The 46478-nt window shown below is 54.5% G+C and carries 42 protein-coding genes and 2 pseudogenes; 22 read left to right on the top strand and 22 right to left on the bottom strand.

What is annotated here, in order from left to right; genetic code table 11:
- The 4 genes from HDF14_RS13360 to HDF14_RS13345 form a co-directional block, all read right to left on the bottom strand.
- On the bottom strand, positions 1 to 281 hold a 281-nt coding region (locus HDF14_RS13360), incomplete at its 3' end, for a hypothetical protein (RefSeq protein ID WP_183977416.1).
- A 23-nt stretch (positions 282 to 304) separates the two neighbouring features.
- A complete protein-coding gene (locus tag HDF14_RS13355) occupies positions 305 to 1282 on the bottom strand; it encodes a hypothetical protein (protein WP_183977414.1) in 978 nt (325 codons plus the stop codon).
- A 44-nt stretch (positions 1283 to 1326) separates the two neighbouring features.
- Positions 1327 to 1575, bottom strand: coding sequence for a helix-turn-helix transcriptional regulator (locus HDF14_RS13350; RefSeq protein ID WP_221304673.1), 249 nt, complete (start codon positions 1573 to 1575; stop codon positions 1327 to 1329).
- A 402-nt stretch (positions 1576 to 1977) separates the two neighbouring features.
- Positions 1978 to 2199 carry a hypothetical protein gene (locus HDF14_RS13345; protein ID WP_183977411.1) on the bottom strand — a complete coding sequence of 74 codons (222 nt, stop codon included), beginning with the start codon at positions 2197 to 2199 and terminating at the stop codon, positions 1978 to 1980.
- Positions 2200 to 2350: 151 nt separating this feature from the next.
- Between HDF14_RS13345 and HDF14_RS13340 the strand changes: the two genes are divergently transcribed.
- From HDF14_RS13340 to HDF14_RS13325, 4 genes are read left to right on the top strand one after another with little or no spacing between them, the layout of a single operon-like run.
- A complete protein-coding gene (locus HDF14_RS13340; RefSeq protein ID WP_183977409.1) occupies positions 2351 to 4648 on the top strand; it encodes an efflux RND transporter periplasmic adaptor subunit in 2298 nt (765 codons plus the stop codon).
- Positions 4630 to 5517, top strand: a complete 888-nt coding sequence (locus tag HDF14_RS13335) for an efflux RND transporter periplasmic adaptor subunit (protein WP_183977407.1) — start codon at positions 4630 to 4632, stop codon at positions 5515 to 5517. Before HDF14_RS13340 ends, HDF14_RS13335 begins: the two co-directional genes overlap by 19 nt.
- A complete protein-coding gene (locus HDF14_RS13330; protein WP_183977405.1) occupies positions 5514 to 7436 on the top strand; it encodes a PqqD family peptide modification chaperone in 1923 nt (640 codons plus the stop codon). Before HDF14_RS13335 ends, HDF14_RS13330 begins: the two co-directional genes overlap by 4 nt.
- Positions 7436 to 7663, top strand: coding sequence for a hypothetical protein (locus HDF14_RS13325; protein ID WP_183977397.1), 228 nt, complete (start codon positions 7436 to 7438; stop codon positions 7661 to 7663). The genes HDF14_RS13330 and HDF14_RS13325 overlap by 1 nt, the downstream gene beginning before the upstream one ends.
- A 170-nt stretch (positions 7664 to 7833) precedes the next feature.
- On the opposite strand, the gene HDF14_RS13320 is transcribed toward HDF14_RS13325, so the two are convergent.
- On the bottom strand, positions 7834 to 8040 hold the full coding sequence (locus HDF14_RS13320; RefSeq protein ID WP_183977395.1) for a hypothetical protein: 207 nt from the start codon (positions 8038 to 8040) through the stop codon (positions 7834 to 7836).
- 212 nt (positions 8041 to 8252) lie between these two features.
- Positions 8253 to 9335 (bottom strand): sigma-54 interaction domain-containing protein, encoded by a 1083-nt coding sequence (locus HDF14_RS13315; RefSeq protein ID WP_183977393.1) that lies wholly within the window; start codon positions 9333 to 9335, stop codon positions 8253 to 8255.
- 2103 nt (positions 9336 to 11438) lie between these two features.
- Here HDF14_RS13315 and HDF14_RS13310 point away from each other — a divergent pair.
- Positions 11439 to 11657, top strand: a complete 219-nt coding sequence (locus tag HDF14_RS13310) for a helix-turn-helix domain-containing protein (RefSeq protein WP_183977392.1) — start codon at positions 11439 to 11441, stop codon at positions 11655 to 11657.
- A gap of 230 nt (positions 11658 to 11887) precedes the next feature.
- Here the strand turns inward: HDF14_RS13310 and HDF14_RS13305 are convergent, their stop codons facing one another.
- The 4 genes from HDF14_RS13305 to HDF14_RS13290 all read right to left on the bottom strand — a co-directional run bounded on the left by HDF14_RS13305 (position 11888) and on the right by HDF14_RS13290 (position 13598).
- Positions 11888 to 12148: a hypothetical protein gene (locus HDF14_RS13305; RefSeq protein ID WP_183977390.1), complete on the bottom strand. Its 261-nt coding sequence runs from the start codon at positions 12146 to 12148 to the stop codon at positions 11888 to 11890.
- A complete protein-coding gene (locus HDF14_RS13300) occupies positions 12141 to 12290 on the bottom strand; it encodes a hypothetical protein (RefSeq protein WP_183977388.1) in 150 nt (49 codons plus the stop codon). Before HDF14_RS13300 ends, HDF14_RS13305 begins: the two co-directional genes overlap by 8 nt.
- A 201-nt stretch (positions 12291 to 12491) precedes the next feature.
- Complete coding sequence (locus HDF14_RS13295; RefSeq protein WP_183977386.1) at positions 12492 to 12677, bottom strand: hypothetical protein; 186 nt, start codon at positions 12675 to 12677, stop codon at positions 12492 to 12494.
- A 48-nt stretch (positions 12678 to 12725) separates the two neighbouring features.
- On the bottom strand, positions 12726 to 13598 hold the full coding sequence (locus tag HDF14_RS13290) for an inositol oxygenase family protein (protein ID WP_183977384.1): 873 nt from the start codon (positions 13596 to 13598) through the stop codon (positions 12726 to 12728).
- Between the two features lie 225 nt (positions 13599 to 13823).
- On the opposite strand from HDF14_RS13290, the pseudogene HDF14_RS13285 reads away from it, so the two are divergent.
- The 3 genes and pseudogenes from HDF14_RS13285 to HDF14_RS13280 form a co-directional block, all read left to right on the top strand.
- Positions 13824 to 14261, top strand: a pseudogene (locus HDF14_RS13285) (5-deoxy-glucuronate isomerase); the annotation flags it as partial.
- Positions 14262 to 14311: 50 nt separating this feature from the next.
- Positions 14312 to 14482, top strand: a complete 171-nt coding sequence (locus HDF14_RS27560; RefSeq protein ID WP_406707215.1) for a 5-deoxy-glucuronate isomerase — start codon at positions 14312 to 14314, stop codon at positions 14480 to 14482.
- A gap of 101 nt (positions 14483 to 14583) precedes the next feature.
- Entirely contained in the window at positions 14584 to 15081 is a 498-nt protein-coding gene (locus tag HDF14_RS13280) for an MgtC/SapB family protein (RefSeq protein WP_183977382.1), read from the top strand.
- 36 nt (positions 15082 to 15117) lie between these two features.
- On the opposite strand, the gene HDF14_RS26625 is transcribed toward HDF14_RS13280, so the two are convergent.
- Entirely contained in the window at positions 15118 to 15423 is a 306-nt protein-coding gene (locus HDF14_RS26625; protein WP_260698230.1) for a sensor histidine kinase, read from the bottom strand.
- A gap of 149 nt (positions 15424 to 15572) precedes the next feature.
- Positions 15573 to 16088, bottom strand: coding sequence for a histidine kinase dimerization/phospho-acceptor domain-containing protein (locus HDF14_RS26620; RefSeq protein WP_260698229.1), 516 nt, complete (start codon positions 16086 to 16088; stop codon positions 15573 to 15575).
- A 250-nt stretch (positions 16089 to 16338) separates the two neighbouring features.
- Here HDF14_RS26620 and HDF14_RS13270 point away from each other — a divergent pair, with 250 nt between their 5' ends.
- Entirely contained in the window at positions 16339 to 16539 is a 201-nt protein-coding gene (locus tag HDF14_RS13270) for a response regulator (RefSeq protein WP_183977505.1), read from the top strand.
- 156 nt (positions 16540 to 16695) lie between these two features.
- Positions 16696 to 16932 carry a hypothetical protein gene (locus tag HDF14_RS13265; RefSeq protein ID WP_183977380.1) on the top strand — a complete coding sequence of 79 codons (237 nt, stop codon included), beginning with the start codon at positions 16696 to 16698 and terminating at the stop codon, positions 16930 to 16932.
- A 98-nt stretch (positions 16933 to 17030) separates the two neighbouring features.
- Here HDF14_RS13265 and HDF14_RS13260 read toward each other — a convergent pair whose 3' ends face one another.
- The 3 genes from HDF14_RS13260 to HDF14_RS26610 all read right to left on the bottom strand — a co-directional run bounded on the left by HDF14_RS13260 (position 17031) and on the right by HDF14_RS26610 (position 19969).
- Entirely contained in the window at positions 17031 to 17693 is a 663-nt protein-coding gene (locus tag HDF14_RS13260; RefSeq protein WP_183977378.1) for a response regulator transcription factor, read from the bottom strand.
- A 63-nt stretch (positions 17694 to 17756) separates the two neighbouring features.
- A complete protein-coding gene (locus HDF14_RS26615) occupies positions 17757 to 19154 on the bottom strand; it encodes a TolC family protein (protein WP_260698228.1) in 1398 nt (465 codons plus the stop codon).
- Positions 19151 to 19969, bottom strand: coding sequence for a hypothetical protein (locus tag HDF14_RS26610; RefSeq protein WP_260698227.1), 819 nt, complete (start codon positions 19967 to 19969; stop codon positions 19151 to 19153). The genes HDF14_RS26615 and HDF14_RS26610 overlap by 4 nt, the downstream gene beginning before the upstream one ends.
- Positions 19970 to 20304: 335 nt before the next feature.
- On the opposite strand from HDF14_RS26610, the gene HDF14_RS13245 reads away from it, so the two are divergent.
- The 3 genes from HDF14_RS13245 (at position 20305) to HDF14_RS13235 (ending at position 26346) form a co-directional block, all read left to right on the top strand.
- A complete protein-coding gene (locus HDF14_RS13245) occupies positions 20305 to 23904 on the top strand; it encodes a TonB-dependent receptor (protein WP_221304672.1) in 3600 nt (1199 codons plus the stop codon).
- A gap of 78 nt (positions 23905 to 23982) precedes the next feature.
- Entirely contained in the window at positions 23983 to 25158 is a 1176-nt protein-coding gene (locus HDF14_RS13240; protein WP_183977374.1) for a phosphatidylinositol-specific phospholipase C1-like protein, read from the top strand.
- Between the two features lie 168 nt (positions 25159 to 25326).
- Positions 25327 to 26346: a LacI family DNA-binding transcriptional regulator gene (locus HDF14_RS13235; RefSeq protein ID WP_183977372.1), complete on the top strand. Its 1020-nt coding sequence runs from the start codon at positions 25327 to 25329 to the stop codon at positions 26344 to 26346.
- A gap of 25 nt (positions 26347 to 26371) precedes the next feature.
- On the opposite strand, the gene HDF14_RS13230 is transcribed toward HDF14_RS13235, so the two are convergent.
- Positions 26372 to 27673 (bottom strand): GRP family sugar transporter, encoded by a 1302-nt coding sequence (locus tag HDF14_RS13230; protein WP_183977370.1) that lies wholly within the window; start codon positions 27671 to 27673, stop codon positions 26372 to 26374.
- Positions 27674 to 28010: 337 nt separating this feature from the next.
- Here HDF14_RS13230 and HDF14_RS13225 point away from each other — a divergent pair, with 337 nt between their 5' ends.
- The 4 genes from HDF14_RS13225 (at position 28011) to HDF14_RS13210 (ending at position 35987) form a co-directional block, all read left to right on the top strand.
- Complete coding sequence (locus tag HDF14_RS13225) at positions 28011 to 29684, top strand: alkaline phosphatase family protein (RefSeq protein WP_183977368.1); 1674 nt, start codon at positions 28011 to 28013, stop codon at positions 29682 to 29684.
- 288 nt (positions 29685 to 29972) lie between these two features.
- Positions 29973 to 32909 (top strand): sensor histidine kinase, encoded by a 2937-nt coding sequence (locus HDF14_RS13220; RefSeq protein WP_183977366.1) that lies wholly within the window; start codon positions 29973 to 29975, stop codon positions 32907 to 32909.
- A gap of 19 nt (positions 32910 to 32928) precedes the next feature.
- Complete coding sequence (locus tag HDF14_RS13215; RefSeq protein ID WP_313899564.1) at positions 32929 to 33531, top strand: response regulator transcription factor; 603 nt, start codon at positions 32929 to 32931, stop codon at positions 33529 to 33531.
- A 224-nt stretch (positions 33532 to 33755) separates the two neighbouring features.
- Positions 33756 to 35987, top strand: a complete 2232-nt coding sequence (locus HDF14_RS13210; RefSeq protein ID WP_183977364.1) for a S53 family peptidase — start codon at positions 33756 to 33758, stop codon at positions 35985 to 35987.
- A gap of 617 nt (positions 35988 to 36604) precedes the next feature.
- Here HDF14_RS13210 and HDF14_RS27555 read toward each other — a convergent pair.
- The 3 genes from HDF14_RS27555 to HDF14_RS26600 form a co-directional block, all read right to left on the bottom strand.
- Positions 36605 to 36820, bottom strand: coding sequence for a DUF5681 domain-containing protein (locus HDF14_RS27555; RefSeq protein ID WP_221304671.1), 216 nt, complete (start codon positions 36818 to 36820; stop codon positions 36605 to 36607).
- Between the two features lie 63 nt (positions 36821 to 36883).
- Positions 36884 to 37246: a DNA-methyltransferase gene (locus HDF14_RS26605; RefSeq protein ID WP_313899563.1), complete on the bottom strand. Its 363-nt coding sequence runs from the start codon at positions 37244 to 37246 to the stop codon at positions 36884 to 36886.
- A 27-nt stretch (positions 37247 to 37273) separates the two neighbouring features.
- Positions 37274 to 37834, bottom strand: coding sequence for a hypothetical protein (locus HDF14_RS26600; protein WP_260698226.1), 561 nt, complete (start codon positions 37832 to 37834; stop codon positions 37274 to 37276).
- A gap of 561 nt (positions 37835 to 38395) precedes the next feature.
- Between HDF14_RS26600 and HDF14_RS27210 the strand changes: the two are divergent.
- The 5 genes and pseudogenes from HDF14_RS27210 to HDF14_RS13185 all read left to right on the top strand — a co-directional run.
- Positions 38396 to 38632 (top strand): annotated as a pseudogene (locus tag HDF14_RS27210) (NAD-dependent formate dehydrogenase); the annotation flags it as partial.
- Positions 38633 to 38744: 112 nt separating this feature from the next.
- Complete coding sequence (locus tag HDF14_RS26590; RefSeq protein WP_260698258.1) at positions 38745 to 38933, top strand: hypothetical protein; 189 nt, start codon at positions 38745 to 38747, stop codon at positions 38931 to 38933.
- Between the two features lie 45 nt (positions 38934 to 38978).
- Positions 38979 to 39335 (top strand): hypothetical protein, encoded by a 357-nt coding sequence (locus HDF14_RS27550; protein ID WP_221304670.1) that lies wholly within the window; start codon positions 38979 to 38981, stop codon positions 39333 to 39335.
- 1490 nt (positions 39336 to 40825) lie between these two features.
- Positions 40826 to 41299: a MarR family winged helix-turn-helix transcriptional regulator gene (locus HDF14_RS13190; RefSeq protein WP_183977362.1), complete on the top strand. Its 474-nt coding sequence runs from the start codon at positions 40826 to 40828 to the stop codon at positions 41297 to 41299.
- Complete coding sequence (locus HDF14_RS13185) at positions 41296 to 42111, top strand: NAD-dependent epimerase/dehydratase family protein (RefSeq protein WP_183977360.1); 816 nt, start codon at positions 41296 to 41298, stop codon at positions 42109 to 42111. The genes HDF14_RS13190 and HDF14_RS13185 overlap by 4 nt, the downstream gene beginning before the upstream one ends.
- A gap of 508 nt (positions 42112 to 42619) precedes the next feature.
- Here the strand turns inward: HDF14_RS13185 and HDF14_RS13180 are convergent.
- The 3 genes from HDF14_RS13180 to HDF14_RS13170 form a co-directional block, all read right to left on the bottom strand.
- A complete protein-coding gene (locus HDF14_RS13180; protein WP_260698225.1) occupies positions 42620 to 43129 on the bottom strand; it encodes a hypothetical protein in 510 nt (169 codons plus the stop codon).
- A gap of 243 nt (positions 43130 to 43372) precedes the next feature.
- A complete protein-coding gene (locus tag HDF14_RS13175) occupies positions 43373 to 44110 on the bottom strand; it encodes an NF038129 family PEP-CTERM protein (RefSeq protein ID WP_183977358.1) in 738 nt (245 codons plus the stop codon).
- Position 44111: 1 nt separating this feature from the next.
- Positions 44112 to 46214, bottom strand: a complete 2103-nt coding sequence (locus HDF14_RS13170) for an FG-GAP repeat domain-containing protein (protein ID WP_183977356.1) — start codon at positions 46212 to 46214, stop codon at positions 44112 to 44114.
- Positions 46215 to 46478 lie beyond the last annotated feature (264 nt).

Here is a 46478-nt window from a genome sequence, read left to right as displayed (position 1 = left end):
GAGATCGATTCGCCGCCGCGATGCATCATCATCTCGACGGCCTGCTCCACTGCACCGTGATACGGCTTGCGGTTGAGCCGCTCAATGGCTGGGTTCTCTGCGCTGCTCTCGGCAAGCAACTTGTTCGCATAGGTGATCGCCTGTGCGCGGTCCAACGTCCATGAGAAGAGACCGACGCCGTTCAACATCTGCTCGATGGTGAAAGGTACTCCACGATTCTGCGCAGTGCGGAGCGCCTTTTCAACCAATGCGTGCCATGGCTTGCGGTCGTCACTTGGCATTCTTCGCTCCTGTTTGGGCATCGTTAGCAATTGTTGAGGTAAGCGCAAACGAATCGCCCGTCGCGCCAATTGTGATCGCTGATAAACCACTCGAAAGTTAGCCGGTGTCGCTTGCATAACTCCGACGACACCGCCTTGCGGACCGCTTCCATGAATCCCTGAGTCGTCATGCCGTCGCCGATGAGCGTTTGCAACTTGGCAACGCGTCGATCCGTCACCTGCGCCCGTTTGAATCGCGGGCAGGCTGCATTCCAGAACTCCAGATAGGCGCTCAGCTCCCAGTGGTTTTCGTCTTGGAAGCTGGATGCGCTCTGACTTAAAGCCTCATGAAAAGTCAGTGAGTCGTCGGCGCTAGCCGACTGAGCCGTAGGCGATACGTTGTTAAGTACTATCGCCTTCGGCTCACTCGCCGCAGGCGGCGAGAGCACCCTCTCTTTATTAGGTGAGCTTGAGGGTGAGGGTGAGGGTGACAGTGAGCCTGAATTTGAGCCTGATGTCTTTGTATTTAAATCACCCTCAAGCTCAGCCTCATCCTCAAGCTCACCCTCACCCTCACCCTCAAGCTCACTCTCAACCTCATGCGGATTGACCGCGACTATGGCGGTTACCTTTGAGTAAGCCTCTGCGGCCGTAACTTCGACGCGGAAGATTTGACCCCGCATAAAAACATCAGGACGCAGTTCTTCATCGTCACGCGGAGGTGCGCCATTGGCTGCTGTCCACCATTTTTGATAGTTGGAGTTTGGCGCTATGGAAGGATCAGCAGGGTCGCTCCCCATATTCACGAAAAGAGTGACCTCTTGCCCGTCAGGGAGTTTGAAAACTACTTTGACGATCCAACGCTTGTATCGCCCACTCCACTCTGGAGCGATCACCGCTTTGACGGTGGCATCGTAAACACCCGGCTCCACGCGCGCGTACTTCGGAGTCTTCCACCGAAATTCGGCGCTGGGTGTTTTTGTTGTGCTTGGCGGTTTCGGTGATACTTTGTTGGTATCCATGTGAGGTTCCGGGGCCGTAGCGGATTCGACCGCCCGGCCCTTTTTTATTTACTTCGCGTGGTACGCAGCGGTGGACGTGGCGCCTTTGGAATATCTGGCTCCGTCGTGGCACGATCTTCGATCCAGCTATCGACCTCATGCTCCAACCAGCCAACGGCGCGAGCACCTAGACGATGTGGGGCCGGAAACTGACCCGCTGCGACCATCGTGTAGATCGATGACTTTGAATATGGGACTTTCTTTTGTACCGCGGGAAGGCGTAAGAAGCTCAAATTCGATTGTTCTGCGATCATCGGTTACACCCCGTCTTCGTGCGTCATTGGGCTACTCTAGACCAGCCCATTTTTCGCTCGAGTAAGGGTGTACGTTTTTCAGCAAAAACGCTGTTCCATATCTTCTAATAATTCTCGTTCTGTCTAAAATTGCCCGTTTCTTCTAAGTGAATTGACCCGAAACTGGTGCAAAAATAATGGGCTTGACAGGCACACCGCCAACACAGCCTCTGCGCTTGAGTCCACTGGAGCGGAGGAATCTATAGACCTCATTTTTAATATGTGTCTGTCTACGTTACAGATTATTCGAGGCGTCACGTCTTGATGCGCAGAGAAGGCACCTGCGTTTGAAAAGGGGTACCTTTTGGGGGTACTCTGTCGAATGAAAAACCTTATCTTGCTAATAGCAGTAGAGTTAGGTGGTTAGTAGTAATCCCTCCTCTTCCGCCATCTCCTTCGTAAGGTTTCGGAGTAGCGATTTGCTACGGCAGAAACTAGCGAGAATCCCCATAATTCGCCGCGGCTGGCAAGGTTGTCCATCTTCTGGCGAAGATCGTCGATAGGCTGACCGAGGACGAGGTGGCCGCGAAGGCGGATGGATTCGACGTCTCCGTGCTTAAGTGTGTCGATCTCGAATCGGGTCAAGGATTCTATCTCCTGAAACTGCGTGCTGCCCGCCGATGCGCCGGATATAAATTCTGCGGATATTTGTAACGAAGGAAAGCTCCACAGGAAGGCCGAGGCAGGATACCATTCTAGCCATCAATCGAATCGAAGGCGGATGGAGTTTCCTGGAGTGAGTGATACGGTAGTGTCATTGCGTCTTATTCGTCTCTCTGGCTTGCTGCTGAAGCATCTGGAGAGTGTTTCGCGGGCACGCGTGCTCGCAGCCGAGGTCGAAGCGCTGTTTCCGGGGTCTGCAGTGGTGGTTTACACCGTGGACGAGGCGGCGAGGACGTGGCAGGCCAAGGCCGCTGTAGGTGGGATTACGGCGAGCCGGGGCGCAATTGCGTACGAGGAGGCCGGCAGCTTGAGTGCGGTCGCCGAAGAGCGTGCAGTATTGCAGTTTGCAGCGACAGATCTGGCGCGAGAGGAGTTCGCACATTTCGATGTGCGCCAAAGCTTCAGTGCGTTGAGCTATGTTCCGATTCTGTTGAACGATCGCCTGCTGGGCTGCGTCGAGATTGTCAGCTTTGGTGAGGCCGCGACCGAGGAGGCCCTTGACGAGGCGTCCGAGATGGCGGACTTCGCGGCCATTGCTCTGGACGCGGCACAGCGGTATGAGGCAGAACGCGGTGCGGGGCTCGGTTCGGTACTGCGGTTGACGCAGCTGTACGACATTGAGCGGATCTTCAACGCGACGCTGGAGATGCGTGAGCTCCTTCCGATTATCTGCTCGAAGGTACAGGACCTGCTCGGGGCGAATGCCGTGAATCTGTGGATGGTGGATCAAAACGATCTGGTCTTAATGGAGCAGGTAGGCGAGGACGGGGCAGCACTGGGAGAACGTCGCGCTGACGGCGAAGGAATTGTGGGTGGAGTCGGAGAGACGGGCGAAGAGGTGCTCGTGCAGCAGGAAGATGAACGGTCGGTGATGGCTGCGCCCCTGCTGCATGCGGAAGCGCTCACGGGTGTGTTGGAAGTTGTGCGGGCGGGCGGGCGAGAGTTTGGGGAAGATGATCTGTTTACCCTCACGCAGGTGGCTGGATCGGCGGCACAGGCGCTCCATAACTCTTCCCTGCTCCAGGCGGAACGGAAGATCGAAGTGCTGCGGACGCTAGTAGGAGTGGGGCAGGAGATCACCTCGACGCTGAATCTACCGCGTGTGCTAGAGGCGATTGTGAATCAGCCACAGCTCGTGATTCCGTACGAACGGGCGGCAATCGCACTGGAGCAGAAAGGCCGGATTTCGGTGCAGGCAATCTCGGGAGTGACGAAGCTGGATGGATCGACGTCGGAGGTGCAGGCGCTGAATGGATTGCTGAGCTGGGTGGCCGGGGTGGGAACGGAGGTGTATGTCACGCAGCGGGGCGACGAAATCAGCGACACAAGGCCAGAGACACGCGAGAAGTTTCGGCGATACTTCGAGACCTCGGGGATGAGAAGTTTTTATGCGCTGCCGCTGGGGGACGATGAGGGACGGCTGGGCATTCTTTCGTTTGAGAGCTCGGACGCGGAATTTCTCGGAGCGCTCCACCTGGAGATCATCAAAATTCTCTCGAGCCAGGCGACGTTGGCGCTGAGAAACGCTTCTCTGTACAAAGAGGTCCCTTTCATCGGGATCCTGGAACCCCTGATTGAGAAGCGGCGCCGATTCATGGCGATTGAGCGGCGACGGCGCGGGCTGCTGTTGGGCTCGGTGGCGCTGGTGGCGTTGGCGCTGGTGCTGGTTCCGCTGCCGATGCGGGTGTCTGGGCAGGAGCAGGTGAGTCCCTCGCTGACGGAGTATGTGCATGCGGAAGAAGATAGCGTGGTGCAGCGTGCGTTTGTGCGCGAAGGCGATCACGTGGAGCCAGGAACGCCGCTATTCCAGATGGCGGACTGGGGCCAGAGGGCGACGCTCGCCGGCGCGCAGGCGAAGTATGAAACCGCGATGTCGCGGATGAATCGCGCGTTGACCGATAACGACGCGACAGCAGCCGGGCAACATCAATTGGAGGCCGAGTACGCGCGCGGTGAGGTAGCGCGGCTGAATGACAGGCTTGAGCGGACGATGTTGCGGTCGGAGATCGCGGGGGTGGTCGCGACGCCGCATGTGGAGGACCTCGTTGGGAGGAAGCTTTCGAACGGCGATCCTGTGGTGGAGCTGATGAGCACGCAAAGTGTGGTGGTGAATGTCGCGGTGCCGGAGCAGGATGTTGCTCTGGTAAGGCCGGGAGCGCAGACGGTGGTAAAGCTCGAGTCGTTTCCATCAGCGACCTTTCGCGGGCGGGTGGATACCGTAAGCCCTTCGGGGATAACAGTGGGGGATAAGCACCTGTTCTTTGCACGGGTCGCGTTGCCGAACGAAGATGGAAGGCTGCGGCCGGGAATGCAGGGCACCGGAAAGGTCCAAGTGGGTCTGCGGCCGCACGAATGGTTCGTCTGGTTGTAGCTGCTTTGGTGATCTTTGGGATGTCGGGATGCACAGCGGACCCTCCTCCGGTAGCGGCGGCGCCGGCGGAGAGGGTGCGGCCGGTGATGGCTTCGGCGCCGAGAGCGAGCGCCCCGCGTGCGATTGTGGTGACGGGTCCGGTAACCGTGGAAGAGCAGCTGGATGTGGTGGCGCTGCGGGCCGGAGTGATCGTTGCGATGCCGGTGGATGTGGACTCAGAGGTAGAAAAGAACCAGGTCATGGCGCGTCTCGATGCGCGGCAGCTCGAAGCGGATCGCGCGACGGCCGAGCATAAGGCGGAGAGCGTGGATGCCGATCTGAAGAACTGGGAGTCGGAGCTCCAGGTGAAAGAAGCCGACCTGCGCCGGGCAGAGGCCATGCACAAGGCGGGGATCAGCACACAGGAGGCATACGACCACAGTGTCTACGAAGTGACGGCGAGCAAGTACGAAGTGGAACGGCAACGCGGCGATGAGCTGAGCGCGAAGGATAATGTGCGGTCGATCGACCTCGAACTGGAGAAGACCCAAATCGTCGCGCCGTTTCGCGGCGTGGTATCTCAGCGCTATGTGCGGCAGGGACAGTACGTGACGGTGGGAGAGAAGCTGTTTCGCGTTGTGGGACGGTCCTCACTTGAGGTGCGATTTACGCTGCCCGCGAAGGATGCGCGGCTGTTGCGGCGCGGAGACGTGGTAACGGTATCGGCGACCGCAGACTTCGGCGAGAGCACTCCTGCTTCGGTGACGCACTTGAGTCCGGTGGTAGATCCCGGAAGCGGAACGATCGAGGTCGTGGCAACGGTGAAGGATCGTCTCCCCGGGTTGATTCCTGGAACGATAGCCTCGATAAGGATAGCGGGCGCGCGATGAACCTCGCCGAAGCGCTGAACGCGGCATTGCCGGAGATGCCGGTGCGACGGGTGAGCACGGGTTTTCCAAAGATGGATCCCGCAGCGGTGGTGAAGGCGAACGTCGAGGACGGCGAGCCGGTGATGGTCGTGCTGAACCGCAGCACAGACAAGATGTTTCGCTTCAACCCCACGCAGTGGAGAATCATCGAACTTTTCGATGGGGTACGAAACTACGAGGAGATCGCGGCTCTGCATGCTGAGCGGTACGGTGTGGCCTATGGCGCGGATGATCTACGCGAGTTTGCGGCCGGACTGGAGGATGCCGAACTCTGGTACCGGACGCCGCTCGAGCGCAGTGTGGCGCTGCGGCAGAAGCTGGAGAGCGGACGGCACCAGCATACGCATCGCAAGTCGAAGTGGGGTGACATCGCCCACATGCAATTTTCGGCGTGGGATCCGGACCAATACTTCAACCGAATCTATCCGTACACAAAGTGGTTGTACAGCGGGTGGTTCACAGCGCTGACCGTGACGTTGTTTGCCTGCCTGCTGCTGCTTTCGCTTGCGAACTGGCAGCAGATTCGTCTCGATACGGTGCAGTTCTACACGTTCACGCAGAAGAGCGCGTCGGACCTGGCGCAGTTCTGGCTAATCTTTCTGTTCCTCGGTTTCTTTCACGAGTCGGCGCATGGGCTCACATGCAAACATTACGGTGCCGAGGTGCACGGAATGGGCTTTCACCTCGTTTACCTGACGCCGGCGTTCTTTGTCGATGTGAGCGAGGCCTGGGTGTACGCCTCGCGATGGCAGCGGCTTGTGACGATCATCGCAGGCATATGGGTGGAGATGATCTTCTGCGCGATCGCGACGATTGTGTGGTGGGGAACGCCGCCCGGAAGTGGAGCGCATGACTTTGCGTACAAGATCATGCTTCTCACGGGAGCGGCGGTAGTGGTGGTGAACATGAATCCATTGATCAAGCTCGATGGATACTATGCGTTCTCCGAGATCATCGGGTTTTCGGATATCAAGGAGAAATCGACGGCATACCTTTCAGGACTGGCGCGCGGCCAGATATTTCGTCTGCCGGTGGAGATGGAGTATGTAACGCGGCGCCGGCGGCCCGGGTATGTAGCATACGCGCTGCTCTCGGGGATCTACAGTTATGGGCTGCTGTTCACGGTGGTGCGATTCAGCTACAACGTGTGCTCCAGGTACAGTCCGCAGTGGGGATTTGTGCCGGCGGGAATCATCGCCCTGGTGATGTTTCGCGGCCGGCTTCGAACGCTGATGCAGTTTGCGCAGACCGTATACCTGGACAAGAAGGATCGAGTGCGGGCCTGGTGGACGGGCACACGAGTAGCGATAGCTGCGTTAGCTACGCTGGTCATTCTGTTCGCCCCAGTGTTGCATGAGACAGTGACGGCGCGATTTGTGATGGAGCCGGGAGAGCGCGCCGTGGTACGCACGACCATCCCCGGGCGCGTAGTGTCGGTAATGGCTCGTGAAGGAGAGACGGTGACGGCAGGATCGCCTCTGATCGAGATGGAGAACCGCGAGGTGCGCTCGATGCGCGCGGGGGCCGGCAGCGAGTTTGCGTTGACAGGGATGAAGCGCGTGGAGGCGCAGCTCGATCATAGCGATCAGGGCGAGGTGATTGCTGAACACGCGCGTGCAGGTGTAGAACGGACGATCGCCGAGGAGGAGTCGGAGCGGCTGAGTCCGCGTGCACCGATCTCGGGCGTGGTGATGAACGCGGGTCTCAAGAACCTGGCGGGAAGCTTCCTGGATGCAGGGACGATAGTTGCGGAGATCGGCGCTACAGGGCAGATGCGGGCCCGAATCTTTGTGCTTGAATATGCGCTGCCGCGCGTGCGCGAGGAGAGCCTGTGGATCTGCTGGCGGATGGGCGGTTCGGTGTCCTGCGATCGCGAGTGATGAGCGTAGAGAGAACGCCTGAGCCTCTGGATGCCGCCCTGGATACGAATGAAAAGATTCGAGGAGTGGGAACGCTGACGTACTTTGTGGCCGATGCGATGATCGCAAACGATGGCACGCTACGTGACGGAATGACGGGAACGGCGAAGATCGTGGTGCGGCGGCAGAGCCTTGGGGGGGCCGCGGCTCGCGAGATGCGGGAGTTTGTGGAACGGAAGCTCTGGTAGGGAGCAGAGAAAAGGGCGGAGGCGAAAGCCCCCGCCCTCGTGCGCGTCGGAATGATGAAGAAAGTGCGCGTGCGGAGCAGATGCAGAGAGAACCAAAGCGGAGTTACAGACGAACAGCGTAGAACAGGATGATCTCCATCGATCCTTAGATTCTCTGGAGTTGTTTCCGTTTAGAAAATTGCGGGGCGGCTGGCGACCTTCTTCGAGAGGACCGCGCGGCTGGCGATCGTCTTCGAGAGAATCGAGCGGCTGGCAACGGTCTTCGACAGGGCGACCGGGGCAGCGGCGGCAGCCGACTTGGGTGAGGACTTCGTGGTGGTGGCGGAATTCTTCTCGGGGCTCAGGTTGCCAGTCAGCGATTTCTTCTGGATAGCCATTGTCATTCTCCTTGGAAAGTCTTCAGCTCAGCTAGAGTTTTCTAAGGCTGAGCTGTGCTTTTACTCATTGCAAGCGGCGTGCCAAAGTCGTGAAATACGAAAACACGGAGTTTTTGGAGCTTACAAGCGTCAGCCCAGGTCGAAAGATGTGTCTGGGGTGTAAATTTTCACCACACGGGGTTAATTTTTAACCCCTGACCCACTTGAACCCATCATTTGACCTGGTCTCCGTTGATGGAGTGCTTGCGACAGAGATACTTCATCTTTTCAACTGGGATATGCAGAAGCGCTGCGGCAGCAGTCTTGCCGCCCGCCCGACGCAGTGCGGCCAGAAGGTAGGCGACCTCGATGCGTGTCAGCTCGTCTTCAAGATCGAGGCCCTCCGGGGGAACGAGGATCTCGTCATAATTCGCGGTGCTCTCGTAGAGAACTTTTTCCGGAAGGTGCTTCATCGAGATGGTCTCGCCGTCAACCATGAGAGCGAGGCGCTGAGCAAGATTCTCCAGCTCGCGTACATTGCCCGGCCACGCGCTGGATTCGAGCACCTGGAGGGCTTCCGGCGAGAAATGTTTGAGCGGCAGGTTTCCCGCGATGCAGTACCTGTTGAGGTAGTGGTCCAGCAGCAGCGGGATGTCGCCTTCACGCTCGCGCAGTGGAGGAAGCGCGACCGGAATGACACAGATGCGATAGAAGAGGTCTTCGCGGAACTGACCCTGGCGGACCATCTGCTCAAGGTTGTCGTTGGTGGCGGCGAGCAGTCGAAAATTTATCTTGCGCGGAGTCTTGGCTCCGATGCGCTGAACCATCTTCTCCTGGAGCACGCGCAGCAGCTTGCTTTGGAGGACGAGCGGGAGCGACCCGATCTCGTCGAGGAAGAGAGTCCCGTTGTCGGCGAGTTCAATCTGCCCGGGATGGGTGGAGTGAGCTCCCGTGAAGGCGCCTTTTTCATGGCCGAAGAGCTCGGACTCTATCAGGGTTTCGGGGAGAGCTGCACAGTTGACGCTGATGAAGGGCTGGTCGCGGCGTGGGCTGAGATCGACGATCGCGCGTGCGGCGAGTTCCTTGCCGGTGCCACTCTCTCCGCGGAGAAGAACCGTGCTGTTGCTGGCGGCGACACGGCGAATGGTCTGGTACAGGCGCTGCATGGACTCGCTGCCGCCGATCATGTCGCAAAGTGAGTTGCGTTGCGCGAGTTCACCACGGAGTTGCATGGCTTCGAGGCGTTTGTGGTGTTGTTGCGCGGCTTCGAGGAGATGGTCGCGAAGTTCGGGAAAACCGATTGGAGCTTGTAGCATCTCGTCGGCCCCAGCCTTCTTTGTACGCGCGCGGGCATTCTTGAGGTGCGTGCGCGAGATGGCGGTGAGATAGATGTGGGGCGCAGCTGCACGGATAGATTCGATGTAGGCAAAGACATCTGCACCGGGCGAGACGATCGTGTCGAGGTCGATGACCAGGATCTCGGGTTTGTGTTCGGCGAGGCTCTGGAAGAGGGCCTCGGAGTCTGCCGCGAAACGGACGAAGAAGGCCGGGGCCAGCTCCTATCCTATTTCGGGTAGCGCGCCGTCATCGTTAGTGGCAAACAGCAATTTCAGCCCGTCTGTGGGCTCTAGTGCACGTGCACTCGATAGCAAGGGCGCCTCGATAGAAAGGATTAGGCGAATTATACGAGAGCATTCAAAATTGGGGAGTTTGGATGCTCGTTTCGTAGGTTCGCTATTTCGAACCCGATACGACGGTGACTCTTCAACGATAACGGGCTAATTAGCGCAACGATCTTGCCAATCAGTGTTAAATCGCCAATGCGTACCGACAAGTTGTCTTCTCGTCAGTTATTAATTTGCTTCGCACAAGGCTAGGAGTAAGACCGTTAAGCGAAACAAATAGATCAGCGGCGGGTTATCGATACAAGCGATCATCGATGTCCATAAATGAAGAGGTGGGAAGAACGAAGTCAGTGCTGGAGATCACCTCAACCCTCCCAAATTACCGATTTAAATTCCCTGATACCGAGGAATTAATTCCCTGTTTTGTGCACCGACCATAAAGTTTCGATAAGGGGTAAATCGCTCTTATTCAAGGGAACGCGAGCCGCCGTGGGCTAATAACTTCAGGACAAATCCTCGAAACTCCCTGTATTTTTCCCTGTTAACGGGAATTCGGTCGGAGCGCGGTTCGCCTAAGACTGCATCCACCGCAATTTTGCCTGCGTGGTCTCGGAGGAGCGATTGGCTGCCGCAGAAACTAGCGAAAATCCGCACAAAATTGAGTTTCCTTTCGCTGATTTCAATCTCAAGAGAGATTGTTGGTCGAAGCCTCTGGCCTGTGCGGGTGGATTTCTCCAAGTCAGCCGGCTGGAGAGAATCCCGGGCACTTGGGAATGTGTTTGCCAAGCGCGTCTACAAAACGTGATGAATCTGTGCAAAGTCTTGGTGTTATCGCCGTGAAAGCGGGTATCGGTGTATTTGCAAGATTTGCCTCGATTGGTGCAAACGTATAAATCATCATGTGAGACGCGGTTATGGGCCAATTTTCACCCTGCACTGGTTTGCACGAACTTTCGGCCATTTGGCAGTCACTTCGTCACCAGAGAGTCACCGCACTTCCCGCATTTGTGACACCAAAAACGGCCGACAACGAGGATTGGCCGTTCAATCCAAGAAGCAGCCACCAAATTTCCCTTCACTTGCGATAATTCGTATTGATTCGGAAATTCGACTATCTCACCCCGCCGTAGCCGCGCTACGATGATTGCTGCAAGTTCCGGGGGCACGATCTTCGTAAAGTCATTCTCAAAGGTCCGACATTCACAGCCCACCATTTATGGGTCTCGTTCTCAGTCGCGGCAATGAATGTCACTGTTTCAAGGTGCCCTTGGAAATCACCCGCCGGTAGCAGGTGGGGGCGGCGACGAGTTTATAAACGGGTGGCATAGTTACCTCACAATAACGTTCAAGATCATTCGTGCCAGGGAACACAGTCTAAGATGACGGATTTGAGACGTGGGGAGGACTCCCCTATGTTCTCGTCCCGAGCCAAACGGACAGCGGCGATTATGGAGGCGGCTATTATGAGCGTAGAAGCGAACCGGTCCCTCAACTGACCTTGCTTCTCCTCATACGCGATTGCTCGTTTCATCTCTCCCATGTCCACAGCATAGGCGAAACAAAGGCGAAAATCAGCCCGCAAGTTGTAATGGTCTATGGAAGAGAATTGGCTAGGGGTAGATCTATGTGCGGAAGATACGAGCGCCGGGAATACACAGAAACTGCCGAGGCGTTCCATGCTCGCCGGCGATCTTCAGTATCTCAATAGACTCGCAAAATTAGATCATCCAGAGGCATAGCCGTTCTGTTGGCCAAGGTATTGCTCTCGTAACTTGCTGCTCTAGAATGGTTGCAATGCCAATCGACATCCGTCCAATCACCGATTTACAGGTGCTGAAAATCCTTAACACGACTGAGGGGCATTTCGCGGACCTAAAGTCTAAGGATATTCAACCAGCGAAGCTAACGCAAACGATGGCTGCTTTTGCCAATGCTGACGGAGGCGAACTATATGTCGGCGTCGATGAGATAAAAACAGAAGGTCGTCGTTATGGATGCATCCATAAATGGTGATCGGAACTCGATTCCTCTTAGGGACAATTTGGGAAGCTGCTTTCTCCGCGTAATGTTTTAGGGGGTTTGGTGCGTTGGCTTCGGCCCTCTCAGTTGTTCCCAACTCCAAGGTGAAAATCGTCGTATCCGGAAATTGTAAAGACCACTATCTCGCGTGCCGAGACTTTTCCCGGCTAACTGTCCTATCGTAGAGCGTGTACAGGTCCATGCTGGTTTCATCGTTGAACGCCTCACTTCATAGAGCCTTTTATGGGATACTCCTGCGCTACATACCTCTTCATCTCTTCGATGTGTTCTGCCGCTCTTAGATATCGCAGGAAGTAACCAAACATTCCCGCTAAGAGAAATCCAAGCAGCACGATGGTTCTGAATACAACTCGTGGTCGTACTGTGGAGCGTCGAAGTTCAAAAAAGCTCACTATCAGCGTATAGAGAAACAGAAATTTCAGTGCGCTGAACACCATGCGGCGTTCCTGTTTCTTCCTACGCATAATGCAGAGACTTCACGGGCTGAGCGTCCTTGTGCTGCACTTCCGCGTCGGCGACCGCTTCGTCAATCAGTTGCGATATATCTTCGAAGTTGACCATGCCATACCGCATATCCAGATACTTGTCTCTGTCCTCCTGTGACAAGTGCTGGGCTTCCTGTTAAGACCCGGCAGCCTTTATGGTTGCTTCCTTCTGTTGATCAATAAACTCGGCTCGGGTCTGCCATAGGCACTGAATCCAAGTCCTGAACCGCCAGCGTCACATGATTGATTGCGTTGACCACGGATATCATTAGACGCCTTATCTCACCTTCAGAAACATGGACAATGAATCTTAGACACAAGATCAGGGCTCCAGTAGCGCGGAAGTGGGGGAGCGAGTGAGTGCGGGAATGTTCAGGGAGGCATTCACGATAGCTTCGAGTAAAGGCGCGGAAATGCCGAGACTCAGTTTCTTGGAGTCATCGACATCGGCGAGGTAAGTGAGAGTCAGAATTCCATTGTCGGCGGTGTTTTCGCCAAAGGAAAGCATGCCGTTGACTTGGACATCATCACGGGGCTTCTCGCCTTAGACCGCCATTTACCAAGCAATTTTATCCGGAAAGAATTCCGCAAATAAGTCATCGTAATAAGGCTTGAGTTGCTTGAAGTCCGGCTTGATATGCCCCTTGGAATAGAGATCATATGGGTTGAACTTCAGAACCCAGGGCAACATCGCGCGGTCTTGCTCGTTGCACAGATAGTCGTAGGCGCTGTGCCGATGCCAAGCATAGAACGAGTGATACCGCAGCATGTACACGCTCTCCAAGGGCAGGTAATTTTTCATGACCTGATAGATGTAGCCATCGTGTCCGAAGGACATCGTCACTTTGTCCAAGCCACAGTTTTCTTCGTAGATGCCCAATTTTTTCTGGTAATGCGGGTTTTGAGAGTCGGGGTTGGCTTGGAAATATTCTGGAAAAACGACTGCGTCAGAATAAGCGCAGCCTGTTGGGAAGGTATCCCCGACCACTCCCCACTGGGGTTCGCCGTAGAGGCAAAGACATTTGCCGAGATCATGCACGAATCCTGTTGCCACCATCCAGCGCGGATGGCCATCTCTCCGAATCGCCTCTGAGGTTTGGAGCAGATGTTCGAGTTGCGTCAAATCGGTGTCGGGGTCGCTGTCATCGACCAATGTGTTTAGGAATTCGGCTGCTTCCCAAATGCTCTTTTCGCCACGCGTAAGCGAGAAGTATTGATGTTCTTTATCCAACGCGTAAGCGTGAGTTTGATAGGTGTGGTTTAGGCGGTAGAATTCGGCGACACCGGGATCGGCTTCTGCGTCATATTGGCGAAACTCTGTTTCAGATTTACCTTCCTTATATCGTCCTTCAAGGAACTCCTCCCATTCATCCATATCGGGGGATAATGGGTTTTTGTGAAGCTCGGAGATTTGCGGTGTTGAGCTCATATGGCGCTCCTCTTGGCGATCTGCCTACAAAGTTACCGCTAACTATAGCCAAAATAGAGATTGTCTGGCAAGATATTTTTGCAACGAGCTGCCTCTGCAGCCGGGAGAGGTATCGATTCCTGGCGGTTGTCGGTCGGAAAGGTGAAATGCAATGACAAAGCGGTTGAACACCGGGACTGCAAATGAACGGGGGCGCAGAATTTTTGTTCAACCCTCCGATGGACAATGAAGCTGGTGAGCTATGGCCGCGTACTGCTCGATAAATCCGATTCGAAGATTTGTTTCTCGAATGATGGCCAAGAAACCGGACTGATCTGCCTACGGGGTACATGTGTCGTATCTGTGGATGGTGATTCTTTCACAATGAAGCGAAACGATGCTTTGTATGTCCCTAAGGGATTGCTGATGTCCATCCACACGGAACAGACGGTCGATTTGCTGGAATGTTCTGCGCCGGTGGACGGCCTCTACCCCCTGCAGTTTGTTGCAGCTGAAAATGTGGAGGGCGATGAAAAGCTTCATTTCGTTGTCGGGATCGACGGCGCACGCCGCGAAATCAGTATCTTGTTGGGCAGCAATATTCAGGCTGGCAGGCTCATCGTCGGTATTACGCGGTCTCTGCCCGGTAACTGGACTAGCTGGCCACCACACGAACACGCCGCAATGCTTGAAGAAATTTATGTATATGTTGATATGCCATCACCAGCATTCGGATGCAACTTGTTTATACAGATGAGATCAGCCCAGCACAGATTGAGGTTGTTCGCGAAGGTGACGCGATACTGTTGCCTGCTGGCTACCATCCCAATGTCTCGATGCCAGGGTCGTGCTTGAATTTTGTATGGATCATGGCGGCACACCGCGAAGTCGTGGATCGTCAGTGAGGTGTTGTGAAATGTGACCCCTGTTTCGTGTGAGTTGTCAGTGGTAAATGTAAGTTCTGGCCCCCTTCGCTTACTTTCCGGTCCGGGGCTAGGATGTGATCATGGTGATCTTCGGCACAGCGGGGCAAGGACTTAAGCAATTCATTGAACTCGGTACTGCCTTCTTACTTTCTGCATTGATCGGACTCGAGCGCGAAGTTCGCCGCAAGAGTGCTGGACTCCGAACTTACACTGTTGTCGGCACCACCGCAGCTCTCTTTCTGCTTGTCTCCAAGTATGGCCTCACGGACGTACTTACTCCTGGTGTGGTCGTCCTCGACCCCTCTCGTGTCGCAGCCCAGATCGTCACAGGCATCGGCTTCATCGGAGCTGGGCTGATCTTCGTAAGAGAAGATCGAGTCAACGGCCTCACCACCGCCGCTACCATCTGGCTCGTCACCGGGGTGGGCATGGCCTGTGGCGCGGGTCTTCTCCTCCTCGCAGCTGCGGTCACTGCGGCCTATTTTGTGATAGCTTTTCTCTTCCAAGCTCATACGACTCCTCCCAGGATCACCCGTCTCCACGGAGCAAGACAACGACATTACCCACGACTAGCGTAAGAGGAACCCACCTGCATCTAGAAATTCACGAAGTCTTCAGAGCAACGGAAGATCGACACAGCATTTGGCCCCGTGCTCAACTGACATATCAAAGAAAATCTGACCGCCGTTACGGTCGACGATCAACTTTGCGATCGAAAGCCCGCGCCCAGATCCACTGTACTTTGAAGTGTTAGGCGAGTTGCTCGTAAAGAATCGCTCAAAGACCTGAGTAACTTCTCCAGTTGCAACTCCGGGTCCGCTATCGTGAACACAGACCCTTTGAAAGACGCGGCCATCGGTGTCATGGCGCGAAAAACCAATATGAATCGTTGACTGATCGGGAGAAAAACTTGACTGCATTATGCAGCACGTTCAAAAGCGCCACACGGACCAGACTGCGATCTGCAAACAGAAGCGTGGCCCCACTGTCATCACGGTCGTGCCGTACAGTAATGTGCCGCTCTCGAGTAGTACCTTTAAGAGGGCAAGAATTTCATCAATAAGTTCAATCAGAGAGAACGACGTGTTCGTACCGTCGGACCGTGTCGTCTCGGCGCGTGCCAGCAAAAGGCGCGTGCCAGCAAAAGAAGTCCGTCGATCGTTTGATTGAGACGGGTTGTTTCCTCAAGCATGCTGCCAATTGACTCTCGATAACCAGACTCATTGCGGCTTTCTTGTAAAGCGACCTCTCCTGTGGCACGGAGAGACGATAGGGGAGTGCGGAGCTCGTGCGCCGCATCGGCAGTAAATCGCTGTAGCTGAACGAAAGCCTGCTCCAGACGTTCCAGAAGATGGTTGAGCACCTTTGCCATATGGCCCAACTCGTCATGTGGGTGTTCAACTACGATTCGATCATTCAGATTACTTGCCGTAATCGACTCGGCTCGGGCGGCCATCAGATCAAGGGGCAACAGCGCTCTTTTCGCGATTCGGTAGCCCGCGAAACCGGCCAAGATCAACCCGATAGGTGCCGCTACTAAAAGGAGGAAGAAGAACCGCAGCATGCGGTCTTGTAGTGGCGCCATACTGTAGCCAAGTCTGATTAGAAAAAGCATTCTTCGGGAGCCGGAACAGTGACATTCACTCGCCCCGCGAATATTCGTACCCGGCTGGCCATCTGGTTTGTCGCGATTTGGCCAGCATACCTTTTCCGGTCAAGCTCCTGCACACAATCCGCGGGGTAGGATTCAGATGTCTGGAAGGAAGTATCACGATTCACCCCCATCGATAACGTAATCGATGTTCAGATGAAGCGCCTCCGCAGAAAAATCGACGATCCTTGCGCAGATTTGCGCTAACTCTCTTACGCTTCGTGTTCTGATTCTGACCTCACATAACTCTATTGATGATCGCGTTACAGGTTTGAACGCCGGAGCTGATGACTATCTGGGTAAACCCTCCGCGCTCCAAACCCACTACGAGAGAGTCCGCCGTCTTCCGGTCGTCTTCGACGATCAGGATTTCGGCCGAGTTTAGGCTTCTCTTGCACAGCAGTCTCCATACTGATGATTTCTTACGATTGCCGTGAGGGCAAGGGGATGGGTTGTGATGTGAGGAAAATGTAAGTCGGGCGTAAGGGGCTTCCATGGTCCACTCTGTCTGTCGCCGGTACCACCGGCATGCGGAGTGAAGATGAAGCCAATCTTGTTTACAGTAGTCGTCGCGTTTTCGGCACAGCTCGCTGTGGCGCAGGCCCCAACAACTCTATTGTCGCCCAGAACAACCCTCCCAATCAGCTTTGATCGAGGCATTGATTCAAAGCATGTTCACGTCGGCGATGCGATCTCAGCAAAGACGACTCAGCCAGTTCATCTGTCCAATGGGCAGGCTATCCCTTGTTCGCTCTCGCACGTCATAGCCCGGATATAGTTCTCTAACGAAAGGCGGCAGAACTTTGAGGATCGAAACATACGACTTGGATCGAGGCTAAACATCCGGCTCTACGTTTTACAGAAGGGATCTACCAGTCAATATCCTTCTCCACGTCTAGTGATAAGTCTGCTTGGATGCAACGCACTCTCTTCGATCTTTTGGCGGAGACGTAGCACGTATACGTCCACAACCCGACGATCCTCGATCTCCCAAGGAATCCAGACGTTTTCGAGTAGTCGATCACGACTCAGAACCTGCCCCGGGTAGTCCATGAAGTACGAGAGCAAGTTGAACTCGGTGAGGCTAAGTTTCTTTCGATCATTACCGACGGAGACTTCCATGAGCCCTCCATAAAGAGAAAGTGACCCGAAAGATCTAATGTCCTCTTCGACTGCGAAGCTTGTGTCTGCACGAAGAACCGCCTGAAGACGGGCCAGAAGTTCTCGGGGCGAGATAGGCTTGGCTAGGAAGTCGTCAGCACCAAGCTCAAGGGCACTGACCCTATCGTCTACGGTCGCAGCCTCCGACAGAATGACCCTTCGAAATGGTTGAGTGTTCTTCAAGTCCGCGAGTTTACATAGCAAAGCTCTCGTCTGCTGTCTCCAAGAATCAATCTCCAGTAGAAGCAGTGCTGGCTTGAATTCCAGTAGCGATTTCGCTAATTGTGGCGGGTCCGAGACGAATCCAAGGTCAAAGGTTCCGTTGCCTAGGGCTTCAGTGATGACTGGGGAATCACCACCTCGACCGGGCAGAACCATGATCCGCTTGCGCGCCTTGAAACAATCATTATTTTGCATGGATAGATTTGCGTACATTTTCAATTATGGAATGTAATAGCGGAAACTGGTGTAGACGAAGTTGTTGGTAGCTTTAGGTGCGCCGCCGACTCCCGTCCATCCATTACGAGCCAGATAGCTGTATGCCGCGCCGTATTGGAGTTTGCCTGCCGGACCACTGTAGATGCGATACACCCAACCTGCCGAATATTGTGAGATGTCTCTAGTTGCTCCAAGGCACGGACTCGCTCCGGGAGCGTAGCCAGTCCCAGCTGTCGGTAGTGCTTCGGTCCCGCAGCCAACATTGTTTCCGTTCGTAGGAGCGTAACCTACGAGCGTTCCGGTACCACTGACATAGAAGGTCCGCTGAACGTACTCTGAACCTGCGTATCCGAAGATATCGAGCCTTTTGTTCGGATGAAACTCAAGGGACAGAAGCCCTTGGGCGTTGCGCAACGGAACAAAAGTACCGTTCGGATGAACCGTTACATCCGGCAGCAGAGCGACTCCATAGCGGCCTGTTCCATCACCCGCTAGCACGTGCAGCCCCACGTCAACCTTGGTAGTGACTGGGAATCGAGCGTTTGCGACGAAACCGCCGCCGACCACTGTATCGTTCTGAGCTCCCGCTGCCGCCATTGCGATGGGATAATAACGATCGCGGAAGAAGCGTACGACACCTCCAATTTCGTAATGACCGTAAGGTAGGTGTAGGTCACCCCGGCAGCGTTGATCTCTGCGGATGTCTCGCTCAGTTGCGCTTCGTTGAGTTCCACGATGCTGCCTAGGCCTGCCTGGTATCTGGCCTGAGCCAATTCGCAGTGACTCTTTGCTCCGTGCTACCAGACGAGTCGAGACGTCGAGACTTCTATATGCCTCCATCGCCTGCGACCAATCGTTCTGGACCTGTTCGTTCACTTCCAGCTTCACTTCTTCCACGTCGCGTGTGCGGGCATCGGACTCAAGTTCTGCTTCGGTACGACGTGCTGCGAAAAGACCACCATTAAAAACTGGAATACTTAGATTGAATCCGGCTGCCGCGTGGTTTCCCTGCAACGTGCGGTCGTGGAATGGAATCTGCCCCGCAGCACCAAGCGCGTTCAGTGTGGGGTAACTGAGCCGCCGCTCTGATTCGGCGAAGCGGGATGCCGCATCTTGTTGAGAGATGGCTGCATTCAAATCTGCACGCTGCAAGTCGGCTTGAGCCAAGAACGATGATGGTTCCAGCGGAAGCTGAGATGGAAGTTGTTCTGCGACGAGTGTTGTCGTGACAGGTTTCAGCTGGCCCATGGCAGTGGGGAGGCGAGTGCGTTGTTGCTGCACGGAGCTTTCGGCCCGAACCACAGCCAGCTCCGCTTCACTCTCAAGAATGCTTGCGAAGCTAACGTCGAGCGTTGAGCGCAGTTGACTTCCAGCGAGTGCGCTAATTTGGCGGACAATCAACTGACGGTTTCCTTGAGCTTCCCTTGCAGCGTGGAGCACCTCCTCCGCGCCCATAACCTGAAGTAGGCGCTGCGGACACTCAGAGCGCTCGTTCTGCCGAAGTCGGTCACTAGCTGAACGAGATTTCCACCATAAGCGGACCTGTCTGAGATCGAAGAGGGGGTCAGCGCTCCTGCGGCGGTTGATGTTCCTGTGTCTGCGACGGCGACACCGGTTGCATTGAAGCCAATCGTGGGGAAAAGCCCTGAACGCGGCTCGCGAACTCTTTGCCCTGCAGTGCTATGAGCCCATAGCTTCGGTGAGCGGCGTCGGGAGATCAGTGTCAAGGTTGAATGTTCTCCGGTCTTTCCAGTACCTATGAGGGCACAATCGGCAAACCCGTACAGTCCACATGCCGACGCAGAGAACAAACCCATCGACTCCTCGGTGTCGCTTGCGTCACAACTGTCAGGACTGTTACCAGATGCTGAGATCAGGTGCGCGTAGATGCCGCCACGCTTCTGATACCCCACGATGTCTCCATCCTGCGACATCACGCCCTTCTGGGATGGCGTCACCAAGTCTCCGCCAATTTGAGTCACCGTGCCGAGTTGGTCTTCGTCACTGGGCTTCGGCGTTCTCGCTGCCCACGCAGTTAGTGGATCGGCGAGAGCGCGAACGTATACGTTCAATGGCAGGTTTTTACCCTGATCGTCGATGGAGTCAAAGTGGATTGCTAGTACGCCCTGCCGTTGCTTGGCATACGGAGTTGCATCAAAGACGAAAGCGCTCGCGGTCGTTACATGCCCCGTGACTCTGGTCCCCGGAGGTATCACGTTCGCCGCGTGAAGAAAAGAACCTGTCTTGCACAGAAGCCCGCCCGCACATCTTGTTCTTTACGAAGCTCGACTGAGGAATTTTCTTCCCTCTTTTTTCTCAATCACTTCACCGCTTTCGTTGTAGTAAGTGCCCTATTAATACGTTTATCTTCAATAACTTGAAGGACAAAATCTTTGGCTAACGTTAGCGGTAAACTTTTCTGTTGACACCAACATTGTGGCTCAAGTAATGTTCGCGCGTCCCTGAAGTCGTTTATCTAGTTTCAATCAACATCAGCGGGGACCTTCCCGATCGATGAGGCAACCGACGCTAAGGTTTGGAGATGTTTGCTATGGATAAGAGAAACAAAAACTCGGTTATCCGGATGCTCGGTCTGCTGATATGGGTTGCGAATTCCCTACTCTACGTGGACGACGCACACGCTCAGTTCGGCTCCGCCTCGGTGCTAGGCTATGTTCGTGACAACGGCGGCGCGGTAGTTCCCAACGCCGTCGTCAAACTTAACAACATTGCTACCGATGTCTCTCAAACTGCGAGAACCGATAACGAGGGAAAGTACGAATTCAACTCGGTGCCCATCGGAGATTATCAGATTTCGACCGAAGCTTCTGGCTTTCGAGGAGCGAAGACCGACACTTTCAACCTTTCGACTGATTCGCGTCAACGTGTTGATATTCAGGTCAAGCCAGGCGAGGTAAATCAGGTAGTTGAGGTTGGGGCCGCTGCCCAACTTTTGGAAACCGAGACTAGTTCACGCAGCCAGGTCATCGGTCAGAAGGAAGTGGAGAACTTACCGCTTAACGGACGTTCCTACGCGGACTTGGTATTGCTCACGCCCGGCGTTCGTAAATCAATGCTCGAGAACCAGACTGCTTCCAGCCGTGAAGCGGCTTTTAACATTAATGGACAACGCTCGGCGTTTAACGAGTTCCTCATTGATGGCTTGGAGAACAGTAACTATGGGACTTCGAACCAAGGTTTTGAAGATGAGAATATCGCTCCGTCTCCCGACGCCGTCAGCGAATTCCGAGTAGAGTCGAATAATTATTCGGCAGAGTATGGTCGTATGCCAGGAGCGGTGATCAATGTTTCTACTCGGAGTGGGTCGAACGATTATCACGGTGCTGTGTGGGATTACATCCGCAACACCGACCTGAACGCCTTCGGTCCTCTTCAAACGGCAACTGGCAACAAGCCCGGCCTGATTCGCAACCAGTTCGGAGCTACAACTGGTGGACGAATCTTCCGCAACAAAACGTTCTTCTTTGCTGATTACGAAGGCGTGAGACAGATTTTCACTTATCAACAGGCTGCGGTGACTTTGCCGGATTCCGAACAGCGAGCTGGGGTGTTTCTTCTGCACAGGGTGGATGGAACAACTGCACCTATCCCCCTCTACAACCCCCTCACGGGTGCTACATACACCTCCGGAAATGTTGCTTCCGGATCAACGCCGTTCGCTCTTGCCGTCCTCGCGGCGCTTCCGGCCAACAATGTCACCGGTGCCAATGGCAGTACCGCACCGGCATATAACAACATTACGAATAACTACAGCAACGCACCGCGCGGAACGATCAACGATGACAAGGGCGATATCCGAATCGACCAGAGTTTCACTAAATGGAAACTCTTCGGCCGCTATAGTGAACATCAGACCGAAATCTTTGATCCTCCCACCGTGGGCGGTCCTGCCGGCGGCAATGCTAACTCGAACGTAAACATTCAGAATCGCCAAATCGCCGGCGGAGCCACTTGGATCATCAGTCAGAACAAACTACTTGACATTCGTTTTGCCTGGACACGCAACATTGGCGCCAAGACTCCTTATACCCAAGGCCAGGCTTCGCTACTCGCCGAAAACGGTATCACGGACGGGCTACCGACCGATCCCAGCTTGGTCCGCAGTCTGAATGCGCAGTCAATCATAGGATTTACCCAGCTCGGAAACCAGCCGTCCAGTCCACAGTTTCAAAATCCCACCATCTATAACCCCAAGGTCAACTTCACGTGGGTCCTCGGACGCCATTCGATGAAGTTCGGCTACGAACAACAGCTGATCCACACCGTCGTGAATGATTTTAATCCCAGCTACGGCCAGGACAACTACTCAAGCCGGTATGCGGCCGGGCCAACTGTTGGCGGGGTACCATTTTTCCCGAACTGCTCTGCCAGTGTGACGACTGCCTGTAATCCCACGGATACCGCTGCTGGCAACTCGACTTCTACCCAGATTCAACAGGCCCAAGCCGTCGCCGATTTCCTCTTTGGTAACCGTTCCTCCTACGCACTCACCAACTACACAGTTGTGAACTTGCGACAGCGTTATTACGCGGGATATTTCCAGGACGATATGAAGGTTACGCCATCCTTGACGCTAAATATGGGGTTGCGTTATGAGATTATGACGCCGCAGTTCGAGCGTGATAATCGCCTAGCGAATTTCAGCCCGTCGACCAATACACTCATACCGGCCAGCAATGGCAGCCTTTATGACCGCACCTTGGTGCACACACCGACCAATAATTTCGCGCCACGTTTTGGATTCGCAGACAGCCTTAATCCAAAAACCGTTCTCAGAGGGGGGTACGGCATTGTCTACGTGCAATTCAATCGTGCTGGTGGAGAGAATAATCTCACGTACAACGGTCCGGACGTCGTGAACGCTACGGTGAACAATAACAACTCTATCTATCCAACCGCGGCTAGTCTTTGCACCAACGATACGCAGGTCCAGACACTTTGCTTCCGTCAGACACAACAGGGTTACTCGAACATCCTCACTAGTCCTGCGTACTTCAATCCTCTGAACGTCACGTCACGCTACATTGATCCCAAGTTTAAAACAGGCTACGTGCAGAGTTTCTTCCTTGATGTTCAGAGGGAGCTTCCAGGTGGCATCCTGTTTGATATCGCTTACGTCGGCAATAAGAGTACCCATTTGCAGATCTTGGCCGATTACAATCAAGCGGCCCCCTGCCTCACCGCAACGCCAGCTGGATGCGCTACGTATCAGAATCGGCGGCCCGTACCCACCTTCGGTGACATTGAAATTGCTTATGGCGGCGGTCCGGCGAATTACAACTCGCTGCAGATCAAAGGCGAGAAGCGGATGGGCGGGCTCTATTTGCTCAACTCTTTCACCTACAGCCGAGCATTCGATCTCGCCTCCGGGCACTTGGAACAGAATAATGGAGATACCTCGCGAGTCAACTTCGCCAACCCTCGCGGCGATTACGGTCCTTCCAGCTACGATCAGCCGATCGACAATACTACTTCAATCGTCTACGACCTTCCATACGGCCATGGCCGCCAATTTGGCGCCAAATCTAATGGATTTATGAATGCTGTTCTGGGAGGATGGCAGGTTACTGTCATCAATACGATCACAAGCGGTCTACCTTTCAACATCATCTATTCAGGTTCCTCGAGTAGCACCACCACGGCGCTTCTTAACGGAAGTAGTGGTTCTACGATTGGCCAGTTGTTCAGCACTGATCTGGTCAATTTGCGTCCTCAGCACATAGCTGGCTCGCCTCTCAAAGGTACTAAAATCACGGCGCTTCCAACAAGCAACGTAAATGGTGTCACCAAAAGCCGTGGGCTGAATGGCTATCTCCCTGGAGGTGGCAACTACACCAGCTACGATTACCCATCTTTTACTCGTTATGGAAACGCCTCTGCTTTTGGTAATGTTTCGCGCAACAGCCTTCGCTCCTATGCGTACTACAACACGGATCTGGGACTCCACAAGCAATTTCCCTTGGTAACGGAACGAGTCAAGTTGGACCTGAGAGCCGAAGCGTTCAACGTGTTGAACCACACCAACTGGCAGGCCCCGGACACAAACATTTCTGACGGCGCGTCGTTTGGAACCATTACGACGGCCTTCCCGTCGCGGCAACTTCAGTTTGCTGCGAAGGTCTTATTTTAAAACTAGCGAGGAAGGGCAAGATTCTAGTTATTCTCGCCTGCTATTGGCCGATGATAATTGAGCGGAGAGGACCTTCAATTGCGAAAAAGTGTAGGTGTGGTTGTATTCTTAGTCTTCAGCACTGCGGGGATACTAGCGGGCCAGACGAATTCTAATCAGGATACTCAGATTCACCTGAACCAGATCCAGGTAATAGGATCCCATAACAGCTATAACCTTGGATTTGCTCCAAGCGAGGAAAAATTCGCATATAGCCAAAATCCCCGCGAATACGAAGCTTTGGAGTATAGGCACGCAACGCTCACTGCGCAGCTAAACGGTGGCGTTCGGCAGCTGGAAATCGACATTGTCCAAGATCCCCATGGTGGGCGGTTCTCACATCCAAAGATCGTTGCACTGACAAAGCAAGCAGGACTTCCGCCGGACGCTGATTTTGATCCAAACGAGATGGATAAACCCGGATTTAAAGTCATCCATATACCTGATCTCAATCAGCGGAGCTCTTGTCTTTTGTTTACCGATTGCCTCAAAGAAATTCGAACTTGGTCGAAGGACCATCCGGAGCATGTCCCGCTGTTCCTGTTGATCGAAACCAAACATGGTCGCACCCAGTCAATACCGGGTAGCGTTGAGGCCGAGCCATTTACCAGCGAAACGTTCGATGCCCTCGATAAGGAAATCCGTTCTATTTTTGCCGACGAAGAAATGATTTTACCGGACAAGGTGCGTGGCAACTACCAGACCCTGGAAGCCGCAGTGCGTGCCGGCCGCTGGCCGACCCTGGCAGAGTCACGCGGCAAGGTGATTTTTTTGATGGATCAAAAAAATGCCGGACCTATTTACACTGCCCGCCACCCACTATTACAAGGTCGCGTGCTATTCACAAACTCCGACCCGGGTAAGCCCGACGCCGCTTTTGTGGAAGAAAACGAGGGCAGTCAGCAACTGATCGATCAACTCGTGCGCCAGGGCTACATCGTTCGGGCTCGTGCCGACGAAAGCACAATTGCAGCCCGCACCAACGACACCACTCGTCGTGACGCTCTCTTGCATTCCGGTGTGCAAATGATCAGTACAGATTATCCGTTGTCAGAACCTTCGAAGTGGACTGGCTACAGCGTGGGTTTTGCGGACGGTTTGCCCGCGCGTTGCAACATCATTAATGCACCGGCTGTCTGCAAGAGCAGCTTGCTTGAGCCGAACGCAAAAATTGGGGGAGTGCCCTCACCGGAAAATCATCCTGTCCCCCAGTAATTGAAATAACCCAGCGGGCTTCCGAAGCGGAAGAACGCATAACAGGAGGAGCGTGAGATGAAGTTTTTTGTAGCTCACAATATGCCCCTGTAGGCTATAGGAGCATTATTAGTTCCGACACAAGGCTTTCGCGACGCCATTGCATGCTGTTGCCGGAAGGGGCCATACTTGGCAATCCGTCTCAAAGATATTGCACGCGACCTCGGGATTTCGACTGTTACAGTCTCCAAAGTGCTACGTGGCAATCAGGACATAGGCGAGAAAACGCGTGCACGCGTCCTTAAGCGAATGCAGGAGCTTGACTATAAGCCAAACATGCTGGCTCGTGGCCTCGCAAGTGGTCGAACCTACACAATGGGTCTCGTAGTGCCCGACCTGGTTCATCCTTTTTTTGCAGAGTTCGCAAAGTCGCTCGCCGGTGTTCTCCGCGCATCCCATATGGCGCTGGTGCTTGCATCCTCAGAAGAAAACCCCGAGCTTGAGCAACAAGAGATTCGAACGCTTCTTAGCCGGGGCGTGGATGCGCTACTGATTGCTTCAAGTCAGGCGCGTCTCAAAAACTTCTATGAACTTGGAGATGAGAAGACGCCTTTTCTTCTTGTTGACAGAAACTTTCCTTATCTGTCGGCCCACTTTGTCGGTTCTGACGACTACAAGATTGGCCGTATTGCAACCGAGCACCTGATCTCAATTGGGAAGAAGCGCATCGCTCACATAGGCGGTCGTGAGATAAGCCCTTCGCTCGAGCGCCTCAGAGGATATCGCGACACGCTGCAAAGCCAGCGGATGGAGACTCGCGAAGAACTCATAGTTACGTGCAATCGTTTCGAAGAGTTGGGTGATGAGGCTGGATATCAAGCGATGCAGGATCTCCTCAAGTTGCGTAAGCGTCCAGATGCTGTGTTCTGCTACAACGATCTTACTGCGATCGGTGCGATGCAAGCCGCACGTGAAGCTGGGCTCAAGACGCCGGAAGATATTGCGTTCGTTGGATCCGGCAACCTGCGCTATGCCAAACATCTGCGCATTCCCTTAACTAGCGTTGATCAGCAACCCGACCTACTTGGTATTCGTGCAGGGGAGCTCGCTCTCGAATTGACAACAAATCCTGACCTGCCTCCGAAGACAATCCTATTGGAACCAAGGTTAGTCGTGCGTCAGTCTACTGTGCGGGACCAGACGTCCTGATTGCTTTGAGCAGAACGACGTAGCTCTACGAGAATCCCGTCTGCTTGTAAAGACGGTAACCGCACCCGACCAAACTCACCAGAAGGAACGCCCCAAGAACAACGATCCACTTGAAATTCATTGCGAGCGGAGGTACAACCGCCTTGGTCCCTAGACAGACAAATATAGCGACCGCGGTCAAAATGATGGCGTAATCCCACCAACGACGGCCTTCAGTGGGCTGGCCCCCCTCGTCTCCGCTCTGCGCCAGTAATACCCGGTTGTAGTCCAGACCGTACCGGTCACATTCACGTTCCAATGCCTCATTTCTGGAAGAATGCTCCGCTGCGGACGCCTTCGCTGTGCTGATGAAGAGTGCGCCGAGAATCATAACTGCCGAACCAGCCAGCACCAAAAGTCTATGCCCGTTGTCTGCAGTTGCAAGCTCACCAAATACAAGGGCCCCCCATGCTAGTCCCCAAAGCTGATTAGTATTCGATAGTGGAATGCCGCGGCCGATACCTAGGTATTTCGCGGCGAATTGTTGAAACATGTCGCCAATGACCCAGACAAAACCGCCGAGAAATAGCCAGAATAGAAAGTGTCCTCCCCGCACCAGTTGAAAAACTGACGAGTGACGCCCACCGTCCAGCGTCCACGTGAGTAGGCACATGGTGACTAATTCACCGACGGTGAACACGGTCACAAATGAAAGCGGATTCATGCCGCTAAGGTAGGCTTTTCTGTACGGAACGTACATCGTTCCCCACATCAGGCTTGCACCGATGGCCGCCAGCACCCCTCCGAGCGCATGACGGCCGCTGGGACTTGTAGTGCCATGCAGTGTGCTAAATCCGAGCATAATCGCGGCTACTACAATGCACAGTGATCCAAGCACCACTTTAGCGATTGTCTTGCCGTCGGCACCATCCAGCTCGCGAAATAGTACACGGCCCCAAAACAGCCCCACTAGTGCATTTGTATTCCACATCGGAAAAGCGATAGCTAGACCAACATCACGTATCGCAAAAACCGTTAATGTATTCGCAACCGCCCAAAGCGCCCCCGCCAGAATCGCCCATACCAGCAGATGCTTGCATGTCATAAGATCCCGAAAAACGTAAACCGTCCCCTTCAACAAGGTCGGAAAAGTCCATCGAGCCGTGAATACTCCGGCTACCATGCATAACGAGATGGCGAAAGGAGAAAAGCCTGCATTGACCAACTTGGTCGGTGCTTCCGCCGCGCCCAACCAGACTCCTGCGGTCACGCCGCATAGCACTCCCAGCGTATGCAAAGAACCAGCTTCCGCATGTCGAGTAAAACCCTTTTCTACGTCTGCTGCCATCGCTTTATCTTCCCATCAGTTCAATGCAGCCAGATAAGTAACCCTAATCCGAACCCCAAAACTGCGAACGGAATCCAAAAGTGTAAATCCGTCAAAACGGCTTTCGTTGTTTGCAATGGTCGCAAGCTCAATCTCCCACGAAGTCATTTATAGTTACCGATAACGTTGTGCTGAGACCTTATCCGCTGCAGACTTCACATGTCAATCGATTATCAGTGCCTATGCACCCACTGCCGTAGTGCCGACGTTTTTGCGATGAAGCGGTGCTCGATCAACTTCGCTAAACCGTTTTTCAAGCCAGCAACGAATATAACGTTGCTGTGGGGAGCCCTTCCGCATGAAAAAGCTATATGGTCTCTTTATTTCGTTAGCACTCTTGTCTGTTTGCGCTCCCATAGCATCGGCTGACGCGTACGATGCGCGGCCCAAGCTGGTCATTATCCTCGTGTTTGACCAGTTTCGAGGCGATTACCTTGATCGCTATCGCGCGGAATTTAAGGAGAAAAACGGTTGGAACCTTTTTCTTAAACAGGGAGCTCACTTCACAGACTGTTATTACGATTACGCCAATCTTGTCACGGCAGCAGGCCACGCAACGATCGGCACAGGAGCTTACACCGACGCTCATCAGATTCCACTAAATGAATGGTACGAACGTTCTGCCGATGGCACGCTACATCAGGTGAGCTCCGTCGCCGATGACCGCTATAAACTTGTCGGTGCACCGGCGAACACCAAAGATCTCACGGGCGCGTCCGCGCATCGGGAGATGGCTACCACACTTGGAGATGAGCTTGTGCTAGCGACACAAGGACGTTCTCGGGTTTACGGTGTGTCTATGAAAGATCGGGCCGCGATTCTTACGAGTGGCCACGCCACAAACGGCGCGTTTTGGGTGGACCACGACACCGGTCAATGGGTCACTTCGACGTACTGGATGAAAGATCTTCCGCAATGGGCTAAAGATTTCAACTCCGGCAATCATTCGTTGGAGGCTCGAGTAAAGAGCCGCGTGCCTCAAGGAAGTTTTTACGAAATGGTGGGCAGGAGCTCCGCTAGCGTTCAGTATCAGCTCGACTTTGCGCAGACCCTCATCGACGCTGAAAAACTTGGGAAAAACCCGGCTGGCGTAACCGACATGATCACGATTTCCATTTCGTCTACCGACATCAATGGGCACGCCTTTGGCCCGGACGATCCTTCGCAGGAGGCCCTCATCGTTCAGTCGGATGCTTTGCTGAATGCCTTTTTCACCCATCTCGATCAAACCATAGGTCTCAGAAATGTTCTTGTTGCAGTTTCTGGAGATCACGGCGTGGCGACAAGCCAAAAAGCCGGAGATGCATATCGGATGCCGGTATTGGACTTTCCGCCTGAATCATTCACCAAGCCGCTCGAAGCAATGCTGGAGCAAAGGTACCCACTCAAAGGCAAGGGGCCTTATATCCTCTTGATGGATAACCCTTACTTACTGCTGAATCGGGAAGCATTTGAAGCTGTTGGTGTCTCCGAGGAGGCGGCCGAAGACACAACAGCGAATATGTTGCAGCAGGTTTTCGCAAAATTCACTGATGTAAAAGACGCGGAGAGTCACAGAGACCCTCCAGTTCTCACGCACGTCTATACGAGCAAACAGATGCGTGAAGGGAGGCTGCCCGACACGCAATATAGCCGTTTGATCGCCCACAGTTATTCGCCCAACGTCGGCTGGGCGCTCCACATAAATTTTGGTCCCTACCAGTTTCCCTGGAAGGGCAGTGGCACAACACACTTCACGGCTAATAACTACGATCGCCATGTCCCCTTAGAGTTCTTTGGAGAGCCGTTCGTCCCAGGCACCTATCACACCATGGTGGCGCCGGTCGATATTGCGGCCACATTCGCCTCGCTCCTACGGATCAACCGCCCCAGCGCGGCCGTTGGTCGACCGTTGACGGAAGCCCTTAAACCGGAGGAGTTGGGTTCGACCTGGGTCATCCATCCCAAAGAGAGGGAGCAAGTGAGACCCTAGGTGCGCAGCAATTTCCCCACCGTCAGGTGGCGTGATCCGTTGACTCGGCGCAATGCAACCAAAATATCAACTTGAAATAATTGACTGGTCCTAATTCGACACGCCATTCCTATCATGCTTTCCAGTAAGCGGGAGCAAGACGGGCCCGCCTATACTGTACGTCTGTAATGCGTATTGAGGGTAATCACGAAAGAAACTATCCCTAAGGGCTAAGCTTTGCGGTGGAGACGAAAGATTAACGTTGCATGTGTCGGCTTAGCGTTCTCATTAGCCCTAAACGCGCAAGACATGAAGACAAGAGATTCAGAACCTCTCCTGCGCGACGAGGTCCTCTCTACCTGGACAACCGAACAGGGTTTGCCGCAGAACTTCGTGACAGCATTGGCGCAGACACCCGATGGCTTTCTATGGGTAGGAACACTCAACGGCTTAGCGCGGTTTGACGGTGTACATTTCAGAGGCTTCGAGAAGGACGGGCCACCGGAGCTGCAGGAAAGAATACTTAAGCTAGTGCGGGACAACGATGACGGGATGTGGATTGCCAGTACCACGGGACTCTTTCACTACACCCACAATCGATTTGTCACGATCACTATTCCTGGCAATTCGCATGTCCTGATCCAGGCGCTTGCGCGTGCCGGTGATGGAGGCGTCTGGATCGTCTCCGACGATAGACTGATGCGAACGCGAGGCGATGCGCTGGAGGCTGTGCCTCTGCCATCCAATACTCATGTAGTGCGTGACCTCTTCGAAAACAAAGACGGAATACTCTGGATTACTGATGGCGAACACGTTGTGGCCGTACAGGCTGATCACTCGGTAATTCGATATAACAATCCCGGTATCCAACTTCTGTTCGGAGACGCCTCGGGCAAAATGTATGCGGGCGACGGCCATAAGCTGTTTCGCTTTGATGGTGGGGACTTCAAACTGGTGCCGCACCCTGGACTCGGCAATTTCGTCGACTTGATGGTCGATCATCGCGGAGCACTGTGGATGGCGAGTGGCGGATTACATGGACTCAGCCGCAGATATGGCAATCAGACCGAGGCGATGACCACTGCTGACGGTCTGGCCAGCGATGACGTACGAGTCCTTCTGGAAGATAGCAATCATGATGTGTGGATCGGGACGATCGCCGGGCTACAGAGATTTCATCATGGGATCTTTACAAGTTACGCCATCAGCGATGACCCAGGTGGTGGGCGGAGTCAGACAGACGCAATTTTTGAGCAGAGAGACGGCGGGATCTGGGCTGGAACACTGGAGGGTGGCGTCGCCGAGTTCAAGGACGGGCGGAGAACGCTCTATGGACGTGGGCAAGGACTTCCTGCCGGTCAGATTCGCGGGTTTGCCGAACGTGGAGCCACTCCTGCGATTGCAATCTCCGACTATGGCATCTTCGAGCGAAGGGGATCCAAGTTCACCAAAATACCATCCATCCCGCATGGATACGTCAATACTCCTCTAGCAACGTCCGATGGAAGTCTCTGGTTCAGCGTTTTGCATCACGGACTGTTCCGTCTGAAGGATCAAAGGCTATCAAGCATTGACGTAGGGCAGCCAAAAACGGACAGTTCCATACGATATCTCGCGGTCGATCAGCAAGGAAAGCTTTGGGCCGGAACAGACACGCAGCTCGAACGATGGACCGGCGAACGATTTGAGCCAGCGGTCAACACACCGCATCCCATTCTCAGCGCAGCATGGCCCGGACATGGTTTGGCAGTAGCGACAATGCGCGGTTTGATATTGTGGTCCGATGAGGGTTCTGTCCGGAAGAACCTAGGTGCAGGAAAAGTCCTCACGCAGGCCGAAGGATTGCCGGGTAGTTTCGTGCTGGACGTTGTGTCAGATGCGGAGGAAAATCTCTGGATCGTCACGCCGCGTAGCATTGCATGCCTGAGCCGCAAACAGTGGATGGCTTTCGCTGAAGGAAAGACTGACCATGTCATCCCTGAGGTATTTGACCGGGCCGACGGTCTCAAAAGTAATGATGTACTTCCTCTCAATCAGGTGACAGCCATCCGATCACGCGACGGACGCATCTGGTTTGCTACGACGCACGGAATCGCCGTTGTGAACCCACACCTGCCAGACCCAATCGTGCAGGCGGTGCTCGACTACATCCAAGTAGATGATCAACATCTTGGCGCGGATGTGACTACGATCTCTCCGGGACTCCATCGCATCACTTTTGCCTACACCGCCCCTTCCGATATTGCTCCCGAACAAATTCGATTTCGCTATCGACTTGAGGGATGGGATCGGCAGTGGATCGACGCTGGAACAGAACGCGTTGTCTCCTACACTGGTCTGCCGCCCGGCCGTTATACATTTCAGGTCGTTGCCACGAATCGTGAAGGTGTCTCGAACGGAGTGGCCGCCACTGCTGCACTCAGGCTGGAACCGTTCTTCTGGCAGACAGGATGGTTTCGGGCGTTGCTAGCTTTTGCGCTGGTGGGCATCGCGGTTGAGGTGACGCGGAGAAGAACGCTGCTCCGGGCAGAGCGCCTCAGTCTTCGCTTTCAAGAACGAACTGCGGAGCGCGAACGCATTGCTTACCAGATCCATGACACCGTTATTCAGGACATGATCGGGGTGGCGTTTCAGCTCGAGTTGCTGGGTTTTCAACTGAACGATCAGCCAGAGACGGCTTCCACGTCGCTCAGCACGCTGGCTGACCGGGTGCGTGGAAGCATAGCGCGTAATCGCAATATGGTTTCGAATCTTCATTCGACTGCGGTGGCAGAATACAGCCTCGTCGATGTTTTACGACATGCAGAAGCTGAGTTCAGACTCAGCGAGCTTCCTGACTTTCAGTTGACGACCACGGGGGAGCCTCGCCCGATCGATCCTCTTGTTCGTGACGAGGTGTACCGCATCTGTCGAGAGGCTCTATCCAACGCCTTCCGACACGGTTACGCAAGACATGTCGAGGTGAAGATCATTTTTTCTCCAGACTCTTTCGAGGTTATTGTTGTAGACGATGGCGAGGGCATCGACGAAGTCACGCAACGTCAAGGAAGAGATGGGCACTTTGGACTGCGAGGCATGCAGGCTCATGCAAAACGCATTGGCGCAACTCTCACCATTGACAGTAAGCTGGGCCAGGGAACAAAGGTCACGTTGCAGGTAAGAACAACGAAGTCACCATGGAGACCTTGGCGTCGAGGTCGAAGATCACAAGAGGAGAACAGTTCTGAAGACCAATCCACTCGCTGAAGCTGTAAGATCGATCGAGGTGCTGATCGTTGACGACCATCCCATGGTGCGCGAGGGGCTGGCAGGTGTACTGGCACGCCATCAGATGAAGATCGTCGGTCTTGCCGCCAATGGCCGTCAGGCGGTTGAGATGTACTTGGCCCTGCTACCCGACGTGATGCTGCTTGATCTTCGCCTTCCTGACCAGAGCGGCTTCGACGTTGTGCGTACTATCCTGAAGAGCCATCCGGACGGTCGCATTATCATTCTCAGCTCTGCGCAAGGCGATGCTTCGATTTATACGGCGATCAGCCTGGGAGTGAAGGGGTATCTGCTCAAAGGCATTGATGGAGCAACACTGGCCGAACAGGTTCGCCATGTGGTCGCCGGCGGCCGGTCTCTTTCGCCCGAGACGGCAGAGAAGCTGACCCATTACATCACATCAGGAAAGCTGAGCGATCGAGAGGTCGAAGTGTTGGGGCTGATCTCGCAGGGAAAAAGCAATAAAGAGATCGCGGACTTGCTCTTTGTGACCGACAACACGGTGAAGATGCACGTCAAGAAGATTCTACTCAAGTTGCATGCAAACGATCGAACACAAGCGGTGGTGATCGCGATCCAGCGGGGGCTGCTCGACACTTAGGCCATAATGGCGAACTACCCTTTTGGGTACTTCCAAAATTATCCTTTGCATTTTCCCGCTCGTTTGAAACTGGCGCTAACCTTTCATCAGATTTTCTCCAACAACCAAACTGTTTTGTGCTGAACCGGCACAGACCGATTCGTATGCGGCGTTCTTTCCGAACGGGTTCGCCGCTGCAACCTCGTCGCAGGCAAACCTAGATTTGTTCCATCGAGGCCGATCACATGAAGTGTTGTTTTTTGAAGGGAAAGTTAGCCCGCACTTTTTACTTTCTAGCGGTAGCGGCATTGCCGATACCTTCCGCTCTTGCACAGAGCGCAACCGCGGCGAAGCTGTTGGTAACTTCGCCCGTAGTAGCGACGCAGACGGTAACCCTGGCCGGCAATCTCCGGGCTGAGGCAAACGCACAGAATGATCGTGGTGCGGTGGCGGATGGGTTGAAGCTGAACCACATGCTGCTGCAGTTGAAGCGCCCGGAGGATCGGCAGACGGCGTTGAACGAGCGAATTCAGGCGATGCATGAGCCGAACAATCCTGCATTTCATCATTGGCTGACGGCTAAGGAGTATGGCGAGGAGTATGGACCGAATCCGGCAGATATCGCGGCTGTGACGAAGTGGCTGAAGGAGAACGGCCTCCAGGTAAACCGCGTGTCGGACAGCGGGATGGTGATCGACTTCTCTGGAACGGCGGCACAGGTAAACTCTGCGTTCAAGGCACAGATGCACACGCTCGATGTTGCGGGTGTGAAGCACCTGTCCAACATGCAAGATCCACAGATACCTGCGGCGCTGGCGAATGTGGTGATTGGTGTTTCTTCACTGAACGACTTCCGTCCGAAACCGGCGAATAAGGGTATCAGTTCGGCACGGATTGATGGTGCATCCAAGGCGGTTGTAGCAAGAACGGTTGCGGCCAATGGTGTGAAGTCTGACTACACTGCGGATAGCGCGACGCAGCTGGTGGTGCCAGACGATCTTCACACTATCTACAACTTCGAACCGGTCTACAAGAACGGGATTACGGGCAAGGGACAGACGGTGGTGGTGATTGAGGACACCGATGTCTATTCGACGGGCGACTGGTACACCTTTCGCGGTGTGTTCGGCCTGACCAAGTACACCAAGGGTACGTTCACACAGGTTCATCCGGGCGGCTGCACGGATCCGGGCGATGTAATTGGCAACGATGGCGAGGCAATTCTAGATGCGGAATATGCGAGCGCAGCCGCTCCGAATGCAGCGATTGTGCTGGCTTCGTGTGCGGACAGCGAGACTACATTTGGGGGATTGATTGCGCTTCAGACATTAATCGATCAGGATCTGCCGCCGTCTATCGTCAGCATCAGCTATGGCGAGTGTGAGGCGGGGCTAGGTCAGGCAGGCAATGCGAGCTTCAACGAGGCGTATGAGCAGGCAGCGGCAGAGGGTGTGTCGGTGTTTGTCTCCTCTGGAGACGAGGGCGCGGCCAGTTGCGATGCGGGTGGGGACTTTGCCATGACCGGGATTACGACGAGCGGATTTGCAACGACACCCTACAACGTTGCAGTCGGTGGCACGGACTTTAGCGACACATACTCCGGAACGGTGTCTCAATATTGGAAGAAGAACAACAATGCGACCTTTGGATCTGCGAAGTCTTACATTCCTGAGATTCCGTGGAACGACTCCTGTGCAAGCACGCTAATTACCAACGTCGAGGGATACAACGTGCCGTATGGGGCGAATGGATTCTGCAATTCGCCGCTAGCGGAGGAGTATTTTGAGACGGTGGTGAGTGGCAGTGGCGGGCCAAGCAACTGTGCCTATGGACATCCTGTGATCTTCCGTCCTCATCCTGAGAACGGCGGGACGTGCGAGGGATATGCGAAACCAAACTATCAGGCGGGTGCATTCGGTAATCCGAAGGACGGTGTGAGAGATATTCCAGATGTATCACTGTTTGCCGCGAACGGTGTGTGGGGTCATTACTATGCGTTCTGCTACAGCCAGCCTGCGACCGGAACGGGCGGTACACCATGTACCGGTGACCCGGTGAACTGGTCGGGTGCAGGTGGCACATCGTTTGCGGCGCCTATCGTGGCGGGGATTCAAGCGTTGGTGAACCAGTCGACGGGAACATCGCAGGGGAATCCGAACTATGTGTATTATGCATTGGCGAAGCAGGAGTATGGCGGGACGGGCAACAACTCGTGCAATTCATCGCTGGGTACAGGAGCGGACAGCTCATGCACCTTCTACGACGTGACGCAGGGCGACAATGATGTGAACTGCATCTGGTACAACTACGAGTCGTATAACTGCTATAGGCCGTCGAGTAACTTCGGCGCATTGTCGGTCTCGGGCACGGAGTACGAGAAGGCTTACAACTCGAAGCAGGGATGGGATTTTGCAACAGGCATCGGTACTCTGAACGTGAATAACCTAGTGACGAACTGGAACAAAGCATTCCAGTAAGTTTCGAGCTGTACGGGGCAGGCATTCTTACGAGTGCCTGCCCTCTAACCGCAGAGCAGAGGTCAGCAGACAATTTTTGGATCTTCTCAAGCAGGGATCACCCTCCAGACGGCAGACGATCATGAAGATCTGCCTCTTCAGGACTACGATATTGGGTGGTCGGGCGGCAGCGATCATCGCCTTCTTAGCTTGCCTTATGCATCGGCTTCGACATCGTTTTCGGGTCACAAGTGCGGTTGCGTTGCAAGCAACAAAGTTTCGAACCGCCAGCTGGCTTCTTCTTCGCGCCATTCGGAAGCCGACTAATCGCACTGAGAAATGGTAGTTCCTAGTCAACGCGCAATCACGAGCAGTCACCACGTCAGCTTCGCCGAAGGCAGCAGCTTCGTCGACTTTCGATGAATTCCGCATTGGATAGTTGTCCCATTCCACACGCTTGTTTCTGTTGTTTCACACTGGCAAGAATGAGCATCTTCAATTGTTCGTCAGTCAAGTCTTGAGGTGCTTGGTTCCTCAAGAACTCGATGGATTGCGGTGGCGCCGACGAAGCGGCCCACTCGCTTGCTCATTGCAGAGCTTCTAAATAAATTTGAAGGCTCGAGTATCTCTGGTCATCGCTAGCTTGACCAGCTGCTTGATGACAAGTTCTTGCTCGAAATCCTTATCTTTTGTCCGTTTTCATGGATGGTCATGAATGATCTGGATTCTCTGATCAGTTGATCGCTGAGGTCTAAGGATTTCCTCGGACGGCCTCTAGTGTTTCCAAAAATGCCCTTCCGGAACTGAGAATTCTTAGGCGGTTTCTTATAACCAACTTCGTAGTCGTCCTGCATGTTTTCGTTCTCATAGTGATTGGTCCCTCTTGTTTTCTCTGCTGTTGAAAGTCCCGCCAGTCTCTATGTGAATTGCTCTGCTTTGTCTGCCTTTTGCCATCGACGAATGATCGTGTCGACGTAACGTGGATCGAGCTCCAGCCCGTAACACCGGCGCCCTGAACGTTCGGCAGCGATGACAGCAGTTCCTGAGCCCAGAAACGGATCGAGAATAAGATCCCCTCTGGCTGTGCAGTCCTTAATAGCATCGGCGATCAACGCAACGGGTTTTGGGGTAGGGTGAAGAGCCAGGAGGTTCTCTTCAGAATCTGAGCGTGAGAAGGTGTTCGCATCCGGATAGTTCCAGACGTTTGTTCGATTCCGTCCGAACTTGCCCAGCTGAATGTTATTTCGATGAGATCCCGTTCCGTTTTTGAAAAGGAACACTAGCTCGTGGGCACTCCGATAGAAGCTTCAAATCCCGCCGTTGTTTTTCGCCCAAACGCACAGGTTCAGATACTCCGTATAAACTTCCTGTCCGGCAGACAAAATCTCGCTCGTGTGCCGCCAGTCCATGAAGTAATAGGCAAGAGAGCCGGTGGTGCTGTTGTCCCGTGCTGCGACCATGGCCTTACGGAGGAAGTTCGTAAATTCGGTGGAGTTCATCTCGCCCGATGTCATACCGAACTCTCTATGACGAGTTTTGCCGAGTCCGCTAACATGCCCGTCGATGATGACGTTGTACGGCGGATCGCTGATCACAAGATCTGCCTTCGCGCCATCCATGAGGCGGATGTAATCGTCAGTGATGAGCGAGTTGCCACAAAGAACGGGGTGCTTGCCCAACTGCCATAAGTCACCGGGCACTGCGATTGCCGTATCCGAGATCTGTGGCAACTGATCATCGGGATCGGCCTCAGGCACTGTGTTGAGACCATCGATAAGAAGATCGATTTCGGGGACCTCGAAGCCGATCGCCTCCAGGTCAAAGTCGAGTTCCAGTTCGGAGAGGATCTTGAGCTGCTCACCGAGCATCCGCTCATCCCAGGTGGAGTTTCGGTCAAGCGGTTGCCGGCGATCAGGAAAGCCGCGCGTTGTGACTCGGTGAGATGACCCAGCCGAATAGCCGTCGTCTTAGATGCCCCGATTGCCCGCGATCTCGAAGTATTGAGTCGTGTGCGTGCTCTCAGCCTGAGAGTTATCGAAGGTGTACATCATGCTTACGCCTTCAATAGGCTCTTGGACCGTTCCGATTGAACAACCAAGAGGACTAGATAGAGCGAGGCACCTCTTGAGTTCGATAGGGACGGGCTCTTCATTCCAGTCGATTTTCCCACACATTTGGTCGATGGCTTATTGGATGTTGAAGGATGCCGATTTTTGCCGTTGTGGGAATTCCTTGAAGGTCACGAGGAAACTGTTTCACAACTGCCTGTGCGGGAATCATGACCCAAAGCTTATCCCGATACCAACGCGTGTACATCTTCGCATCCGGCGTAACTCAATGCACCTTCTCCATCGCCTTCGGCATGACCCTGAAGACGCGACTGTATATATCGTGTGCAAGTTCGATAGACTCCCCGACCGCGACGCTGATTGGGACTTCCAGATGCGGACATCGTCATCTCACAACCTTTCTGGCCTGCCTACCTGACGCCGGAAACAATCGCAAAAGCAAAGAAGCTCAAGTTGGCAGTAACTGCGGGCATCGGATCCGACCACGTCGATCTCGAAGCGGCGATCAAGAATGGCGTCACGGTCGCGGAGGTTACGTACTCGAACAGTATTAGCGTATCGGAACATGTTGTCATGTTGATCCTGTCGTTGGTGCGCAACTACATTCCCTCTTACCAGTGGGTGTGCGCTCGAAAGTGGGCAACTTGCCGGGTACGCTGGCGACGTCTGGTTCCCACAGCCCGCGCCGAAAGACCATCCATGGCGAACTATGTCTCATCATGGGATGACGCCGCACATCTCTGGCACTTCGCTCTCTGCGCAGGCCCGCTATGCGGCAGGCACGCGCGAGATCCTGGAGTGCTGGTTCGAAGGCCGTCCCATCCGCGACGAGTATCTGATCGTCGACGGGGGAAAGTTAGCTGGAACTGGTGCACACTCTTACACAGTGGCCAAGTGAGGTTTCGAAAAACAGGAAGGGCGGGGCAAAAGCCCCGTCCTTCACTTGCTCGCGCGATCCGCGCAATGGAGAACCATCAATGGCGAGAGCAGAGACTACCATACTGACCGAACCACCAAAGCGCGGTTCGTTGACCACATTACCTCCCACAGACCCCTCATCTACCGTTTCTACGAACTGGTCCAGACCTACGGAACGACTTGGAAAGCACTCATCGAGGAGGAGTTTGGCGATGGCATCATGAGCGCCATCGATTTCGAGATGCAAATCAAACGTGAATCGAGTCCCAAGGGTGACCGGGTCAAAATCGGTATGTCTGATAAATTTCTCCCTACAAACGTACTACGAGCAGGCGCTTATTCGACTTTCCAAGTGGATCTCAGAGCACAGGCGAGTTCGTGAAACTGACTATAAGCTTGGCACACTGTGCCGCTTCCCAACTCTCCCAACTCAAGCACAAAAAATCTGAACAGGGAGGATCTACCGGATTGAGAATTGCGCCTGTAAACCGCGCTCCGCCATCTTTGAGGGGTTGGACAGGATGCTAGTAGGACAGACAGATTGCGAGAGAGCTAATAATTGCCAACAGATTTCAGATGCAGTGATAAATCTCGTCAGCCAAGCGAACTGCTTTAGCGATGCTAAGAGGATGATTTAACGCGAGCGGGTTCTGAACTTTGCACTGGGAGTCGCTTCGTGGTAGGGTCGTGCAGATGGAACATTGAGTCCAGTCTCGTTTCAGGCCAACAGTCGCCACGCTCAGCCAAGCCATTCTGGAAGGAATTCTTTAGCCGGATCTGGTTCCGGATGGAATGGGGTGCTCACTTGCATTCGGAACCTCGCTAAGGACCGCGTCTGTGCGGGGACGCTTACCTCTTGCCAAATCGTCGATACCGAAAATCAGTTCCTCGTCAGCGATGCTCAGCTTACGAGAAGCGCGTTTCTCGTTACCAACACAGATACGACCAGCGCACTCGCTGGTTCGCAATCTGCATCAGCAATTCCGATAGCGGCGGCGAATGATATTTAAGATCTGCGGTATACATGACTCAGCCATGCGTTGTTGTTCAGAAAGAAGGGCATCGTGCTCGATATGAGCGATGTGGTGCCTCACACGCAAGACGCATTCCGTTCGAGACCTGGTATCGCTTCCGGCTGGCCGATGTGACGGTTGCTGTTATGTCTACTCGATGAACACACATGGGGGCTTTACGGTCGGCGAAAGCGGCGTCATTGCCCCAAACGCTGCTCGTCCCATCCTAGTGGAAGATCTTTCGCAAAAGAGGCTACAGTGAGCAAGGGGGAGTGGTTTCCAGTAAGGACCGCTTCATAGAGCGTGGGGGACAGTGCCGCTAATCGAAGAATCCGAGAGGCATAACGTTTGTTGAGACCGGCCTTCAATGCAAGTTCTTCTAAGTTCCTCACCTTTCCGGAGACTATCCAGTCTCACCATGTTCTTGCCTGAACGACCGCGCGCACGAGTGAAGCGATCGGGGTGTCGCTCTTGCACTCTCCGTTTGAAAGGATCAATTTGACGGCGCTACCACGTCGTCGCAACATTTCTGACTTCGCCAGAACCGCCTCTGCATCTTTTGCTTGGATCGGATGCCTTCGACTATGTGCAAAAGGAGTTGGAGGCGCTTCGGGGTGAGTTCTCGAACTTGGAGTCTCTTACCCGATCCACCAACTTTGAACAGACAGCGTAAATGGTTTGGCTTGTTAGGGTTCGGACAGGTTGGTTCTCAACCTATCCGAACCAATTCATCCCTTAAGTAGGCAGATGAGAAGCGCTCTTCCAGTGACCAAAAGCACGTTCTCCAAATTCCATTGTTGAGAGGTTAACTTGACATATCGTAAGGTACCTTGCGATATTACGTAAGGTAGCTTACGATATGACCGAGAAAGAATCACAGCAGGAAGTGTTGAAGCACAACTCTGTCGGAGCCTGGGCGAAGCGGTTGTACTTCGCATCGCGCGGAGTGATGGACACGGTGCTGCGCCCGTATGGACTTGGCTCCACGCAGTGGTACGTGCTGTATCAACTGGCAAACGTGGGACCGACGATGCAGCGTGACCTCGTGAACATGCTCAACATCGAAAGGGCCACGCTCAGTGGAGTCGTAGCGACGCTGGTGCGAAAGGGGCTGGTTGCGCAAGCGCCCGATTCGGAAGATCAGCGTCAGCGCATGCTCCACATTACGCGTGCTGGCAGCAGGCTCTGGAAAGCGTTGCCCAATCCAATCGAACAGATCTTGAAGGTGGCATTCGACGACGCAGATCCCGCAGAACTTGAGATTACCCGCAGAGTGCTGCAGGGCGCAACAAAACGACTGAACGAACACGATTGGGAAGGAGAACAAGTATGACAACTCTAGTCACAGGTGGGACGGGGCTCGTTGGATCGCGGCTGTTGCGGTACATGGTGGATGCCGGTCTTGAATGCCGTGCCCTTGTACGGCCGGGAAAAGATGCTCCTGCGGACGTAACGCCCGTCGAAGGCGACCTCTTCGATGCCGCCGCATTAAAGAAGGCCGTCGAGGGAGTATCGGCTGTTATTCACCTTGCCGCCGTCTTCCGCACATTGGACGAAAGCGCGATCTGGCGCGCGAATCTTGAGGGCACACGTGCTCTGATTGCCGCCGTTCAGCAGTATGCTCCGCAATCACGCTTCATCATGGCGAGCACTTGCCTTGTGTACGACGAAAGCGCGTCTCGTCCGGGCCTCGAAGAAGACGAAGTAAGTCCGAAACATGCCTATCCGGCCAGCAAGGTCGCGGCAGAAAAAGAGCTTCGGGAAAGTGGTCTGAACTGGAGCATCCTGCGACTCCCCTTTGTTTATGGCGACGGTGACGAGCACCTGTCCGCTGTCCCCGGGATCGTCAGTAGGATGAATTGGCATCCGGCCCAGACGTTCAGCCTCGCCCACCAGCGTGATGTCGCAAGAGCGTTCGAGTTTGCCCTCGCCGGGACCATGGACGGATGTATTGTCAACATTGCGGACGATGCGCCGAGCACTCTTTATGACATGGCGAGAGCCGTTGGCGTCACCATCGAGTCATCCGCTCGGCCGCTGAACAACCCGTGGTGGGGCCGTGCAGATGGAGCGTTGAGTCGCCGTCTCGGCTTCAGGCCAACTGTCGCAACACTTGGCCAGGCCGTTCTGGAAGGGATTCTTTAGCCAGATCTGGTCCCGGATGATGGGGTGCTCACTAGCATCCGGAACCTCGCTAGAGACCGGCTATATGCGGGAGAGTTTCCCCTGCACAATCGTCGATACCGACAAGTCGGCTTCTCGTCAGTCATTAGTCGGTCGCACGAGACAAGGGCAAGACCGGTGAGCGATACAAATAGATCGGCGGCGGGTATCGACACCAAGTAAGACGACCACTGATTGTCAAATGGGGAGGGAAACACTAAGTCAGTGGAAGATGTCACTCATCCTTCCCGCATTACGAATTTGAATTCCCTAATACCGAGTAACTAATTCCCTGTTTTGTGCACCAGCTATAAAAGTTCGACAGAGGGTAAATCGATGTTATTTAAGGGAATATTAGCCGCCGCGGCTTAGCAGGGTTACGATAAACCCTCGAAACTCCCTGTTAACGGGAATTCTGCCGGAGGGCGGTTTCGCCCAGGACTGCATCCACCGCCATTTTGTTTACTAGGTGCCTGAGTGGTGGTTGATCTTATAGACCTCCTGTCCAGCAGACAAAATCTCGGTCATGTGGCGCCAATCCATGAAGTAATAGGCAAGAGAACCGGTGGCGCTGTGGTCCCGCTGCGATGATGGCCTTACGGAGGAAGTTCGTGAATTCGGTGGAGTTCATCTCGCCCGATGCCATATCGAACTCTCGATGACGAACTTTGCCGGGCCCAGTAGCATGCCCGTCGATGACCACGTTATAGGGCGGATCACTGATCACAAGAACTGCTCTCGCGCCATCCATGAGGCGGTCGTAAACGGTTGTCATCAACGAGTTGCCAAAAAGGACGCGGTGCTTGCCCAGCTGCCAAAGGTCACCTGGAACCGTGATTGCCGCCTCAGAGATCTCGGGCACACGATCATCAGTATCGGCCTCGGGTAACGTCTTGAGGCCCTTCGATAAGGAGATCGATCTCAGGAACTTCGAAGCCAATCGCTCCAGATCAAAATCGAGTTCCAACTCGGAGAGGATCTTGACCTGCTCGCCGAGCACTCACTCATCCCAGGAGGAGCTCTCGGTCAAGCGGCTGTCGGCGATCAGAAACGCCGTGCGCTGCGAGTTATGAGATGACTCAGGCGAATGGCTGGCACGGTCCTGAAGCAGAGTAGAATAGGCACTTAAATGGATCGTACTTTTCGGTGCCCAATCAGCTAACTCGCTTGGCGACCAGTCCGGTCCCGTAGCATTGCTTGCCGACTTTCGAGCGATTCGTACTTGCGATACTGTTGGCAGAACTCACAACGAGATGTTTGTGACGCGTGGGGTTGCCGAGTGTGACGACTTCCTGCGAATGAGGACGACAGTACCGGTGAGTCCGGTCGTTAGAAGGATGAGGGTGCTGGGCTCAGGTACAGGCGGTGGTGGTGGCGGATTGAGATCGGTGATGGTGATAGCGGGGGAGAAGGTCTGAACTGTGCCAAAGCCGTTGAGGTTGAGGTTGACGAGGCCGATGACGCCGTCGGAGGTGAGGATCGGATCGAAGTACGGGTCGAATAGACCGATCGAAAAGGTAGTTCCGGAGCGGGAGGTTCCGTTGGGCGTGTCCACGGCGGGACCGGAGATGTTGAAGCCGAAGGTTATGGGAGTGTTGGGCACGATATCGAGCTGGATTACCCCCTCGTTCAACGCGGATTGATTGTCAAAGTTGATGAAGCTCGGGGGACCGCCGACGGCGTTGTCGCTTGTGTCTCCGATGAGACCCACGCCGTCGATGTTGCAGCAGTCGGGTACAGTCGCGCCTGCGAAGGCTAGTTGAGTGCCTGGGAGCTGGCCGGGATTGAATTGTAGATCGATGAGGTAGGAGCCTGCTGCGATGGGAGAGACGAGATAAGAGGTGTCGATGGAGACGTTGTACGAGAGACCGTCGGCGTGCGGGGAGCAGGCGAAGGCGAAGACGAGCGCCACAAGTGCGAAGGTTTTTGCCAGGAGGCGTGAGAGGCTGCGTTTTTTCGAGACGGCTAAGGTTGGTTTCATGTCAGAAGGCTCCGGTGTAGGCGGCTAATGTGTAGTTGATCGCATAGAGGAAGGGATTGTTGAAGCGAATGGGCACGGTTGTAGACTTGCCCGCTGCAAGGCCTGCGGGGATGGTGATGAAGCCTTCATTTTTGGGTACGGTGGGATTGGCCAGGGTAATCGTTTGAGGAAGATTACCGAACCCGATTTGAATGGGGCCTGCGATCGGCGAGGTCGTCGTGTTCGTGACGGTGAGGGTCGCATTGAAGGTGTTGGTGATGCGGCTGAAGATGAAGCCTGTGCTGGTGATCCGAAGCTTGGAGGTGATGTTGGGGAAGGTGAGCAGATCGAACGGAGATGAAGTGCTGGGCTTGTAGTCGGTCGAGCCGGAGTAGTGGGCTGTGAGGGAGTGATCGGTATCGGCCTGGAATGTGATGTTGGTGATGACGGCGGGTTTGATCTGCTGGGTGAGCTCGGCTATGATGCCGGTGTTCACAGCGACGCTGATGTCTTGAGTTGCCGACAGAAAGGCCTGCGTGACGTCGGGCAGGCCGTCGCCGTTGAAGTCGCCGAACGCGAAGGGCTGATTGGACAGGATGGATGTGGATGGATGTGAAGAGGCGAAGGCTCCATAACCGTTGCCGAGGATGATCGTGAGGGCAGGTGGGTCTGAGTTGAATGCGGAGAGGACCAAGGCGTCGGCCTTACCGTCTGCGTTGAAGTCGGCGGCAGCTATCTGGGCGAGCGGTGAGCCGGGGACCGTGATGGTGGGTTCGGCGGTAAAGGTGCCAGATTTGCTGCCGAGGAGGAGGCCGACGGTATTGTCGCTGTTGGCGACGAGGAGATCGGGGAGGCCGTCACCGTTGAAATCGGCTACGTCGAGCGAGTTGACGGTGTGGGGATAGGGGATGGGTGGAAGCGGAGTGAAGGTGTTATCGCCATTGCCTGTGAGGATTTGGATGGGGTTCGATCCGACGTAGAGGTCGGGGATGCCATCGCCGTTGATGTCTCTGAGGACGGGATTGGAACCGGTGTTCACGCCGGGTTGAGTTGCCGCGAAGGTGAAGGTGCCATCGCCGTTTCCGGAGAGGACGGAGGAGAGTCCGTTTCCGACAAGCATGAGGTCAAGGTTGCCATCGCGGTTGAGGTCTCCGGCGAGAAAGGGCGGAGCAGCGCAGGTGGGGACGTTTGCAGCGGTTCCGACGGTGAAGGATCCGTCGCCGTTGCCGAGCATGGGGACGACGACACAATCGAAGGAGTCGGCTATTGCGAGATCGAGAATGCCGTCGTTGTTGAAGTCGCCGGTGATGCCATAGGTCGGGGTGGAGAGAGTGAGTAGCTGGCTCAGCGTGCGGAATGTGCCGTCGCCGTTGCTGAGATAGGTGGTGAGGGTAGTCATGCCGAAGGTTGGGTCACGTTCGTTCATGTCGTAGTTGAAGGCTAGAACGTCGGTGAGGCCGTCATTGTTGAAATCGCCCGTGATGGTTTGGCCAATATCTCCGGGAACGACTGCAGGGATGAATGGTTGTGAGAGCTGCGCTGTGGGTGAAGTTGAGGGAAGGGTGGCTGAGCCGAGGGGGAGCAGGGTTCCGTGGAGGACGGTGTCGTTGAAGGTGACTGTACCTGCGAGTGGGACGATTCCGTAGCCTGCGACGTTCGCGGTAATTTTGTAACGGCCACTGGACTGCGAGGCTGTAACGGGATAAAGGGAGGACTGGGAGAGGCCAGTGACGGTCAGCGTTTGCGTTGCGGAGGCGCTGGGTTCGCGAGGCGTCGCGCTGTGGGGTGTTCCGCGGAAGATGGCCTTGATGGAGTACTTGTTGGGACTGAGGCGTAGAGGGAGGCTGGCCGTTCCTGCCGCCGTGAGCTGGGCGGAGCCGAGGATGGCTGAGTCTTCGCAGTGCGGGGCTTTGGCATTGCAAAAGACGACGACACCAGGGTGGATTGGCCCTCCGGAGGAGGAGACTTTTGCGATTAGGGTGACGGTCTTGGTGGTCGAAATGGTTGCGGAGGGAGAGACGGCGAGAGTGGTTTGAGTTGCGTTGCCGACTTGTGCGTGGAGCGCTGGAACAAAAGCGAGTGTAAGGGCAGAGATGCGAAGGATGAATCGCAAAGTCGATTCCATGAGGACTCCTAGGTTGTGGGAGATTCAAGTGGGAAGCGATCGCGCCTCTCTTTGGAGGGCTGACGCGGGTCAGGAAATTTGTGAAGGGTGCCGGAGCCCGAGTTACGCGTAATGGTTCTTCGTGTCACCCGAACTTTGGGTGCAGTCACGTTAGCACGGAAGCGGTTTGTCTGCACACTGCAGGGTAAAATGTTGTGAGATTAAAGCTGATTGTTGCTCTTCGAGGTTCGGACCAACCCGTAAAACTGCGAGTGTGTTGACAAG

This window comes from Tunturiibacter gelidiferens (assembly GCF_014201335.1).
Classification (GTDB): Bacteria; Acidobacteriota; Terriglobia; order Terriglobales; family Acidobacteriaceae; genus Edaphobacter; species Edaphobacter lichenicola_E.
This window is presented reverse-complemented; position numbering and strand designations above follow the sequence as displayed.

What these genes read in the sequence shown, in the direction of transcription:
- HDF14_RS13190 (WP_183977362.1), top strand. Translation starts at nt 40,826, where the DNA reads ATGACCGAGAAAGAATCACAGCAGGAAGTGTTGAAGCACAACTCTGTC.
- HDF14_RS13225 (WP_183977368.1), top strand. Translation starts at nt 28,011, where the DNA reads ATGAAAAAGCTATATGGTCTCTTTATTTCGTTAGCACTCTTGTCTGTT.
- HDF14_RS13355 (WP_183977414.1), bottom strand. Translation starts at nt 1,282, where the DNA reads ATGGATACCAACAAAGTATCACCGAAACCGCCAAGCACAACAAAAACA.
- HDF14_RS13185 (WP_183977360.1), top strand. Translation starts at nt 41,296, where the DNA reads ATGACAACTCTAGTCACAGGTGGGACGGGGCTCGTTGGATCGCGGCTG.
- HDF14_RS13335 (WP_183977407.1), top strand. Translation starts at nt 4,630, where the DNA reads ATGGTTCGTCTGGTTGTAGCTGCTTTGGTGATCTTTGGGATGTCGGGA.
- HDF14_RS13305 (WP_183977390.1), bottom strand. Translation starts at nt 12,148, where the DNA reads ATGCGTAGGAAGAAACAGGAACGCCGCATGGTGTTCAGCGCACTGAAA.
- HDF14_RS13245 (WP_221304672.1), top strand. Translation starts at nt 20,305, where the DNA reads ATGGATAAGAGAAACAAAAACTCGGTTATCCGGATGCTCGGTCTGCTG.
- HDF14_RS26620 (WP_260698229.1), bottom strand. Translation starts at nt 16,088, where the DNA reads ATGGCGCCACTACAAGACCGCATGCTGCGGTTCTTCTTCCTCCTTTTA.
- HDF14_RS13210 (WP_183977364.1), top strand. Translation starts at nt 33,756, where the DNA reads ATGAAGTGTTGTTTTTTGAAGGGAAAGTTAGCCCGCACTTTTTACTTT.
- HDF14_RS13350 (WP_221304673.1), bottom strand. Translation starts at nt 1,575, where the DNA reads ATGATCGCAGAACAATCGAATTTGAGCTTCTTACGCCTTCCCGCGGTA.
- HDF14_RS13295 (WP_183977386.1), bottom strand. Translation starts at nt 12,677, where the DNA reads ATGCTTTCCTTTGGCGAAAACACCGCCGACAATGGAATTCTGACTCTC.
- HDF14_RS13315 (WP_183977393.1), bottom strand. Translation starts at nt 9,335, where the DNA reads ATGCTACAAGCTCCAATCGGTTTTCCCGAACTTCGCGACCATCTCCTC.
- HDF14_RS26590 (WP_260698258.1), top strand. Translation starts at nt 38,745, where the DNA reads ATGTCTCATCATGGGATGACGCCGCACATCTCTGGCACTTCGCTCTCT.
- HDF14_RS13220 (WP_183977366.1), top strand. Translation starts at nt 29,973, where the DNA reads ATGAAGACAAGAGATTCAGAACCTCTCCTGCGCGACGAGGTCCTCTCT.
- HDF14_RS13320 (WP_183977395.1), bottom strand. Translation starts at nt 8,040, where the DNA reads ATGGCTATCCAGAAGAAATCGCTGACTGGCAACCTGAGCCCCGAGAAG.
- HDF14_RS27555 (WP_221304671.1), bottom strand. Translation starts at nt 36,820, where the DNA reads ATGCAGGACGACTACGAAGTTGGTTATAAGAAACCGCCTAAGAATTCT.
- HDF14_RS13310 (WP_183977392.1), top strand. Translation starts at nt 11,439, where the DNA reads ATGCCAATCGACATCCGTCCAATCACCGATTTACAGGTGCTGAAAATC.
- HDF14_RS13230 (WP_183977370.1), bottom strand. Translation starts at nt 27,673, where the DNA reads ATGGCAGCAGACGTAGAAAAGGGTTTTACTCGACATGCGGAAGCTGGT.
- HDF14_RS13290 (WP_183977384.1), bottom strand. Translation starts at nt 13,598, where the DNA reads ATGAGCTCAACACCGCAAATCTCCGAGCTTCACAAAAACCCATTATCC.
- HDF14_RS13325 (WP_183977397.1), top strand. Translation starts at nt 7,436, where the DNA reads ATGAGCGTAGAGAGAACGCCTGAGCCTCTGGATGCCGCCCTGGATACG.
- HDF14_RS13170 (WP_183977356.1), bottom strand. Translation starts at nt 46,214, where the DNA reads ATGGAATCGACTTTGCGATTCATCCTTCGCATCTCTGCCCTTACACTC.
- HDF14_RS27560 (WP_406707215.1), top strand. Translation starts at nt 14,312, where the DNA reads ATGCAACTTGTTTATACAGATGAGATCAGCCCAGCACAGATTGAGGTT.
- HDF14_RS13330 (WP_183977405.1), top strand. Translation starts at nt 5,514, where the DNA reads ATGAACCTCGCCGAAGCGCTGAACGCGGCATTGCCGGAGATGCCGGTG.
- HDF14_RS26625 (WP_260698230.1), bottom strand. Translation starts at nt 15,423, where the DNA reads ATGCAGTCAAGTTTTTCTCCCGATCAGTCAACGATTCATATTGGTTTT.
- HDF14_RS13265 (WP_183977380.1), top strand. Translation starts at nt 16,696, where the DNA reads ATGAAGCCAATCTTGTTTACAGTAGTCGTCGCGTTTTCGGCACAGCTC.
- HDF14_RS13280 (WP_183977382.1), top strand. Translation starts at nt 14,584, where the DNA reads ATGGTGATCTTCGGCACAGCGGGGCAAGGACTTAAGCAATTCATTGAA.
- HDF14_RS26600 (WP_260698226.1), bottom strand. Translation starts at nt 37,834, where the DNA reads ATGCTCGGTGAGCAGCTCAAGATCCTCTCCGAACTGGAACTCGACTTT.
- HDF14_RS13175 (WP_183977358.1), bottom strand. Translation starts at nt 44,110, where the DNA reads ATGAAACCAACCTTAGCCGTCTCGAAAAAACGCAGCCTCTCACGCCTC.
- HDF14_RS13260 (WP_183977378.1), bottom strand. Translation starts at nt 17,693, where the DNA reads ATGGTTCTGCCCGGTCGAGGTGGTGATTCCCCAGTCATCACTGAAGCC.